Origin of the sequence: Maribacter sp. PR66, assembly GCF_028464205.1 — a bacterium.
In the GTDB taxonomy this organism is placed as follows: Bacteria; Bacteroidota; Bacteroidia; order Flavobacteriales; family Flavobacteriaceae; genus Maribacter; species Maribacter flavus.
This window is the reverse complement of sequence record NZ_JAQPCH010000005.1, coordinates 230,687-288,357: the sequence shown is the minus strand read 5'-3', so window position 1 is coordinate 288,357 and position 57,671 is coordinate 230,687. Positions and strand designations below refer to the sequence as shown.

Annotated in this window: 46 protein-coding genes (1 of these 46 cut by a window edge); 24 read left to right on the top strand and 22 right to left on the bottom strand. The window is 43.7% G+C overall.

The features are described 5' to 3' along the window. The first annotated feature begins 70 nt into the window (after positions 1–70). The 7 genes from PP181_RS11415 (at position 71) to PP181_RS11385 (ending at position 13,453) form a co-directional block, all read left to right on the top strand. Positions 71–1,519: a BLUF domain-containing protein gene (locus PP181_RS11415; RefSeq protein ID WP_272637199.1), complete on the top strand. Its 1,449-nt coding sequence runs from the start codon at positions 71–73 to the stop codon at positions 1,517–1,519. Positions 1,520–1,672: 153 nt separating this feature from the next. Further along, positions 1,673–4,519, top strand: coding sequence for an excinuclease ABC subunit UvrA (gene uvrA, locus PP181_RS11410; protein ID WP_272637198.1), 2,847 nt, complete (start codon positions 1,673–1,675; stop codon positions 4,517–4,519). Further along, complete coding sequence (locus PP181_RS11405) at positions 4,516–5,202, top strand: TIGR00730 family Rossman fold protein (protein ID WP_272637197.1); 687 nt, start codon at positions 4,516–4,518, stop codon at positions 5,200–5,202. Before uvrA ends, PP181_RS11405 begins: the two co-directional genes overlap by 4 nt. Before the next feature lie 7 nt (positions 5,203–5,209). Further along, on the top strand, positions 5,210–8,059 hold the full coding sequence (locus tag PP181_RS11400; protein ID WP_272637196.1) for a metalloprotease: 2,850 nt from the start codon (positions 5,210–5,212) through the stop codon (positions 8,057–8,059). A gap of 156 nt (positions 8,060–8,215) precedes the next feature. Beyond that, positions 8,216–10,630, top strand: a complete 2,415-nt coding sequence (locus tag PP181_RS11395; RefSeq protein WP_154919721.1) for an alpha-ketoacid dehydrogenase subunit alpha/beta — start codon at positions 8,216–8,218, stop codon at positions 10,628–10,630. A 148-nt stretch (positions 10,631–10,778) separates the two neighbouring features. After that, positions 10,779–13,043 carry an aminotransferase class III-fold pyridoxal phosphate-dependent enzyme gene (locus PP181_RS11390; protein WP_272637195.1) on the top strand — a complete coding sequence of 755 codons (2,265 nt, stop codon included), beginning with the start codon at positions 10,779–10,781 and terminating at the stop codon, positions 13,041–13,043. 47 nt (positions 13,044–13,090) lie between these two features. Further along, positions 13,091–13,453 carry a DoxX family protein gene (locus PP181_RS11385; RefSeq protein ID WP_138258459.1) on the top strand — a complete coding sequence of 121 codons (363 nt, stop codon included), beginning with the start codon at positions 13,091–13,093 and terminating at the stop codon, positions 13,451–13,453. A gap of 176 nt (positions 13,454–13,629) precedes the next feature. Here the strand turns inward: PP181_RS11385 and holA are convergent, their stop codons facing one another. After that, positions 13,630–14,631, bottom strand: coding sequence for a DNA polymerase III subunit delta (gene holA / locus PP181_RS11380; protein ID WP_272637194.1), 1,002 nt, complete (start codon positions 14,629–14,631; stop codon positions 13,630–13,632). 26 nt (positions 14,632–14,657) lie between these two features. On the opposite strand from holA, the gene PP181_RS11375 reads away from it, so the two are divergent. From PP181_RS11375 to PP181_RS11365, 3 genes are all read left to right on the top strand, one after another. Continuing rightward, positions 14,658–15,104 (top strand): type I restriction enzyme HsdR N-terminal domain-containing protein, encoded by a 447-nt coding sequence (locus PP181_RS11375; protein WP_154919727.1) that lies wholly within the window; start codon positions 14,658–14,660, stop codon positions 15,102–15,104. 12 nt (positions 15,105–15,116) lie between these two features. Then, entirely contained in the window at positions 15,117–16,121 is a 1,005-nt protein-coding gene (locus PP181_RS11370; protein ID WP_272637193.1) for a glycosyltransferase family 2 protein, read from the top strand. A 94-nt stretch (positions 16,122–16,215) separates the two neighbouring features. After that, the gene (locus PP181_RS11365; RefSeq protein WP_125223395.1) at positions 16,216–17,073 is read left to right on the top strand and encodes an OmpA family protein; all 858 of its coding nucleotides are present in this window, start codon (positions 16,216–16,218) and stop codon (positions 17,071–17,073) included. Between the two features lie 50 nt (positions 17,074–17,123). On the opposite strand, the gene PP181_RS11360 is transcribed toward PP181_RS11365, so the two are convergent. From PP181_RS11360 to PP181_RS11345, 4 genes are all read right to left on the bottom strand, one after another. Further along, positions 17,124–17,315, bottom strand: coding sequence for a hypothetical protein (locus PP181_RS11360; RefSeq protein WP_272637192.1), 192 nt, complete (start codon positions 17,313–17,315; stop codon positions 17,124–17,126). Positions 17,316–17,351: 36 nt separating this feature from the next. After that, on the bottom strand, positions 17,352–17,972 hold the full coding sequence (locus PP181_RS11355) for an L-threonylcarbamoyladenylate synthase (RefSeq protein WP_272637191.1): 621 nt from the start codon (positions 17,970–17,972) through the stop codon (positions 17,352–17,354). Between the two features lie 105 nt (positions 17,973–18,077). Further along, positions 18,078–18,962, bottom strand: a complete 885-nt coding sequence (locus PP181_RS11350; protein WP_272637190.1) for a glycoside hydrolase family 16 protein — start codon at positions 18,960–18,962, stop codon at positions 18,078–18,080. Positions 18,963–19,005: 43 nt separating this feature from the next. Continuing rightward, positions 19,006–21,330 (bottom strand): ATP-dependent helicase, encoded by a 2,325-nt coding sequence (locus tag PP181_RS11345; protein WP_272637189.1) that lies wholly within the window; start codon positions 21,328–21,330, stop codon positions 19,006–19,008. Positions 21,331–21,463: 133 nt separating this feature from the next. Between PP181_RS11345 and PP181_RS11340 the strand changes: the two genes are divergently transcribed. The 5 genes from PP181_RS11340 (at position 21,464) to PP181_RS11320 (ending at position 26,455) form a co-directional block, all read left to right on the top strand. Then, a complete protein-coding gene (locus PP181_RS11340) occupies positions 21,464–22,012 on the top strand; it encodes a DsrE family protein (protein ID WP_272637188.1) in 549 nt (182 codons plus the stop codon). 79 nt (positions 22,013–22,091) lie between these two features. Then, the gene (locus tag PP181_RS11335; RefSeq protein WP_272637187.1) at positions 22,092–23,399 is read left to right on the top strand and encodes an amidohydrolase; all 1,308 of its coding nucleotides are present in this window, start codon (positions 22,092–22,094) and stop codon (positions 23,397–23,399) included. Between the two features lie 7 nt (positions 23,400–23,406). After that, on the top strand, positions 23,407–24,960 hold the full coding sequence (locus PP181_RS11330; RefSeq protein WP_272637186.1) for an FMN-binding glutamate synthase family protein: 1,554 nt from the start codon (positions 23,407–23,409) through the stop codon (positions 24,958–24,960). 109 nt (positions 24,961–25,069) lie between these two features. After that, the gene (locus tag PP181_RS11325; RefSeq protein WP_272637185.1) at positions 25,070–25,843 is read left to right on the top strand and encodes a hypothetical protein; all 774 of its coding nucleotides are present in this window, start codon (positions 25,070–25,072) and stop codon (positions 25,841–25,843) included. A 93-nt stretch (positions 25,844–25,936) separates the two neighbouring features. Continuing rightward, on the top strand, positions 25,937–26,455 hold the full coding sequence (locus PP181_RS11320) for a DUF7935 family protein (protein WP_154919742.1): 519 nt from the start codon (positions 25,937–25,939) through the stop codon (positions 26,453–26,455). Between the two features lie 150 nt (positions 26,456–26,605). Here PP181_RS11320 and PP181_RS11315 read toward each other — a convergent pair whose 3' ends face one another. Together PP181_RS11315 and PP181_RS11310 are read right to left on the bottom strand one after the other, a co-directional pair. Beyond that, a complete protein-coding gene (locus tag PP181_RS11315) occupies positions 26,606–27,520 on the bottom strand; it encodes a patatin-like phospholipase family protein (protein WP_272637184.1) in 915 nt (304 codons plus the stop codon). Next, on the bottom strand, positions 27,517–29,571 hold the full coding sequence (locus PP181_RS11310) for a M1 family metallopeptidase (RefSeq protein WP_330072478.1): 2,055 nt from the start codon (positions 29,569–29,571) through the stop codon (positions 27,517–27,519). Before PP181_RS11310 ends, PP181_RS11315 begins: the two co-directional genes overlap by 4 nt. Before the next feature lie 75 nt (positions 29,572–29,646). On the opposite strand from PP181_RS11310, the gene recG reads away from it, so the two are divergent. The 5 genes from recG (at position 29,647) to leuB (ending at position 36,712) form a co-directional block, all read left to right on the top strand. After that, positions 29,647–31,779: an ATP-dependent DNA helicase RecG gene (recG, locus tag PP181_RS11305; RefSeq protein ID WP_272637183.1), complete on the top strand. Its 2,133-nt coding sequence runs from the start codon at positions 29,647–29,649 to the stop codon at positions 31,777–31,779. 107 nt (positions 31,780–31,886) lie between these two features. Beyond that, positions 31,887–33,305 (top strand): 3-isopropylmalate dehydratase large subunit, encoded by a 1,419-nt coding sequence (gene leuC, locus PP181_RS11300; RefSeq protein WP_272637182.1) that lies wholly within the window; start codon positions 31,887–31,889, stop codon positions 33,303–33,305. Between the two features lie 36 nt (positions 33,306–33,341). Continuing rightward, positions 33,342–33,938 (top strand): 3-isopropylmalate dehydratase small subunit, encoded by a 597-nt coding sequence (leuD, locus tag PP181_RS11295; RefSeq protein WP_272637181.1) that lies wholly within the window; start codon positions 33,342–33,344, stop codon positions 33,936–33,938. Between the two features lie 137 nt (positions 33,939–34,075). Next, positions 34,076–35,566 (top strand): alpha-isopropylmalate synthase regulatory domain-containing protein, encoded by a 1,491-nt coding sequence (locus tag PP181_RS11290; protein ID WP_272637214.1) that lies wholly within the window; start codon positions 34,076–34,078, stop codon positions 35,564–35,566. Positions 35,567–35,656: 90 nt separating this feature from the next. Beyond that, positions 35,657–36,712, top strand: coding sequence for a 3-isopropylmalate dehydrogenase (gene leuB, locus PP181_RS11285; RefSeq protein WP_272637180.1), 1,056 nt, complete (start codon positions 35,657–35,659; stop codon positions 36,710–36,712). 72 nt (positions 36,713–36,784) lie between these two features. On the opposite strand, the gene PP181_RS11280 is transcribed toward leuB, so the two are convergent. From PP181_RS11280 to PP181_RS11220, 13 genes are all read right to left on the bottom strand, one after another. Continuing rightward, positions 36,785–38,047 carry a serine hydrolase domain-containing protein gene (locus PP181_RS11280; protein ID WP_272637179.1) on the bottom strand — a complete coding sequence of 421 codons (1,263 nt, stop codon included), beginning with the start codon at positions 38,045–38,047 and terminating at the stop codon, positions 36,785–36,787. Between the two features lie 97 nt (positions 38,048–38,144). Further along, positions 38,145–39,344, bottom strand: a complete 1,200-nt coding sequence (locus PP181_RS11275) for an MFS transporter (RefSeq protein WP_272637178.1) — start codon at positions 39,342–39,344, stop codon at positions 38,145–38,147. Between the two features lie 198 nt (positions 39,345–39,542). Further along, positions 39,543–41,135: an NADP-dependent glyceraldehyde-3-phosphate dehydrogenase gene (locus PP181_RS11270; RefSeq protein ID WP_272637177.1), complete on the bottom strand. Its 1,593-nt coding sequence runs from the start codon at positions 41,133–41,135 to the stop codon at positions 39,543–39,545. 10 nt (positions 41,136–41,145) lie between these two features. Beyond that, positions 41,146–42,396: a threonine ammonia-lyase IlvA gene (ilvA, locus tag PP181_RS11265; RefSeq protein WP_272637176.1), complete on the bottom strand. Its 1,251-nt coding sequence runs from the start codon at positions 42,394–42,396 to the stop codon at positions 41,146–41,148. A gap of 33 nt (positions 42,397–42,429) precedes the next feature. Continuing rightward, positions 42,430–43,905: a ketol-acid reductoisomerase gene (ilvC, locus tag PP181_RS11260; RefSeq protein WP_272637175.1), complete on the bottom strand. Its 1,476-nt coding sequence runs from the start codon at positions 43,903–43,905 to the stop codon at positions 42,430–42,432. Between the two features lie 66 nt (positions 43,906–43,971). Further along, a complete protein-coding gene (gene ilvN / locus PP181_RS11255; RefSeq protein ID WP_138258437.1) occupies positions 43,972–44,499 on the bottom strand; it encodes an acetolactate synthase small subunit in 528 nt (175 codons plus the stop codon). Positions 44,500–44,555: 56 nt separating this feature from the next. Then, on the bottom strand, positions 44,556–45,137 hold the full coding sequence (locus PP181_RS11250; protein WP_272637174.1) for an O-methyltransferase: 582 nt from the start codon (positions 45,135–45,137) through the stop codon (positions 44,556–44,558). Positions 45,138–45,140: 3 nt separating this feature from the next. Next, on the bottom strand, positions 45,141–46,874 hold the full coding sequence (ilvB, locus tag PP181_RS11245; protein ID WP_272637173.1) for a biosynthetic-type acetolactate synthase large subunit: 1,734 nt from the start codon (positions 46,872–46,874) through the stop codon (positions 45,141–45,143). Positions 46,875–46,899: 25 nt separating this feature from the next. Next, positions 46,900–48,582, bottom strand: a complete 1,683-nt coding sequence (gene ilvD / locus PP181_RS11240; RefSeq protein WP_272637172.1) for a dihydroxy-acid dehydratase — start codon at positions 48,580–48,582, stop codon at positions 46,900–46,902. 396 nt (positions 48,583–48,978) lie between these two features. Next, positions 48,979–49,818 (bottom strand): biotin-dependent carboxyltransferase family protein, encoded by an 840-nt coding sequence (locus PP181_RS11235; RefSeq protein WP_272637171.1) that lies wholly within the window; start codon positions 49,816–49,818, stop codon positions 48,979–48,981. Continuing rightward, positions 49,811–50,548 (bottom strand): 5-oxoprolinase subunit PxpB, encoded by a 738-nt coding sequence (gene pxpB / locus PP181_RS11230; RefSeq protein WP_154919775.1) that lies wholly within the window; start codon positions 50,546–50,548, stop codon positions 49,811–49,813. The genes PP181_RS11235 and pxpB overlap by 8 nt, the downstream gene beginning before the upstream one ends. Further along, entirely contained in the window at positions 50,545–51,291 is a 747-nt protein-coding gene (gene pxpA / locus PP181_RS11225) for a 5-oxoprolinase subunit PxpA (RefSeq protein ID WP_272637170.1), read from the bottom strand. Before pxpA ends, pxpB begins: the two co-directional genes overlap by 4 nt. Further along, entirely contained in the window at positions 51,288–52,481 is a 1,194-nt protein-coding gene (locus PP181_RS11220; RefSeq protein WP_272637169.1) for an Nramp family divalent metal transporter, read from the bottom strand. The genes pxpA and PP181_RS11220 overlap by 4 nt, the downstream gene beginning before the upstream one ends. A 220-nt stretch (positions 52,482–52,701) precedes the next feature. On the opposite strand from PP181_RS11220, the gene PP181_RS11215 reads away from it, so the two are divergent. From PP181_RS11215 to PP181_RS11200, 4 genes are all read left to right on the top strand, one after another. Continuing rightward, positions 52,702–53,148: a hypothetical protein gene (locus PP181_RS11215; protein WP_138258429.1), complete on the top strand. Its 447-nt coding sequence runs from the start codon at positions 52,702–52,704 to the stop codon at positions 53,146–53,148. Positions 53,149–53,159: 11 nt separating this feature from the next. Further along, positions 53,160–53,723: a hypothetical protein gene (locus PP181_RS11210; RefSeq protein WP_272637168.1), complete on the top strand. Its 564-nt coding sequence runs from the start codon at positions 53,160–53,162 to the stop codon at positions 53,721–53,723. A gap of 333 nt (positions 53,724–54,056) precedes the next feature. Further along, positions 54,057–55,175, top strand: a complete 1,119-nt coding sequence (locus PP181_RS11205) for a pyridoxal phosphate-dependent aminotransferase (protein WP_272637167.1) — start codon at positions 54,057–54,059, stop codon at positions 55,173–55,175. A 105-nt stretch (positions 55,176–55,280) separates the two neighbouring features. Next, positions 55,281–55,778 (top strand): nuclear transport factor 2 family protein, encoded by a 498-nt coding sequence (locus tag PP181_RS11200; RefSeq protein ID WP_272637166.1) that lies wholly within the window; start codon positions 55,281–55,283, stop codon positions 55,776–55,778. A 407-nt stretch (positions 55,779–56,185) separates the two neighbouring features. On the opposite strand, the gene PP181_RS11195 is transcribed toward PP181_RS11200, so the two are convergent. Beyond that, a complete protein-coding gene (locus PP181_RS11195) occupies positions 56,186–56,785 on the bottom strand; it encodes a hypothetical protein (RefSeq protein WP_272637165.1) in 600 nt (199 codons plus the stop codon). Between the two features lie 466 nt (positions 56,786–57,251). After that, positions 57,252–57,671 carry the end of a YifB family Mg chelatase-like AAA ATPase gene (locus tag PP181_RS11190; RefSeq protein WP_272637164.1) on the bottom strand. It continues 1,116 nt past the right edge of the window, so only the last 420 of its 1,536 coding nucleotides appear in the window; the start codon falls outside the window, past its right edge — the gene reads right to left on this strand; it ends in the stop codon at positions 57,252–57,254.

Below are 57,671 nucleotides of genomic sequence, written 5' to 3'. Positions count from 1 at the left end.
TTTAACGAGGTTTATAAGAAAAAATATAGTTAATTTTAAGTTTTGAGTCCCTTAGACTTTTACCACTGCCATGCTTCATATTAATTTTGAACATCCCTTTGACCAACTACGAAAATTGGCTCTTAGCCTTGGTGCCGATTTTAAGGAATATCAGGATTCTGCGATTTTAACGCTTGACAATTTGGTGGGCAAAGGAACCGTTACCACCTATAGTGTATTCGAGGGACTCAATGTAAGGGTGTACGATATAACTTTCAATGAGGAATTAAAGATTTCGAAGATGGAGCAGGACCCATCCATAATCTATTTTCTTTACTGTGTAAAGGGTCATTTTTTTCACAGGTTCGAGAACCAGGAAAACAACAATAAAATATACCCAAGACAGAATGTTATTTTTTCCAGTGCCGCAAAGTCCCCAAACATAGTAACCTTTCCCGGTAAAGTACATTTAAGGTTAAGCGCGATTTTTGTTCGGGAAAAAATGGCTGAGTCAAATTCCAAACGAAAAACGCTCTTGGAGACAGCATTGGAGGATATAACCTCCTTCATCAGTAAGGAAAAACCCTTTAGTTATTATGGTGAGATAAGTCCCTTAACCTCAAAGTACGCATCTATCCTTATCGAAAATAAAAGAACCGATGCCGTAGGCAAACTGTTGGTAGAGGGTGCCGTTGTAAATACATTAGCGTCCCAAGTGGAGCACCATGACGTTACTAAGGAAGAGATTAAAATAAGTTTTCCGCTTTCTAACACAGAAATACTCAGGATATCCGAAGTTGCCGAACACATTGCCGAGAACATAGACCGATCCCTGAATATTGATCATCTGTCAAAAACGTTTGGATTATCCCCAAAAAAACTTCAGGCAGGTTTTAGGCATCTCTTTGGGGAAAGCCTTGGAAATTTTATCACTCACTTACGCCTGGAAAAAGGAAAGGAGCTTATCCAACATACAGATTTGACCATTTCTGAAGTATGCTACAAAATAGGCTTTTCTAGCAGAAGCTATTTCTCCAAAACCTTTTCGGAGAGATTTGGACTCTTGCCCAGCAAATTTAAAAGTTCGCTTTCCTCAGATGATTTGATTTATGAACTTACCTATAAATCGACCATGTCAGACGGTATTCAAATTTCCGATATTGAGGATATAATCGAGGTGGCTAACTCTGTCAATCAAGAAAACAACATCACAGGATGTCTTGTTTGCCAAGACAATGATTTCTTTCAATTATTGGAAGGACCCAAATCCAATGTGCTCCAAGTCTTCGATAAAATAAAAAAGGACCCAAGACACTATGATTTGGAAGTGCTCACCCGCAAAATAAATTCACATCGTTTTTTTCCAAATTGGAGTATGGCCTTACTATCGGATAAGGACATATTGGATCAAACATTCAAGTACAAGGCCATTAACTTGAACTTGGATACTTCGGGTATACGGGGCAACGAAAATGTACATATTAGTAGTACCGTTTTCTGGAGAAGGGTTCTCAATTTGATAAAGGTTTCCCAAGCTTAATACCACCGCTTAAAACAGCAATACTATCTTATTAGCTATTTGTCGCCCTTTGTGAAAGGGCCCTGAATTTTAGAGTTTTATTAGTAAAATATAAATGGCACCGGGTTCTTGTTTCGCTATCAAAATCGTAATTTTGCAACTTTGTCAATTGCTATGATTAACTACGAGGAGAATATTGAGGTAAAAGGGGCACGCGTTCATAACCTCAAAAATATCGATGTCACCATTCCTAGGGAAAAGCTTGTCGTTATTACCGGACTTTCGGGAAGCGGTAAATCCTCCTTGGCTTTTGATACGATCTATGCCGAAGGCCAGCGGAGGTACATTGAAACCTTCTCGGCCTATGCCCGCCAATTTTTAGGTGGCCTGGAACGGCCGGATGTTGATAAGATCGACGGACTTTCCCCGGTCATTGCCATTGAACAGAAAACTACCTCAAAATCACCAAGGTCCACCGTTGGCACCATTACGGAAGTATACGATTTTCTACGTTTGCTTTTTGCCCGTGCCGGTGATGCCCATAGTTACAATACGGGCGAAAAAATGGTCAGTTACAGTGATGCGCAAATAAAGGAACTGATCATTGAGGCGTATACCGATAAAAAAATCAATATCCTTGCCCCGGTAATCAAATCCCGGAAAGGGCATTACAGGGAACTGTTTGAACAAATTGCCAAACAGGGCTTTGTGAAGGTCCGCGTGGACGGAGAAATTCGCGATATTGTAAAGGGCATGAAGGTGGACCGATACAAGACCCACGATATTGAAATCGTAATCGATAGGTTGAAGGTTCAGGAAAGCGAAGAGCTCCACAAGCGCCTGGCAGAAACCATCAATACGGCCATGTACAGTGGCGATAACGTTTTAATGGTAATCGAGGAAGGTTCTGATGTTCCCAGATATTTCAGTAGGGATTTGATGTGCCCTTCCACGGGAATCTCCTATCCTACCCCAGAACCCAATACCTTTTCCTTCAACTCCCCAAAAGGAATGTGTCCCAACTGTAGTGGCCTGGGACATGTGTACGAAGTAAATGCGGACAAAATATTTCCCAACAAAAAACTTACCATAAAAACCGGTGGTATAGCACCGCTTGGCGAGTATAAAAAATCCTGGGCGTTTAAACAGATAGAGACCATAGCCCAACGCTTTGGTTTTGGGTTAACGGACCCAATAAGCAAAATACCCCAAGAGGCCATTGATGTATTGCTCTACGGGGGGAACGAGAGTTTTGAAGTGGATTCCAAATCCTTGGGCGTAAAAAGAACCTATAAAATAGACTACGAAGGAATTTCCAATTTCATCAAGAACCAGTTCGATCAGGCGGAATCGACTTCCATCAAACGATGGGCGAAGGAATACATGGATAAAATAAAATGTCCTACCTGTGAAGGCACTAGGCTGAAAAAGGAATCTCTCTACTTTAAGATAGACGATAAGAATATTGCGGAATTGGCCAATATGGACATTGCGGAATTGGCCAATTTCTTTGAGGGGCTGGAAAAAACCTTGGAAGGAAACCAACTTAAAATTGCTGAGGAAATCATCAAGGAAATCCGTACCAGGATCCGCTTTCTTCTGGATGTAGGGCTAGATTATCTTTCCCTTAACCGCAGTTCAAAGTCCTTGTCAGGCGGGGAGGCGCAACGAATTAGGTTGGCGACCCAAATAGGTTCCCAATTAGTGGGGGTACTCTATATCTTGGACGAACCCAGCATCGGGCTACATCAAAGGGACAATTCACGACTGATAAAATCACTGGAGTCCTTGCGGGACATTGGAAACTCAGTGATCGTTGTAGAACACGATCGGGATATGATTGAACGTGCGGACCATGTCATCGACATCGGTCCAAAAGCAGGCAAGCACGGTGGGGAAATTATTTCCGAAGGAAACCCCCATGACCTCAAAAAACATCATACGCTTACGGCGGATTATATCACCGGGGTAAAGGAAATAAAGGTGCCCAAAAAACGAAGAAAGGGCAATGGGGAGAAAATCGTACTCTCCGGTTGCACGGGTAACAACCTAAAAAATATTACGGTGGAATTCCCCCTTGGAAAAATGATCGGGGTAACGGGGGTGTCCGGAAGTGGAAAATCCACCTTGATCAATGAGACGCTCTACCCCATCATGAACGCCCATTATTTCAACGGTGTCAAAAAACCAATGCCGTATAAAAAAATTACGGGGCTGGAGCATATTGATAAGGTCATCGACATCAATCAATCACCTATTGGCAGAACACCACGGTCCAATCCTGCGACGTATACCGGCGTTTTCAGCGAAATTCGGTCTTTGTTCACAAAAACCCCTGAGGCCTCCATACGAGGGTACAAACCGGGCCGATTCAGCTTTAATGTGAAGGGCGGTAGATGTGAAACCTGCCAGGGAGGGGGACTACGTGTCATTGAAATGAATTTCCTACCGGATGTATATGTAGAATGTGAAACTTGCAACGGCAAGCGTTTTAACAGAGAGACCTTGGAAATTAGGTATAAGGGCAAATCCATTTCGGATGTTTTGGAAATGACCATCAATGAAGCGGTCGATTTTTTTGAACTTATTCCAAAAATCCATCGTAAGTTAAAAACAATACAGAATGTAGGTTTGGGTTATATTTCCCTTGGGCAGCAGTCCACTACCCTATCCGGTGGAGAGGCACAACGAATTAAATTGGCCACGGAACTTTCCAAACGGGATACGGGAAATACGTTCTATATCCTGGACGAGCCCACTACCGGACTTCACTTTGAGGACATACGCGTTCTGATGGAAGTTTTGAACAAACTGGTGGATAAGGGCAATACCGTTTTGGTCATAGAACATAACTTGGATGTAATAAAAATGGTGGACCACGTTATTGATATAGGATATGAGGGAGGTCGCACCGGGGGGCAACTGATAGCGCATGGCACACCGGAAGAAATTTGTAAAGTCAAGGAAAGTTATACGGCAGAGTTTTTGAGAAAAGAGTTAAAATATAAGGCAAGCAAATGAGAAACGAAAAGCACCACAAAGGGTGGAACGAAATCAAGACAAACGATTCTTGGGCCATATTTAAGATTATGGGCGAATTCGTTAACGGTTTCGAAAAAATGAGCAAAATAGGACCCTGTGTTTCGGTATTTGGTTCGGCAAGAACCAAAGAGGGTGACAAATACTACCAGCTAGCGGTAAATGTTTCCAAAAAAATAGCAGAGGCCGGTTATGGCGTAATCACTGGTGGCGGTCCGGGTATTATGGAGGCTGGAAACAGGGGCGCCCATTTGGCTGGAGGTACTTCGGTAGGGTTGAACATCGACCTTCCTTTTGAACAACATGACAATCCGTATATCGATGAGGACAAAAGCCTGGATTTCGACTATTTCTTTGTTAGAAAGGTGATGTTCGTAAAATATTCCCAGGGTTTTGTGGTGATGCCGGGAGGCTTCGGGACCTTGGATGAACTGTTCGAAGCAATCACCCTGATTCAGACCCATAAAATTGGAAAATTCCCGATCATCCTTGTGGGAAGTGAATTTTGGACCGGTCTATTCGATTGGATAAAAAACACGATGCTTTCTTTTGGGAATATCAGTCCGGAGGATCTAGATCTTATAAAAATTGTCGATACGGAAGACCAGGTGGTGGAAATCATCGATGCCTTTTATAAAGGCCATACCCTAAGTCCCAATTTTTAGATTGCCCTTGAAAGGATTTCTCCAGATAAAAATAGCACTGAGCATTTTACTATATTCTATAGTAAACGGAGGTGCCTTTGCCCAATACGAAACGAACCTCACGGTAAAGTTAAATGATTTCACCAAGGAACTGGACATAAAACAGGAGTTCACCTATTACAATGATTCCAACTATAACCTGGGAATCATTTATTTCAATGACTGGGCGCATGCCTACTCCAATAAAAATACCGGACTTGCAAAGCGTTTTGCGCAAGAATTCAAAAGAAGCCTGCACCTCGCAAAAAAAAGTGAACGGGGCTATACCACCATCATCAGTGCGGTGGACGGTGAATATGAAGGGCTGGAATGGGAACGGACCCAGGAGGATGACATCATAAAATTCAGGCTTAACAAACCTTTGTTACCAAAGGAATCCGTACAACTGATAATCACCTACAAGGTGAAACTTCCGCCAAATAAATACACTGACTACGGGTACGATAATAGGGGCAATTATTACCTAAAGGATTGGTACCTTACCCCGGCCGTATATGATGGGAAATGGCATTTGTATTCGAACAAAAATCTGGAAGACCTTTATACGAATAGCACCAAAACGACCATTGATTTCACGTATCCCAAGGCTCTTTTCCTAAATTCCAACTTCAAGGAAAACAAACGTACGGAAATGACCAATAGTCGGCGCGTGGAGCTTGTTGCCGACAATCAAAAAAGTGCCGAGATCTTCCTGAACGTACAAAATCTTTTTTCGACCCATATTACCCCTGAAATGAAGGTGGTCACCAGCATTTCGGCACCCAGATATGACCCTATTGAACAGGGCATTTCCATCAATAGGATTACGGATTTCATTGAACGGAATTTGGGCAAATACCCTCATGATAAACTGTTGGTTAGCGAAACGGATTATAACAAAGATCCGTTGTACGGAATCAACCAATTACCATCCTTTATCAGACCGTACGAGCAGCAGTTCCAATTTGAAATGAAGTTCCTTAAAACGGCCTTGAACAGTATCTTGAGGGAAACCTTGTTCTTGGACCCAAGAAAGGAACAATGGCTCAACAGCGCCATCGCCAACTATCTCATGATTGCATATGTTGACGAGTTTTATCCCGATCAAAAATTACTGGGCAACCTTTCTCGAATCTGGGGCATTCGAAGTTTCAATTTGGCGAAAATGGATTTTAACGAACAATATCCCTTCCTATACAATCTAACGGCGCGGAAAAATTTGGACCAAGCGCTGACCACGCCCAACGATTCCCTGATTAAATTCAACCAAAAAATTGCAAACAAGTATAAGGCGGGTCTGGGATTGGCCTATCTGGCGGATTATATTGGAAAGGAAAAAGTTGACGAGAGCATCAAAACATTTTTCAAATATTATCAACTCAATAAAGTAAAGGTACTGGATTTTGAATCCATCCTTAAACGTTCCACGGAGAAGGATATCAATTGGTTCTTTAGCGAGTATGTCTCTACGGACCGTAAGATAGATTTTAAGATAAAAAAGGTCGACAAAACCGAGGATTCCCTAAGAGTTACCATAAAAAATAAGGAGGGAACCAATGTCCCCATAAGCATGTTCGGGCTTAAAAACGACACCTTGGTCTCCAAATATTGGTTCAAGGATATAAAGACCTTGGAAACCTTTACCGTTCCCAACAATCAGGAAGATCGTTTGGTTCTAAATTACGATCAAACAATACCGGAATTCAACCAACGAGATAACTGGAAATCCCTTAAGGGATTTTTATCCAGTAACAAAAAACTAAAGTTTACATTTTTCAAGGATTCTGAAAACCCTTATTACAATCAAGTTTTTTATGTCCCTGTCCTAAATTTCAATATCTATGATGGCTGGGTGCCGGGTATGCGGCTATACAATAAAACCCTCTTGGAACGTCCTTTCATTTATGACTTTGCACCTTCCTATTCCTTTCGGGAGAATGCCTTTGTAGGATACGGAAAATTCAGTTACAGAAAATACTTGAGCAAAAGCGGGCTCTATGTCGCCAACTATTCCTTGGGTGGATCTACTTCGCACTTTAACGTCAATTCCAGATACACGTCCATTACGCCTGCATTGAGTTTTGGTTGGCGACCGGATGACCTAATTTCTAACAAGCGGCAGGTATTGTCGTTCCGCTTTGTGAACATCTTCCGGGATTTTGACGAAAGCCTAAGCGATTTGGCCAATGACCCCGAAAATCCAGATTACAGCGTTTTCAACATGCGATACCTAAATAGGGACAACGATATCCTGGATTATAAATCGTGGTTCTTGGATTTTCAGTTGGCCGGCAAATTCAGCAAGCTTTCCTTTGAATATGAATACCGAAAACTGTTCGAGAATAACAGACAATTCAATGTTCGGTTTTTTGCAGGGAAGTTTTTGAGCAATAATACCGATTCCAACTTTTTCAGCTTCGCCCTAGATCGCCCCACGGACTATTTGTTCGATTACAGTTATTTGGGCCGTTCCGAAGATACGGGCATCTACAGCCAACAAATCATCATTGCGGAAGGTGGTTTCAAATCTTTCCTGGACGAGCGCTACCGATTTTCAGATAATTGGATGGCAACCGTCAATACCAGTTTTAACCTTTGGCGATGGATAGAACTGTATGGCGACGCGGGATTGGTAAAAAACAATGGGTTCAAGGAGAAATTCGTATATGATTCCGGTGTGCGACTCAATTTGGTAACCGACTATTTTGAACTTTATTTTCCTTTCTATTCCAACAATGGGTGGGAAATTTCACAACCCAATTACGGTGAAAAGATACGTTTCATCATTACCGTAAGCCCAAAAACACTGACAGGACTGTTTACCCGCCAATGGTTTTGATCCAAAAATCCTCAATGAACTTGTCTCTATACCCAGTTCCAATGAGAATTTCACAAAATATTTAATTTGAAATAACATTTTCGCAACGGATAAAGTTTAAACCGGATTGCTAAAACGATTTCAATTCGGTATTTTTGTGAAAATTCGAAAAAATACATGAAGGTTTCTTCCAAGACGAGCAGTGATATATCATTTGAAGATTTCAAGGAACAGATTATTAATGACTATAAGATTGCTTTTTTGAGTAGGACCTGCAGCCTGCTGGGAAGAAAAGAGGTACTTACCGGCAAGGCGAAATTCGGAATCTTTGGGGATGGAAAGGAACTTCCCCAATTGGCCATGGCCAAATCCTTTCAGAACGGTGATTTTAGAAGCGGATATTACAGGGACCAGACCTTTATGATGGCCATAGGCCACTTAAAACCCAAGGATTTTTTCCACGGACTCTACGCCACTACCGATATTGAAAAAGAGCCCATGAGCGCCGGCCGACAAATGGGTGGTCACTTCGTGACCTACAGCCTAAACGAGGACGGTAGCTGGAAAGACCTCACAAAACAGAAAAACAGCAGTTCCGATATTTCCTGCACCGCCGGCCAAATGCCCCGTCTGCTGGGCTTGGCACAGGCGTCCAAAGTATACAGGCAACTGGAAGGCCTGGACAGTGCAAAATTCTCGGACAATGGCAACGAGGTTGCCTGGGGAACCATAGGCAATGCGAGTACCAGTGAAGGCATGTTTTGGGAGACCATCAACGCCGCAGGGGTTTTGCAGGTGCCCATGGTCTTGAGTATTTGGGACGATGAATATGGGATTTCGGTTCCACAAAAATACCACACCACCAAAGAGGACATTTCAAAGGTGCTAGCCGGTTTTCAAAGGGACGACGTCCACAAGGGCGTTGAGATTTTAAAAGTCAAAGGTTGGGACTATACGGCCTTGATGCATACCTATGAAAATGCCGCCGATATTGCCCGGCAGGAACATGTACCGGTAATCATCCATGTGACTGAACTTACCCAGCCCCAAGGGCATTCTACATCGGGGTCCCACGAAAGGTACAAGGACGACGAGCGTCTGGCCTGGGAACGGGAGAACGATTGTAACAAACGGTTCAGGGAATGGATATTGGAATCGGGAATTGCCGAGGAAGAGGAACTTTCCAATTTGGAAAAACAGATAAAAAGAAGGGTCAGGGAGGCGAAAAAGGAGGCGTGGACCGAGTATTTGCAAGAACATTTGGCCTTGAAAAAAACCTTGGTGCAACTGATCAACGACGCCGCCAGCACAAGCTCCAACAAGCATTTTTTGACAAAGATCAAGAATGATCTGATTGCGGTGGACGAGCCGGTCAAAAAAGATCTGGCCGTGGCCGCCCGAAAATCCCTGAGATATCTACTCGGTGAAAATACCAAGGAAAGACAAAAATTGGCTCATTGGCTGAATAATTTCATTGCGGAATCCCAACCCAAATTCAGTTCACATCTCTACAGTGAAAATGAAAATAGGGCCACTAAAATAAAGGGCATCCCTCCCACCTACAATTCCTCCAAAGAGGAAAAAGTGGACGGCCGTGTCCTGCTGCGGGATAATTTTGACAAACTCTTTGAAAAATATCCAAATGCTTTGGTCTTTGGTGAGGATACCGGGGCCATTGGCGACGTGAACCAAGGACTGGAAGGCTTACAGGCCAAATATGGGGAAGTTCGGATTGCGGATACCGGAATCAGGGAAACTACCATCATCGGTCAGGGAATTGGCATGGCGTTGCGAGGCCTGCGCCCCATCGCGGAAATTCAATATTTGGACTATATCTTCTATGCGCTTGCTACCTTAACGGATGACCTGGCAAGTCTTCTTTATCGAACCTACGGGAAACAAAAAGCACCGCTTATCATTAGAACCCGCGGGCATCGTTTGGAAGGTATATGGCATTCGGGGTCTGAAATGGGTGGTTTGATCCATGTGCTACGTGGTATTTATATTTTGGCTCCCAGAAATATGACCCAAGCGGCCGGGTTTTACAATACACTTATGAAAAGTGATGAACCCGCTTTGGTCATAGAAAGCCTAAACGGGTATCGTTTAAAGGAACGAAAACCTACGAATCTGGGGGAATTTTGTACGCCCATTGGCGTCGTGGAAAAAGTAAAGGAAGGTACGGACATCACCTTGGTCTCCTACGGTTCCACCTTGCGCATTGTGGAACAGGCCGCCAAGGAACTTTTAGAAGTGGGTATCGATGCCGAAGTAATCGATGCACAAACCTTGTTGCCCTTTGATATCCATGGGGATACGGTAAAAAGTGTCCAGAAAACGAACCGACTCTTGGTGATCGATGAGGATGTTCCCGGTGGCTGCTCGGCTTACCTATTGACCGAAATCCTCGAGAAACAGGGAGCTTACAAATACCTGGACAGTGCCCCACAGACCCTTTCTGCCCAGGCCCACAGACCTGCATACGGAAGCGATGGCGATTATTTTAGCAAGCCGAACGTTGAGGATGTTTTTGAAAAAGTATATGCCATCATGAACGAAGCCAACCCGCAGGATTATCCCCCGCTCCGCTGATCGCAGCATTCTCAAACCCTATGATGTTTTGGTTGGTATTCCATGGTCAAACAGATGTTCAATTGATATTGGAAACATCTGAAAATCGGGGTATTCTTTAGTATCTTTCCTACCTATATACAACGAAGGATATTCCAAAATTCTCACGATGGAAGAGCATCAAAAACCGATAGTAAAGATACTTCAAAAACATTTTGACATTTCAAATCCCATAATATCGGGGATGGAGGGGTATGAAAGCAAGAATTATAAAATTGAATGTACGGACCAATGCTACGTGCTTAAAATTTATGATGCATCGGTCGCTAACAAAGCGAGCATCGATGGGGAATCCCACATCCTTAGGAATCTTCAAAATTTAAAAGGCTATAATTTTCCAGTCCCGATAAAATCCAATAGCGGCGCAAACTGGATTGAGGAAAATGACACGTTATACCGATTACTTTCTTTCGTAACCGGAACGTTTCTCGGCAACATTCCCCGAAACAAATCCATGGCTCGTGAACTGGGTGCATTTTTGGCCGAAATGGATGACAGGACCATTGAAATGTACGATGCTCCCACCATGGCAAAACAAACACCTTGGGACCTACGCCTTTTTTATAAAAACGAACCCCTCATAAAATACATTCCAAACCCCAAGCATCGGAGTTTGGTTTCGTACTTCTTTTTGCAGTTCAAGGAAATGGTGCTTCCGTATCAGGAGGAACTGCGAATGGGCATCATTCATAATGACGCGAACGAATGGAACGTGCTTACACGTAACAATTCCATATCGGGCATTATCGATTTTGGGGATATGTGCCACACCTGGACCATAAATAATCTTGCCGTGGCCATTACGTATTACATGATGGGTCAGGAACCCCCCTTGGAATATGCCGTGGAGCTTATCGAGGGATACCACGCCTTAAGACCTTTGGAGGTCCTGGAACTGGACGTGCTCTATTATTTGATTGCGGCACGTTTGTGTACGAGTGTCTGTAATTCGGCATACGCCAAAAAACAAAATCCGGATTCCGAATACATCACCATCAGCGAGGAATCGGCCTGGAACTTAGTACATGTTTGGCTCACCATCAACCCAATAGCGGCACAAAACACCTTTAGAAAGGCCGCAGGTTATCCGCCTTTGCAAACGATTGCCCTGGAAAAACAACTGAAACTCCGGAAACAGTTTATAAGCAACTCCCTATCGTTGAGCTATACAGCACCTATTCACATGGTCCGCTCTGCCTTCCAATATATGTACGATGCAAAGGGCAATACCATTTTGGATGCCTATAACAACATCATGTTGGTGGGGCATTGCCATCCCAAGGTGGTTCAGGCAGCACAACGGACTTTTGCCCGACTCAATACCAACACCCGCTATGTGTATGACGAGCTACAGTCCTATAGTGAGAAACTGTTGTCCAAATTTCCCGACTCCCTGAACAAGGTGTTTTTTGTGAATTCTGGCAGTGCCGCTAGCGACCTGGCCATCCGCTTGGCACAGACCCACACCAAAAAAAGGAAGGTCATGGTCATGGAACATGGCTACCATGGCAATACCCGTTTGGGCATCGATATCAGTCATTACAAGTACGACCATAAAGGGGGACCTGGAAAAAGAGACTATATCCTTGAGGCATCCATACCCAAGATTTTCGGTGCTGGATTCGGCAGCGAAGCGGAAGCCACTAAATTTTATGTGGAGAAAACACATAAAGAAATCCAAGAACACGAATTGGAAATCAGTGCCTTCATTGCGGAACCCATTATTGGGTGTGGTGGTCAAGTACCTTTGCCAAAAGATTACTTAAAAAACATCTATCCGAAAATCCGTGCCCAGGGAGGGGTATGCATCAGCGATGAGGTACAAGTGGGCTTTGGCAGGTTGGGAAAGTATTTCTGGGGATATGAAATGTACGATGTGGTTCCGGATATTGTCATCATTGGGAAACCTATGGGCAACGGGCATCCTATAGGTGCCGTAATTACCACGTCTGAAATTGCCCAAAGTTTTGAAAACGGGCTGGAATTTTTTAGTTCCTTTGGTGGCAACCCCGTTTCCTGTGCAATTGGCGAAGCGGTTTTGGATGTTATCCATGAAGAACATTTGGATACCGAAGCCAAAAATACAGGATCGTATCTAAAAGGCCGTTTGAAGGAATTGGGGAAACAATACCCAGAAATAGCCGATGTGCGCGGAGAGGGACTTTTTCTTGGTGTGGAAATTATGGACGAAAAATTTCAACCTGATACGCTGTTTGCACAATACTTAAAAAATGGCTTGCGCATGGAAAGCATCCTCATTGGAACGGACGGACCGGCGGACAATGTCCTAAAAATAAAGCCCCCGCTTTACTTCAACAAGGAAAATTGCGATACACTGATTGACCAAATGGAAAAGCTTTTGCAGAAGAAATAAATTATATACTTTTATACAAGCCAATTAACTAACAAAATTATTCCCCCATGAAAGATATAGGTCTTGCCTTTTTTAGAATTGCAGTTTCTGCCATGATGCTTACCCATGGCCTTCCCAAATTTCAAAAACTGATTGCCGGTGACTTTGAGTTCGGAGATCCCATTGGAATCGGGGCCGCGCCATCCCTTTTCCTTGCGGTCATCGGGGAGTTCATTTGTCCTATTCTGATCATTATTGGTTTTAAGACCCGTTTTGCGGCGATACCCGCTGCCATTACCATGGCCGTTGCAGGTTTTATAGCCCATGCGGCGGATCCCTTCGGCACTAAGGAAAAAGCCCTGTTGTTCCTTGTCGCCTTTATTACCATCGCCTTATTGGGTCCCGGAAAATTCAGTATAGACAAAAAATAAGGAAACTACAATCGGGTAAAAACAGATGGGTTTGAAAACGCCTAAATGTAACTAAAGCCTTATCGAATAGGATTTGGCCAAACGCCTTGCGCATTGCGCCATCCGCATTTAAGAGTTAGGGGTATAGCGTTCTGCAAATTGCACAGAAGTCTTCTCAAAAGGTATTTTCCATAAAATTAAAGAATCCTATACAAGAGTTCCTTTAATAAATCCGACTGGTCCATACTGGAGGCATTCACCCCCTTCCCCTTAAGGTCGAGTTCCCTAAGATTGGCAATGATCTGACTCACCCGTTTCATGGGAAAGTTTCGGGCGGCCGTTTGATATTCACCTACAAAATAAGGGTTGATTTTAAGCACACTGGCCACATTTTTGGGTGAGTGGTCGTTGAGTCCGTGGTACTGCAACAATTGCGCAAAGAAACTGTGCAGTAAGGTAATGGTGAGCACAAAGGGATTGTCTTTTGGGTTTTGGGCAAAGTAGTTAACTATTTTGGTAGCCTTTAAAATATTCCGTTCGCCAATGGCCTTCTTCAGCTCAAAATTGTTGTAATCCTTGCTGATGCCAATATGCTGTTCTATATCCTCTGGGGTAATTTCCTTTTTTTGGGGAATGGCCAATTTTAGCTTCTCCAGTTCATTGTTGATCCTTCCCAAATCCGTACCCAGGTACTCCACCAACATAATGGCCGCTTTGTGGGAAATGGCATAGCCACTGGATACCAAGGTCCTTCGCAACCATTCCGAAACCTGGTTCTCATACAGCTTGTTACTCTCAAAAACGACCCCGTTTTTTTTAATGTGCTTGTAAAGCGTTTTTCGCTTGTCCAACTTCTTGTACTTATAGCAGAAGACAAGGACCGTACTCATTTGCGGATGTTCCGCATAGGAGCTCAAGCTCTCAATGGTCCTGGACAGGTGTTGCGCCTCCTTTACGATGACCACTTGTCTATCGGCCATCATGGGGAATCTCTTGGCATTTCCAATTATATCGTCAATGGTAACATCCTTACCGTACAAAACCATTTGGTTGAAGCCCTTTTCCTCTTCGGTAAGTACGGAATCGGCAATAAAGGATGAAATTTTATCAATGAAATAGGCTTCCTCCCCATGGAGAAAATAAATCGGTTTTATCTTCCCTTCCCTTATTTCATTTACGATTTGTAGTGCTTCATCCATTCGGAAAAAATCATCAAATTTGTACCATGCAGCCCCTTAACTTTCCCAAGTATGACTTTCGATTCAAAAATAGTCAAAATTCGGCCCTTATTTTTGACATCGTTCGCAAAAAGTTCGTAGTACTTACCCCAGAGGAATGGGTGCGGCAGCATGCCCTGATGTTCCTTAGCATCGAAAAAAAGTATCCGCTGAGCCATATCAATGTTGAAAAACAGATCCTATACAACGGGTTGCGGAAAAGGTATGATATCGTCGTTTTTAATCCAAACGGTTCCATACATCTCCTGGTGGAATGCAAGGCACCACACATCAACATTTCACAAACCACCTTCGACCAAATTGCCCAATACAATTTTAAACTGAAAGCCAGCTATTTGATGGTTACCAACGGATTGGAACATTACATGTGCCAGATGAATTTCAAAGAGGAAAAATATATTTTTTTAAAGGAGATTCCTGAATTTAGCCGTTAATTTGCACTCGTTTTGAAGCTTGCCATCGTCATACTCAATTGGAACGGAGAGGTTCTCCTGGAACGCTATTTGCCATCGGTAGTGAAATATTCCGAGGGCCTTGCCGATATATATGTGGCCGATAATGCTTCTACCGATGGTTCAATCGAATTCTTAAAGCGACACCATCCGGATGTCAAAATAATTAAAAATAGTTCCAATGGCGGATTCGCAAAGGGATACAACGATGCCCTGAGACATGTGAAGGCCGACATTTATTGTTTGCTTAATTCTGATGTTGAAGTCTCAAAAAACTGGCTTGCCCCGGTTATCGATTTTTTCGCACAGCGTTTGGATGTGGCCATTGTACAACCAAAAATACTGGACCTCCTGAAAAAAGACCATTTTGAATACGCAGGGGCCGCAGGAGGATTTATCGACCAGTTGGGCTATCCGTTTTGTAGGGGAAGGATATTCCAAAGCCTTGAAAAAGACCAGGGCCAGTACGACGATACGTGCGAAATTTTCTGGGCCACGGGTGCCTGTATGTTCGTACGCTCCGCAGTATTCTGGGAATTGGAAGGCTTCGATGCCGAATATTTTGCCCATCAGGAAGAAGTGGATTTTTGTTGGAGGGCCAAAAATCTAGGCCATAAGGTATATTATTTGGGCACAACCAAGGTGTACCATTTAGGAGGATCTACCTTGAGCAATATGAACCCAAGAAAAACCTATCTTAATTTTAGGAATTCCCTCTTTTCCATAACAAAGAACCTGCCAAGAAGAAAGGCTTTTTTGATCATTTTAATTAGGTTATTGTTGGACGGTATCGCCGCCCTCCGATTTATTTTTCAGTTAAGGGTCCGGCATTGCTTTGCGATATTACGGGCACACGTGAGCTTTTATAGTAAATTTAGGGGGATGTACAAAAAACGTGAGAAAGCTAAATTCATATTAAAATATTATATTGTAAAATCCATTGTATGGTCTTACTTCGTAAATGGAGTAAAGAATTTTAACATTTTAGTAAAAGATTAACGAAGAACCACTATAAACGATTGTCAAAAACTATAATTTTGATTCCGTTTTAGTAAACAAGTAAATAACAAACATTAATTATAGTAAAGCAATTATGAAAAAAATCGTTTTAGGCTGTCTTGGAGTAACGTTATTATTATCTTCCTGTGTTTCACAGAAGAAATATGCCGATCTTGAGGCAAAACAAAAAGAGACCCAAGATTTATTGAATTCGGCAACCGTTAAGTTGAATGATTGTTTGGAAGAAAAGGCAACTGCTTCTTCAAGGCTACAGACCTTAGAAGACCAAAACGCCTTCTTAAAAGCCAACAATCAAGAATTAATCAACAACATGGGCAATCTTACTACCTTAACTACAAAAGGAGCTGAGAACCTAGAGAAATCCTTGGAAAGTTTAAAAGAAAAGGATTTGACCATCCGCAAATTGAACGATGCCATTACACGAAGAGACTCCGTAAACCTTTCTTTGGTACAGAGCTTAAAAGGAGTTTTGGGCAACTTGGATGATGAGGATATTGAAATCAGCGTTGAAAAAGGTGTAGTATTCGTTTCTATCTCCGACAAATTGTTGTTCAGCAGCGGAAGCTACAACGTAACCAACAGAGCTAAGGAAGTTCTTGGAAAGGTAGCGAAGGTTGTAAACAATAAGCCAGATTTCGAGTTCATGGTAGAAGGTCATACAGACGATGTGCCTTACAGAAGTGGAGTCCTATTGGATAACTGGGATTTAAGTGTTAAGAGAGCGACTGCAGTTGTTAGAATACTTCAAAATGATTTTGGTGTAGATCCTAAACGTATGACCGCTGCTGGTAGAGCTGAATATGTTCCGGTATCGCAAACCGAAAAATCCAAAAACAGAAGAACAAGAATCGTGGTACTTCCAAAAATCGATCAGTTCTATAGCATGATCGAAGAGGGAATGAAAGATCCTGCTATTAACGGTGGAAGATAATTTCTTTGTAAAATAAAGTTGAAAAGCGGCTCAAAATTGGGCCGCTTTTTTTATTCCGATTTTTTAGGTGCTTTGAGATAATCAAATAAAACCAAGAAGAACAACCCGGACCAAATTAGACGATAGACCCAAATATGTACTTCAAAACCAAAAAACTGACCCGTATCCCCCATCCCAAAGAAACTATAGACTACGGTGAGTATAGCAATGGCCATTCCGATAATTAGTATTGTTTTTCTCATTTCTCAATATCGTCAGTTTATAATATAAGTTATACCCTAAATAATATCAATATCCCCCTTTCCGCCCCTGATGACCTCTGGAAAACCTGTGGACAAATCGATAATGGTTGAAGCTACATTGCCCCCATACCCCCCATCGATCACAACATCCACCAAATTATCCCACTTTTCATAGATCAGTTCTGGATCCGTAGTGTATTCCAAAACATCATCATCATCCCGAATGGATGTTGAAACAATGGGATTTCCCAAACCTTGTACCAAGGCCCTGGCAATGTTATTGTCCGGCACACGTATTCCCACGGTCTTCTTCTTTTTAAAGTCTTTGGGCAAGTTGTTGTTCCCCGGCAAAATAAAGGTGTAGGGTCCGGGTAAGGCCCGTTTTAAAATCTTAAAAGTGGCCGTATCTATTTGCCGGGCATAATCGGAAAGATTGCTTAAATCGGCACAAATAAAGGACCAGTTGGCCTTTGCCAATTTTATTCCCTTGATGCGGGCTATCTTCTCCAAGGCCCTGGAATTGGTAATATCACATCCCAGCCCGTAGACCGTATCCGTTGGGTAAATCACAAGCCCTCCCTTTCTCAAGACCTGCACCACCTTGGCAATCTCCTTGGGATTGGGGTTTTCCTCATATATTCTGATAAGTTCGGCCATACGCTTTATTGGCACCGCCAAAGGGTTTAATACCCCGAGGCTTGCCTCGAAATTAAAAGTTCGTTTCTATAGAATGCCTCGTGGGCTTGCCTCGAGGTAGTTTTTTTACTTCTGATATACCCTTACATAATCCACTTCCATGACAGCTGGGAAAAGACTTTCGTCCACACCTTCAACACCGCCCCAATTTCCTCCAACGGCAATATTCATCAAAAAATAAAAAGGTTTGGAAAAAGGCCAGTTTTCGGCACTCGGGACAGTGGGCCTCAAAAAATTGAGTTGCACATTATCTTCTGTGTCAATGTAAAATTTGATGTATCTATCGGTCCAAAGCACCCCATAGATATGAAATTCTTCCTCTATGGTTTCAAGTGGTACCGGCCCAGAAGTTATTTGGGTCCCCTTTACGTGGTTGTTGGCCGTACTGTGCAGGGAAAAATGAACCTCGTTTGGACTGTAGCTCACATATTCCATAATATCGATTTCGCCACAAGCAGGCCATCCCGCGGTACTGATGTCGTTCCCCAACATCCACAGTGCGGGCCAAATTCCCTTTCCCTTATAATCAGGGATTTTGGCCCGAATCTCCAATTTACCATACTTGAATTCCTTCTTGCTATTCAACCTGGCCGAAGTAAAATTGCTCCCGCCCAAGGATTCCTTTTTCGCGATGATCTTCAGCGTACCATCGCTAACTTCCACATTGCCTTCATCGAGATAATTCTGAAGTTCATTATTACCCCAACCGTGATTTCCGGTCTCAAGTTTCCAATTTTCCTGGGAAAGATCCGTTCCGTCAAACTCATCGCTCCAGACCAATTCGGCATCGTCCCAATAATTTGAAGCAAAAACATCTTCTATATCTTCAGGAGGTAGATTAGTTTCTTCTAAATTTCGATTTATTGGTTCATCAGAATCTGAAGAACCTTGGCAGGAAGCCATAAAAAAGGAAAATGCTATGAATGCTACAGATAAAGTATGTTTCATCATTTGAAAAAAAATTAATCCAATTTAGTGATTAAGTCATAAAACGTTACAATACTTCCAATTTTGCGAACCGTAGCAACAATTTTTTTACATCGCCATGATCGAACTTTATCTCCGCCTTGCGGTCATTCCCCACACCTTCTATCTTAAGGACCTTGCCCCTGCCAAACCTGGAATGGTTCACCAAGGAACCTTCGGCCAAATTGGGGTCGATCGTATTGATGTTACCCACCGGTTGTGAAAGCTCCGGTTTTATCTTTCGCAGCTTTTGAAGTTGGGTCATATTCGGTCTGTCGATACTGGGCGGCGTTCCGTTTACGGGTTTCGTTTGACGTAACTTGCTTTTGTCCACTTCGCCAAAGATATTGGCATCGATCATGGATTTGTACCGGTACCCGCCATCCAAAGGCGTCAAATTTTCGACATATTTTTCATCGATTTCCTCCAAAAACCGACTCGGTTCAGCATCGATGAGTTTTCCCCATCGGTACCGGTTCTGCGTGTAGGTCAAATAGGCCTGTTTTTCCGCGCGGGTCAAGGCTACATAAAAAAGCCTTCGCTCCTCCTCCAATTCGCTCCTCGTGTTCATGCTCATCCCCGACGGAAACAAATCCTCCTCCATCCCAACGATATACACATAAGGGAACTCCAAGCCTTTGGCCAGGTGAATGGTCATAAGGGCAACACGGTCGTCATCGCCCGTATCATTATCCAAATCGGTCGCTAGGGCCACATCTTCCAAAAATTCGGTCAAACCTCCTGTTGCATCGGCAAGTTCCTTTTGGCCTTCCACAAAATCCTTGATACCGTTCAACAATTCCTCAATGTTTTCCATCCGGGCAATGCCTTCCGGGGTACCGTCCTTTTTGAATTCCAACAAAAGTCCGGTTTTTTTGGCGACGTGCTCGGCCAATGTAAAGGCATCGGCACCCTCGTTCATGATCTGGAAACTTTTGACCATGGTCACAAAATCCTCAAGCTTTCGTTTTGTGGTGGTATTTATCTTGAGGTCGATTTTTGAAATATTCTCCATGACCTCAAAGATGGAACGCCCATAATGATTGGCGGCCACCACAAGTTTGTCAATTGTGGTCTGCCCTATTCCCCGTGCCGGAAAATTGATGACACGCTTTAAGGCCTCCTCGTCCTTAGGGTTGATGACCAACCTGAGATAGGAAATCACATCCTTGATCTCCTTGCGTTGATAAAAAGAGAGTCCGCCATAAATCCTGTAGGGAATGTCCCTTTTGCGCAACGCATCCTCAATAGCCCTGGATTGGGAGTTGGTGCGGTACAGAACCGCAAACTCGCCGTTCCCCATTTGGTGCTGCATTTTATTATCCCAAATGGAATTGGCCACAAACCGGCCTTCCTCGGCATCGGTAATACTTCTATGGATTTTGATGGCCGCCCCGTCATCATTGGCCGTCCAGACGTTCTTCTCCAACTGGTTTTTGTTCTTGGCGATGATGGAATTGGCAGCGTTCACGATGTTTTTGGTAGACCGATAATTCTGCTCCAACCGGTACATGCCCACATTGTCATAATCCCGCTGAAAATTTAGGATATTGCTGATGTTGGCGCCCCTAAAGGAATAAATACTTTGGGCATCGTCTCCCACCACGCAGATATTCTGGAAGCGATCTGCCAATGCCCGAACGATCAAATATTGTGAATGGTTCGTATCCTGATACTCATCTACCAATATATAACGGAAACGGTCTTGATATTTTAGGAGTACATCCGGAAAACGGGTCAGCAATTCGTTGGTCCTTAAAAGCAGGTCGTCAAAATCCATCGCCCCGGCCTTAAAACATCGGTCAACATAATTCTGGTAAATATCGCCGATCCTGGGCCGTTTGGCCATGGCATCGGCTTCCATTAGTTCGGGATTATTAAAATAGGCCTTAACCGTAATAAGGCTATTTTTGAAGGAGGAAATTCGGTTTTGAACCTGTTTGTACTTATAGATGTCCTTATCAAGTCCCATTTCCTTGATGATGGAGGCGATGAGGCGTTGAGAATCCTGGGTATCGTAAATCGTGAAATTACTGGGAAACCCGAGTTTGTCCCCGTCGTACCGCAATAATTTGGCAAACACGGAGTGAAAAGTCCCCATCCAAAGGTTTTTGGTCTCCGATACCCCAACGATGTCGGAAATCCGCTTTTTCATTTCGCGTGCCGCCTTATTGGTAAAGGTCAACGCCAGGATATTAAAGGCATCCACCCCCTGTTCCATCAAGTAGGCTATGCGGTAGGTAAGCACCCGCGTCTTTCCGGAACCGGCACCGGCAATCACCATTAGAGGCCCATCCTTGTGCAAAACAGGGGCTTTTTGGGCATCATTCAATTCATCTATAAAAGAACTCAAGGTCGAACTATTTTTAAAGTGTGAATTTAGCCATTATTGAACGATACCGGAAATGTTGTTTTTTAGATTTATAAACAATGTGTCAAGGCATTTGTTCCTTTTTAAATATATTTAGCAAAACAATCGTATGGCCATGCAGTATTTTCAAAAAATAAGGGTTCTATGCTTTCTAACCTTCCTCTCATTATTCCTTGGAATTGCCCAAGACAAGAATAGTGGCCCCATCATAGCCGATTATGGCCAAGTCTGGAAAATAGCGCACCAGGACTATACCTTGGATACCACCAAAACCTTCAAGGCCGTGTTCGATATAATGACCTCGCCCGATGATTTAAACCAAGTGAACCCCTCTATTGAGACCGCCGCCCGTTTTTTGAATATGCACGGGCAAAACGGAATTCCTTTGGAGCAATTGAAGGTGGCCTTGGTCGTTCACAACAAGGCTTCCAAGGATGTCATCACCTCCAAAGCCTATCAAAAGAAATACGGTACCGAGAATCCCAATGAAGCCTTACTGAAGGCTCTTATGGCAGCCAATGCGGAAATAATTTTTTGCGGGCAATCCTCCGTTTCCCGAGGTTTTCCAAAAGAGGATTTGATAGACGGCGTACAGTTGTCCCTCAGCGCCATGACCGCATTGATCCAATTGCAGGACGATAATTATAGACTGATAAAATTTTAGATAAACACCATGATTCGAGCATTCGCATCCTTGCAAAGCGAAATCGAAGCATAATTTATCACAAACTAAAAAGAAAAAAATGAAAAAACTTGGAGTACTTATCGTATTATGTTGCGGAATGACGGCTTTCGCACAAAAATCGATGGAAAAGGATTTTAGCGCCATTGAGGATAAGGTAATCGAATGGAGAAGGTATTTCCACGAACACCCGGAACTTTCCAACAGGGAATTTGAAACCGCCGAAAAAATTGCAGACCATCTAAAAAGTCTTGGAATCGAAGTACAGACGGGTGTGGCGCACACCGGTGTAGTGGGTGTTTTAAAGGGTAACAAACCGGGCAAAGTGGTCGCCCTCCGTGCGGATATGGATGCCCTGCCCGTAACCGAGCGCAACGACCTGCCCTTTAAGAGCAATGTAACATCTAAATATCTGGGAAGCGAAGTGGGCGTGATGCATGCTTGCGGACACGATACCCACATTGCCATTCTTATGGGCGTGGCCGAAGTGCTGTCCAAGAACAAGGATAAAATCAAGGGCACCGTAAAATTCATTTTTCAACCTGCCGAAGAGGGAGCGCCTCCGGGAGAGGAAGGTGGTGCCGCTTTAATGATCAAGGAAGGGGTTTTACAAAATCCCGATGTGGATGCTATTTTTGGCCTGCACATCAATTCGCAAACGCCCGTAGGCATGATCCGATATAAATCCGGGGGCACCATGGCAGCCGCACAGCGATTTGTCATCAATGTAAAAGGAAAGCAAAGCCACGGCTCACAACCCTGGTCCGGAGTGGACCCCATCTTGATCAGTGCGAAAATTATCGATGGTTTGCAAACAATCATTAGTCGGGAAATGAACCTTACGAACGAAGCGGCAGTGATTACGGTGGGTAAAATCACTTCGGGAGTAAGGAACAACATCATTCCTGAAAGCGCGGAAATCGTTGGAACGATCAGAACCTTGGATTATGACATGCAAGAACAGTTGAACCGAAGGATGAAGGAAATGGTCAGTTCCATCGCGGAAGCTTACAGAGGCGAGGCTACTACCGAAATTGCTTCGGGAACGGCCATTACCTATAACAATCCGGAGTTGGTTTCCCAAATGATTCCTACTATGGAAGCGGTTGCCGGGAAGGAGAACGTGGTGGTTGCCAAAGCCGTTACAGGTGCGGAGGACTTTTCCTTCTATCAGGAAAAAGTGCCCGGCTTCTTTTTCTTTTTGGGTGGTATGACCCCGGGAACAACGGAGTCCTATCCGCATCACACCCCTGATTTCAGGATCGATGATAGCGGACTGTTGTTGGGCGTAAAAACCTTAACCGCCATGAGTCTGGACTATTTGAACAGCGACAAGACGCCCCGATTGGAAAACCAACCTAAAGGATAAACTAGTAATGGCGTATCAAATTGTTTTAGCTACCATTTTACCGTGGTGGGCGTGGATGCTTATCGCACTGGTTCTCATCGCGATTTGGGATATTTTCATTCAGAAAAAACATACCATAAAACATAATTATCCCATTGTTGGGCATCTTAGGTATTGGTTGGAGAGCATCGGCCCTGAAATGCGCCAATATTTTGTGGCCAATAATCGCGAGGAACTCCCCTTCAACAGGATCGAACGGGGCTGGATTTATGCATCGGCCAAAAAAGAAAATAATTATGAAGGTTTTGGAACCGATAGGGATATTTATGCGCATCAGCATGTATTCATAAAGAACAGTATGATGGCCTATAAAATTCCCCAAGGCCACCCGAATGAGCTGGACCCGTCGTTCGTACCTTGTGCCAAGGTCATGGGTACTTTTAACAATCGCAGAAAACCCTACCGTCCGGCCAGTATTGTGAACGTTTCCGCCATGAGTTTTGGTTCCCTGTCCGCAGCGGCGGTCGAGGCAATGAACATCGGAGTCAAAAAAAGTGGTGCCTACCACAATACGGGCGAAGGCGGACTTTCACCCTATCACAAACAGGGGGGCGATGTGATTTTCCATTTTGGAACGGGCTATTTTGGGGTACGCACGCCGGATGGAAACTTCTCCATGGAAAAAATGAGGAAATTGGTCGATGAGAATCCATGCATCAAGGCGATAGAGATCAAACTTTCCCAAGGGGCCAAACCGGGCAAGGGCGGTGTGTTGCCAGGGGCCAAGATAACCCATGAACTAGCCGAAATCAGGGGCGTTGAAGTTGGAAAGGACGTGCTTTCCCCAGCAACCCACAAGGCGTTCTCTACCGTACCGGAACTCATGGCCCTCATTGAGCAGATCGCCGATGAAACGGGACTGCCCGTGGGCATAAAAGGTGCCATTGGAAAACTGGACCAGTGGGAGGAACTCGCCAATTTGATGCTAAAAACAGGAAAGGGACCTGACTTTATAACCGTAGACGGTGGTGAAGGTGGCACGGGAGCGGCACCGCCCTCGTTCGCCGATCATGTTTCCCTGCCTTGGGTATATGGCTTTTCAAGTGTTTACAGGGTGTTTTTGGAACGGCAATTGACTAATCGCATTGTCTTTATTGGAAGCGGAAAACTGGGTTTTCCCGCCAAAGCGGCCATGGCCTTTGCCATGGGAGCGGATTGCATCAACGTGGCGCGTGAGGCCATGATGAGCATTGGTTGCATCCAGGCCCAGGTGTGCCATACGAATCGATGTCCCACCGGAATAGCCACCCAAAACAAATGGCTTCAAAATGGCATCAATGTACCCTTGAAGTCGGACCGATTGGCACAATATTTCAAAACCTTCCGGAAGGAATTTTTGGAGATTACCCACGCCTCTGGATACGAACATCCTTGCCAATTTACCATGGACGATGTGCAGGTAAACCTGGACGATAATGAACTGAACAAGAGTCTTGCCTATGCCTATGGCTATAATAAGGCCAAAGTAGCCTTCAAGGGTGTTCAGGAATTGAAAGACTGTTCGTATCTTGGCGGCAAATAAACCACCTCTGGGAATACCCACGAGGCATTGGTAGGAAACGAAACTATTATTATCAGGCAAGCCTTGGTCTATTAAACCCTTTGGCGGTGCCAATAAAATGCTGTTAAACATGAAGAAAATTTTACCCTTAGTCATAGTTGTTGCCTTAAGTACTTTTGGAACTGCGCAGGCGCAGAAGAAAAGTGAACTCATTGAACAGAATCAGGATTTAAAATACCGTCTGGATTCCATTTCGCGTTTGGTTTCAACGGCGCAGTCAAAACAAAAAATAAGCGAGATCAAAGCGGAGGAACTACAGGCCCAGGTAACGGAATTGCAGGACGCCAACGCTACCTTGCTTCAAAACCTGAACAGTTTTGCCGCCCTTTCCAGCCAAAACTCGGAAAACATAAACAAGACCTTGGCCACTTTGGAACGTAAAGAGGCCCAATTAAAAGGAATTGTGGACGGTGTGGCGAGCAACGATTCCACGGCCATCGTGATTTTAACGAACTCCAAACAGACCTTGGGCGAAAATGCCAAGGTACAGGTGAGCAATGGTTCCGTAATCATCTCGGAGAAATTAGATTTTTACTTCGCCGATGGTTTAGGTGCCAAGGTGCAGGAATCGGCCAAACCCTGGTTGGAGAAAATAGCGAAGATTATTGCCGCCAATCCAAAATCGGCCGTAACCATTTCCGGATTGAGTATGACCGGAGAACTGGATATCGCCCTTCAACAAGCCGCTTCGGTAGCACAGATTCTTATTAAGGATTACAGTGTTGATGGAGGTAGGGTGAACGTAAAAGGTATAGATGGTGGACTACGGGAATCCTTACAGATAGAAATTCATCCAGATTACAAATCCTTCTATGCGACCGCAAAGGACGATGTAAAAAACTAAAATTGCATTTCATCGATCAAGTCATATACTAATTGACAAAACTGGCCGTTTAAGAGTCAAGAAACGTGAACTAACCAGTTTAAAATTATACGAATGACTTCAGATCAGATTTTTCAACTTTTTGCTTATTTATTGCCTTCCATAGTAACAGGTGCCATAGCATTTTACTTTTTTAGAATGCACACCAACAATGAAGAAGGTAGGAGACGTTTTTTATTGCATAAGGATTCCCAAAAGGACACGCTCCCCGTGCGATTACAGGCGTATGAACGTATGGCCCTATTTTTGGAAAGAATCGCCATTCCAAGTTTAGTGGTGCGCGTTGCTCCTAAAAGTCAGGATAAGGATGCCTACGAAAACCTGTTGATAAAGAGCATTGAAACCGAATTTGACCATAATCTTTCCCAACAGATTTACATGACCGATGAATGTTGGAACATCATCAAGGCGGCCAAAAATGCTACGGTGCAAATGATACGAAAGGCAGCCATGAGCCAATCTGAAACGGCCGATAAACTACGTGAGGACATATTGAACGACACCATGGAAAAGGCCTCTCCCTCCACTACCGCTCTATCCTTTGTAAAAAGGGAGATTGGGGAGTTGTGGTAATTGGTATTTGGTTGTTAGTTATTGGTTCTTGGTTGTTCCCTTCGACTACTCATATAGCCAAAGTTTTTAGAAAAATCTACACTTTTCATTTTTCACTTTTCACTCCATACTTGAAACCTAAAACTAACAAGCGTCTAGCGTCTAACTAAACTACTCATTCTCATTAGGCTCGATGGGATTTGTTTCCTCGTTTTTGTTCTTGGCATAGAGGTAGCCCCGTTTCCACCAAAGTGTCATTTTTTTCTTGTCGAAGATCAACGAGTTGGTGGTTAATATGGTAGGTGTGTAATATAGGTTAATAATAGCGTTGTTCTGATTGGCAACGAATTTCCCTATCCGAATATTTTGGGTCTCGATGCGGTCAAAAACAAAGCTCATCATAGAAGTCAATAGTTCGAACGGATTTCTGGAAGGCATTCTATTGAGGTAATTCACTTCGGTATGCAACACTACCACATCCACTTCGGTGGCGCCCCTTTTAATGGCTTCTTCGATGGGTACGATGCTTCCCAATCCGCCATCGGCATATTCGCAACCTTCCTTACGGACCAAACTCATAAAAGGGGTATAGTTGGCCGAAATCCAGATCCAATCGCAAAAATCCTCGTAGGAACAATCCTTTATGGATTTGTACTCGACTTGGTTCAAGGAAAGGTTACTGACCGTAATGACCACGTCGGACATTCCCTTTTTCAGCTTGTTGAACTCCGTTTTGGTGAGGCTTTCCCCTATGAGTTTTCGAAGGTTCTCACTTTCGCCAAAGGTCTTTTTACCTCGCACAAAATTCCGAACGACGTTCCAATGGTTGATGCCTATCTCATCATTACCATGCTTCTTTTTGACTACAAAAGGACAATTGTTGAAAATACTTTCCTGGGTAACGTTGGAATAAATGCGTTTTATTTTGTCCAATTTGCCTAAGGCCAAATGGGATATCAACAAACTTCCCGTGGAGGTACCTACAAAAATATCGTATGTTTTACCGGCCTCTTGAATCAAAAATTGGGCAACACCGCCTGCAAAGGCGCCTTTACTTCCCCCACCTGAAATGACCAAAGCCTTCATGGTAATTCTATTTTTGTCTTAAGATAACGTAAATCGGCATCTTTTAGTTTTTTGGCTACCGCTACTAGTCGATTTTTTAGTTCGGAATTTTTCAAAATTTCGTCCAACAAATTTCTAATATAGGATTTAAACTGCCAAGAATGGTGGTCGGTCGCCAGTATCAAATTCCTTAACGCCGTATCGGTCAGGCCATTGATTTGAAACAAGTATTGGAACGCCCCTTGGCGGACTTCTGGATTGAAGTTTGGATCCGAATAATGAACCAGTTCGTCCAAGTACGCCTGTTTTTGGGAAGGTTTATACTCCGGAGTGACCAAAGCCAAAGCCAACCACAGCAATCGGACATTCTTGCTAGGGAGGCCGATAACATGGGAAGTACTATCCAAATAAGTGTGACGGTCTTCATCAAAATTGTTCCAAAGATGGAACAACATCAATTCTTGGGTGATATAACTGTTGTCCTTTAGTAGCGGTTCCGCATACGCTTTTAATTCCCTTGAAAGCTTTTCGATTTTTTTTACCCCCTCCTGTCTAATTTCAATGGCGCTATTTCTAAATACCCCAATTAATTGTATTTCATCAGCTACTGGATACTCCTTTAACAATTGCCTTTTCGCCTCAACAGCAAAATCTTCTCTTAACCAACTAAGGTCATTCATATGTTTGTTTACAAAATACATACGCATGGAATGATTGTTTTTCATCAGATATTCCTTTGCCCGTTCCCATAAAAAGTCGGTATTTGCGAGCCAATCGTTTTTAAATAACGTCAAATCCTTGCCACTTGCTACCTCTATTTCCTGTAGAAAATCATCCACTCTAACATTTCTAAAGGCATACTTTTCCAGATAGGACGCCACCCCCTTTCTAAACGCTTCGTCCCCTACTTCCTCCCGAAGCATCACCAAGGCCCAAGCGCCCTTTTCATAAAAGGTGAGACTGCTGGCTTTTGGATCTAGCAGACTTTCCCCTTTGCCCAACTTTGATAATTCCTCCAACTGCTGGGCGGTATCGAACAACTTCCAGTAAAAATGGTCGGCTCCAAAAAGCTCCTTTTCAGCCAGATAGGCATAGTAGGTAGCAAAACCCTCATGAAGCCAGTGGTGGTTGCCATCCTTCTCAGTGACCAGGTTCCCAAACCATTGGTGGGCCATTTCATGGGCGTTGATGTTCACATAATTCCTGTCGATGAAAGCCATGGAATCTATTACATAGGCATCGGAAAAAATAGTGGCGCCCGTATTTTCCATTCCTGCATAGAGAAAATCATGTACGGGGATTTGTTTGTAATTCTGCCAGGGGTAGTCAATGCCAATTTCCTCCTCAAAGAAATCAAAAATCTCCTTGGTATACCGGTAGGTGGGTTCAATCTTTAAACTGTCCTTCGGATAGAAATAATTTTCGATAGGTACGCCACTTTCAGATTTCAATTCCTGTTTATCATATTTTCCAATGGCAAAGGCCAACAAATAACTGCTCATGGGCTTTTCCATATCAAATTGCCAGGTGGTTACTCCATCCTTTGGTTCTAGCTGTAGCAAAATCCCGTTCGCTATAACCTCAAAACCGGTATCGACTGTGATATTCATATCGAACTCCACTTTCTCCTCCATGGCATCAAAACTGGGCAGCCAATGGCTGGTGTACTTTCCCTGGCCTTGGGTCCAGACCTGTCCTGAACCCAGTGAAGGACCTTGTCCCATAAAATAAACCGTCTGTTTCGGGCTGCAGGAGTACCGGATCAGAAGTTCGTGAGTAGCATCCTTTTCAAAGGAATGGCCAATAGTCAGTTTTCCGTCCGCATAACCTATGCCTATACTTTTTCCATCCAATCGTACTTCGGCAAATTCCATATTCTTGGCATCCAACCAAACGGAATCCACACTTTCCAAGATATTGAACGTATACAGGACCTGGCCTTTAATTCGTTTTTCCTTGAGATTTGGGCGTATTTCAATATCGGCATGCAAAAAATCCACCTTTTCTTGATGCTGGGGATAGATGGCGAAGCTACAAAAGAAGATTAGAAACAAAAACCGATACATATTCATGGCATGTCAATTCTTGGACCAAATTAAGGCTTTTCCTGTATTGCAGTTACAGATGGTAAACCCTAATTTAGTCGGATGAATGCCGGATTCCTTCAAACTCCCGTTGCGTATCTCAAAGGTGTGGGGCCAAACAGGGCCGAAACACTACAGTCAGAACTGGGCATTTATGTCTATCAGGATCTTTTGAACCTGTTTCCCAACAGGTACATTGACAAGACCCAATATTACAAAATTGGCCAACTCCAAAAAAGTAATGCGGAGGTGCAGATCGTGGGCAAGATCGTACATATAAAAACGGTAGAACAGAAACGCGGTAGCCGATTGGTGGCCAAATTCATTGACGAAACCGGGGAAATGGAACTGGTTTGGTTCAGGGGCCAAAAATGGATTCGCGAAAATTTAAAACTGAATGTCCCGTACGTAATTTTTGGCAAGTGCAACTGGTTCAACGGGAGCTTTTCCATGCCCCATCCAGAGATGGAACTTCTTTCAGAACATGAAAAGAATCTCCGAATCCATATGCAACCGGTCTACCCTTCCACCGAAAAATTGAGCAATAAGGGTATTACGAACCGAGTGCTAAGCAAATTGATCCAGCAATTGTTCGTTGAAACCAAGGGCAGCTTTGAGGAGACCTTATCCAATAAAATCCTTGACGAGTTAAAACTAATCTCAAAAAGTGAAGCCCTTTTTAACATCCACTTCCCAAAAAATCAGGAACTATTGGCGAAGGCCCAATTCCGGTTGAAATTCGAGGAACTGTTTTATCTACAGTTACAGTTGATTGCCAAAAACATGCTGCACAAGCAAAGGATAAAAGGCTTCAATTTTGATCAAGTGGGTCCTTTGTTCAACGATTTTTATGCCAATCATTTGCCTTTTGAACTTACCGATGCACAAAAAAGGGTCATCAAGGAAATTAGGGCCGATTTAGGTAGCAATGCCCAAATGAACCGATTGTTACAGGGCGATGTTGGATCAGGAAAAACCATTGTAGCCGTTATGACCATGCTCTTGGCCATAGACAATGGATTTCAAGCCTGTTTGGTCGCCCCCACGGAAATATTGGCCAATCAGCATTACATCGGAATCAAGGAGCTTTTGCAAGGAACGGGTGTTACTTGTGAACTTTTGACGGGTTCCGTTAAAAAATCTGTCCGAAAACCCATCCATGAACAACTGGAGAGTGGTGAGCTGCATATATTGATCGGTACCCATGCTGTATTGGAAGATAAGGTCGTCTTTAAAAATCTGGGCTTGGCCATCATCGATGAACAACACCGGTTTGGGGTAGCGCAGCGTTCCAAACTTTGGCATAAGGGAAGCCCAAACTCCGGGGAGGTTGGAGGGGCCACTCCCCCACATATTTTGGTGATGACGGCAACACCCATTCCAAGAACCTTGGCCATGAGCCTTTATGGGGATTTGGACATATCGGTAATTGACGAATTGCCGCCCGGTAGAAAACCAATAAAAACGGTACATCGGTATGATTCCAATCGGCTTAAAGTATTTCATTTTATAAAGGAGGAAATCCAAAAGGGTCGGCAAGTGTACATCGTATATCCCTTGATTCAGGAATCCGAAGCCTTGGATTATAAAGATTTGATGGACGGTTATGAAAGCATCGTCCGTGATTTTCCCCAACCGCAATATCAAATTTCCATCGTACACGGGCAGATGAAACCTGAGGACAAGGATTACGAGATGGAACGGTTCGTAAAGGGCGAAACGCATATTATGGTGGCCACTACGGTCATTGAAGTGGGCGTTAATGTCCCCAATGCCTCGGTTATGATCATTGAAAGTGCGGAACGCTTTGGACTTTCTCAATTACATCAATTACGGGGACGTGTGGGCCGGGGTGCCGACCAAAGTTATTGCATCCTTATGACAAGTTATAAGTTGAGCTCCGAGGCGAAAACCCGATTGGAAACCATGGTACAAACCAATGATGGATTCGAGATTGCCGAAGTAGACCTAAAACTGCGGGGAGCCGGAGATATTATGGGAACCCAACAAAGTGGAATGCTCAACCTTAAAATCGCCGATATCGTCAAGGACAATACCATTTTAAAATCAGCGAGATATTTTGCCATGCAATTATTGAAAGACGACTCCACGTTGGAGAAACCCGAAAATTTGGTAATCCGTCATTTTTATGCCGAATTGGCCAAGTTTAAAAATATCTGGAACTATATTAGTTAAACATCATATTTAACAGATTCCAGTTTTGGACATCGTAATTTAAACACCTGCCGATTTCCTAAAAATCCTTGTTTTAACTATTTTTACACCCTTACATTATAAAGATTATGAGCGCTAATAAAACGTTATTTGATAAGGTGTGGGATTCCCACGTAGTCCATAAAATTGAAAACGGTCCGGACGTCCTGTTCATTGACCGCCATATGATTCACGAAGTAACAAGCCCGGTTGCATTTCTGGGTCTGAAGAACAGGGGCATCGGGGTTTTATATAATAACAGAACGTTTGCCACGGCAGACCATAACACCCCAACCATAAACCAACACTTGCCCGTTGAGGATCCCCTTTCCGCAAACCAATTGAAGATGTTGGAAGAAAATGCCAATGAACACGGTATTTCGTACTGGGGATTGGGCCATGAAAAAAATGGAATCGTCCACGTTGTGGGTCCTGAGTATGGTATAACCCAACCAGGAGCCACCATTGTTTGTGGGGATTCGCATACATCGACCCACGGTGCCTTTGGCGCAATTGCCTTTGGTATAGGTACATCGGAGGTAGAGATGGTTTTGGCCACACAATGTATTATGCAGCCCAAGCCAAAAAGGATGCGCATCAACATCAATGGCGAACTGAGCAAAGGGGTAACCCCCAAAGATGTGGCTCTGTTCATTATCAGTCAGTTGACAACTTCTGGGGCAACGGGTTATTTTGTGGAATATGCTGGTGATATTTTCCGAAACATGAGTATGGAAGGTAGAATGACCGTATGTAACCTAAGTATTGAAATGGGCGCCCGAGGCGGTATGATAGCTCCAGATGAAAAGACTTTTGAATATATAAAAGGACGTGAATTTACGCCTACTGGCGAAGCATGGGACAAGGCGATGGCTTATTGGGAAACATTATACACCGATGCGGATGCCATATTCGATAAGGAACTCACATTCGATGGTTCACAGATAGAACCGATGATTACCTACGGTACCAACCCAGGCATGGGAATGGGAATCTCCAAAGACATACCTTTGGCTACGGCTACCCAAGGTGGAGCTAGCAGCTATAAAAAATCCTTGGAATATATGAAGTTCAACGAGGGAGAGAGCATGATGGGAAAGACTATCGATTATGTGTTCCTAGGAAGTTGTACCAACGGAAGGATCGAGGACTTTAGGGCCTTCACCTCTTTGGTAAAAGGAAGGAAAAAAGCCGATCACGTAACCGCGTGGTTGGTTCCGGGATCACATAAGGTAGAAGCCGCCATCAAGGAAGAAGGTTTGTTGGATATATTGACCGAAGCCGGATTCGAATTGCGGGAACCTGGTTGCTCGGCATGTCTGGCCATGAACGAAGATAAAATTCCGGCCGGTAAGCTGGCTGTAAGTACTTCCAACCGAAATTTTGAAGGAAGACAGGGACCCGGTGCAAGAACCATTCTTGCAAGTCCGCTAGTTGCTGCCGCAGCTGCCGTAACTGGTAAGGTAACAGATCCCAGGGAATTGATGGAAGAGGTTGCTTTACACTAGTTCACTAACCACTAACACACTAACAACTATTATAAAATGGCTTACGATAAATTCAACATATTAACATCAACAGCGGTTCCTTTACCTATAGAAAATGTGGATACGGACCAGATTATACCCGCACGTTTCCTAAAGGCTACCGAGAGAAAGGGGTTTGGCGATAACCTTTTTAGGGATTGGCGATACAATCAGGACGATAGCCCAAAAAAGGATTTTGTCTTGAACGACCCTACCTACAGTGGTAAAATATTGGTGGGTGGCAAAAACTTTGGATCGGGTTCCTCCCGTGAACACGCTGCTTGGGCCGTCTATGATTACGGATTCAGGTGCGTTGTTTCCAGTTTTTTTGCTGATATTTTTAGGAACAACTGCTTAAATATTGGGGTGCTACCCGTGCAGGTGAGTGCGGATTTTCTACAAAAAATATTTGACGCCATTGAGGCCGACCCAAAAACCGAACTGGAAGTAGGCCTTCCGGAGCAAACGATTACATTGTTATCCTCAGGGGAAAGTGAATCTTTTGAAATCAATGGTTACAAGAAAAATAATATGATGAACGGTTTTGACGATATCGACTTTTTGTTGAACATCAAAAAGGACATTCAAACGTTTGCTGCCAACACTCCGCTCTAAGTAGTATCCCAACCATACTGGAATGAAACCCTCATTGAGGGATTTGTTATTGCAAATAAAATACCTCTACGAAAGGAAATGTTTAAGAATCAAGCAATTGACCTAATTTTAAACGCGTGAAAAGAAAGTTGGAAATCATGGATACCACCCTTAGGGATGGGGAACAGACCTCTGGGGTATCCTTTTCCGCCTCCGAAAAATTGACCTTGGCCAAATTACTCTTGGAGGAACTCAAGGTTGACCGTATTGAAGTTGCTTCGGCACGGGTTTCGGAAGGGGAACTCCAAGCGGTGCAGCAAATTACGGAATGGGCCAAAGTCCATAATTATTTGGACAAGATAGAGGTACTCACCTTCGTGGATGGCGGCGTATCCTTAGATTGGATGGAAAAGGCCGGTGCCATTTCCCAAAATTTACTGACCAAAGGTTCCTTAAACCACTTGACCCACCAGCTTAAAAAAACGCCGGAACAACATTTTGCTGAAATTGCCGAGATTTTCAAAGCGGCTTCTGAAAAAGGTATCATCAATAACATTTACCTGGAAGATTGGAGTAATGGCATGCGGAACTCAAAGGAATATGTTTTTCAATTTTTGGATTTCCTCACTACGCAACCGATTAAACGGGTGTTGCTACCGGATACCTTGGGAATACTCACTCATACCGAAACATCCGAATTTATTTCGGAAATCGTTCAAAAATATCCTCAGTTGCATATTGATTTTCACGGTCATAACGACTATGATCTGGGCGTGGCCAACGTAATGGAAGCCATTAAAGCAGGGTGCCATGGACTGCATCTCACCATCAACGGTATGGGGGAACGGGCAGGCAATGCCCCTATGGCCAGCGCCATTGCCGTCATCAATGATTTTCTGCCGGATGTAAAAATTAATTTGAACGAGAAGGCACTTTATAAAGTAAGCAAATTGGTATCGGCGTTTACAGGTATCAGTATACCGGCGAACAAACCCATAGTTGGGGACAACGTTTTTACGCAAACTGCTGGTATTCATGCAGATGGAGATAGTAAGAAAAATCTTTACTTTAGCGATTTGATGCCGGAACGATTTGGTAGAAAACGAAAGTACGCCTTGGGTAAAATGTCCGGAAAGGCCAACATCCAAAAAAACCTACAGGAACTAGGACTTACCCTGAACGATGACGAACTTAAAAAGGTTACGGCGCGCATTATTGAGCTGGGCGATAAAAAAGAACGCGTCACGAAGGATGACTTGCCCTATATCATATCCGATGTCCTGGATACGGATTATCAGCAAAAAGTGTTTGTAAAGTCCTATGTATTGACACATTCCAAGGGACTGCGTCCCTCCACTACCCTTTCTTTGGAAATCGACGGTAAAACCTTTGAGGAAAATGCATCGGGCGACGGACAATACGATGCTTTTATGAACGCCTTGCGAAAAATATATAAGGCCCAAAATCTCGTATTACCGAGACTGACGGACTATGCCGTGCGAATTCCTCCCGGTAGTGCCTCGGATGCCCTTTGTGAAACCGTCATTACGTGGGATCTGGACGGAAAGGAATTTACATCTCGTGGTCTGGATTCGGATCAAACGGTATCGGCCATAAAGGCCACGGAAAAAATGTTGAATCTTATATAGATATTACTTAATAGATATAAGATTTGAGATATATGATTTGGGATTTGATCAACTTAAAACTTTAAACTAAGAACTAGAAACTAAAAAAAAATGAAACTAAACATAGCCCTATTGGCCGGTGATGGAATAGGCCCTGAAGTAGTAGATCAAGCGGTAAAAGTATGCGATGCTATCGCGGCAAAATACGATCATGAGATTACATGGAAACCCGCTTTGACAGGGGCGGCCGCCATCGATGCCGTAGGTGAACCTTATCCAGACGAGACCCATGAAATCTGTGCCAGTTCAGATGCCGTACTATTCGGTGCCATAGGTCATCCAAGATTTGACAATGACCCATCGGCAAAGGTGCGTCCAGAGCAAGGACTTTTAAAGATGCGACAAAAATTAGGTTTGTTCGCCAACGTACGGCCCACATTTACCTTTCCTTCCTTGATAGACAAATCGCCTTTAAAAAGGGAACGTATCGAAGGAACGGATTTGATTATCCTAAGGGAACTTACCGGAGGTATTTATTTTGGGGAACGCGGTAGAAAGGACGACAACCATACTGCCTTTGACACCATGACCTATCAACGGTTCGAAATTGAGCGATTGGCTAAAAAAGGTTTTGAAATGGCCATGAAACGTTCCAAAAAACTGTGCTGCGTGGATAAGGCCAATGTACTGGAATCCTCTAGATTGTGGAGGGAGACCGTACAGGCTATGGAAAAAGATTATCCGGAAGTTGAAGTTTCCTATGAATTTGTGGATGCCACGGCTATGCGTTTGATACAATGGCCAAAAGGATATGATGTCATCATTACCGCGAATCTTTTTGGGGATATCCTTACGGATGAAGCCTCCGTAATTTCTGGATCTATGGGATTAATGCCATCTTCCTCCGTAGGTAGCAAGGTATCCTTGTACGAACCGATACATGGTTCCTATCCGCAAGCTGCCGGTAAGGACATTGCAAATCCTTTGGCGACTGTTTTATCGGCCGCGATGCTCTTTGAAGATCTAGAATTGACCAAAGAGGCCGAAGAAATCAGAAGGGTGGTCAATAAATCCTTGGCCGAGGGTATCGTGACAGAAGATTTGGCGGAAGGCGGAAAGTCTTATAAAACAAGTGAAGTTGGGGATTGGCTGGCAAAAAACATCTAAACCATTTACCTTATAAAATTAAAAACCCTCAATAGTAAATTGAGGGTTTTCTTTTGAATATCACTTACACAATTATAAGCTCGCCAAAGCATCGGGTGATAATTCATAAATATGTTTTACTAAAGCTCTTAGTTCTGGTATCACATTTTTGGCCAGACCAGAGTGATTGTTCATCAGCACACAAATACCTAGGTCGGCATCCGGAAAAATGGCAATTTCATTTCTGTAACTATTGACACTGCCTCCATGATGTACTATGGTTTCCTCTTTATTGGTTTTTTCATTCTTCATTGTGTGGATTCTCCATCCAAAAGCATAAGCTGATTTTAAGTGTCCTTCCCAACGTTGATAATACTTATTGTTCTCGTTCAATTCGATAAAAGGCTCAAAAGCTTTTTCCAAAGTACTTTTTGCCATAACGGAAGTATTATGTCCCAATAAAAAGCGCATCCATTTACCCATATCATTGGCACTGGCATCGATGCCGCCCGCAGCAACAGCGTTGTAATAGTTGTCCTTCAATGGCAAAATTCGCCAGCTATGTCCATTTTTTACATGGGGCTCGGCAATATTCCCCTTTTCCACAAAAGAAGCATGGTCCATGGAAGCACTGTACATTCCCAAAGGTTCAAAAAAACGTTGCATCAATAATTTGTTGATATCCTGACCCGTGGCCTTAAGCATAATTTCCTGGGAAAGCGCGAACATAGCGTTTTGGTAGCTGTATTGAATACCTGGCGGACTTTGGGGTTGCACCTCCTTAAATTGACCTGCAATCTTGCCCATGGACAAACCTGCTTCCACCAAATTGGTATAACTGTGATAAGGTGTTCCTGAAGTATGGGAAAGTAAATGGGCTATCTTAATACTTTGGGTATTCGTACTATCCCCAAAAACAAACTCCGGAAGATAATCCGTAACCTTGTCCATAAAATCAAATACACGCTCCTCCACCAACTTGGCTGCCAAAACACCCGTAAATCCTTTGGATAAGGAACCCAATCGGAATACGGTTTCCCCATCTATTCGAGTGCCTTTTTGGTTATTTCTCTTTCCATATCCTTGGGACAGTATAATGGAATCTCCTTTTACAATGCTTACACCGGCACCTACAATTTCACCAGATGCAATGGCCTGATTAAAGTATTGTTTCACAGCCTCTTCCAAGGCCCTCTTTCGGGAAGCATATATTTTGGCTTCCTTTTGCATGGCCAACCGCTGTTGCAATTCCTCTGGAGAAACCTCTTCAACTTTCGTATCTATGGTCGCAGCGGACAAAACAAAAAGAATCAGCACCAAAAATAAGGAGCCAAAAATAAGTTTAAATCGATGCACTTTGGAAAATGGTTTTAGTATAACTTCTAACGCAAAAATTAGAAATTCATTACGGCCAAAATCATAAAGTTGTGAAAATACTAAATTCCGATGTCAATTAGGAAGGTACCGCAACTTTATTCGATTTTCCTATTTGCTGTTTTCGGTAAAGGTATATCGCTATGGCCAATATTACTCCAGATGCAGCCAAGATTCCACCAACCAAACTGGAATAGATCACCTCCAACCCAAATACCATGGGCAAACCGGCCAGATAGGCCCCCGAAGCATTTCCCATATTAAAAGCACTTTGGTTCATAGAGGAACCCAGCATTTCAGAGCCTTTTGCCGTATTGATGATGGCCATTTGAATGGGCGTGGAAACCGTAAAGGCAACGGCGCCTATCAAAAAGGTAAATACCATCAATATATACGGATTTGAAGCAATGAACATATTGATTACCAAGACAATGGACATAACGGACAAACTTATAATAACGGCCCTTAAAGGGGAAAATACTTCCGCCATTTTAGCCCCAACAAAATTTCCAAAAACCATCCCCAATCCGGCGAGCATCATCGCATAGCCTACATAATGGTCTTCCAAGCCGGCCACATCAGTTATCAATGGGGCAATATAGCTATACCATGCAAAAAAGCCTCCGGTCCCAATAGTGGTCAAGGCAATCATGGCCCACAATTGCTTGTTTCGTAAAGCCTCTGATAATTTTACTTGGGGCGTATTGGTCGCCGCTTCCATTTGTGGCATCCAGAACTGCAAGGTGGTCAATGTTAATATACCGACAACACCCACCAAAAAAAATGACATGCTCCAGCCAAATTCCTGACCAATGTAAGTGCCGATTGGAACACCGATAACATTGGCAACCGTCAACCCTGAGAACATCATGGCTATGGCTTGGGCCGATTTTCCCTTTCTTGCCAATTTCATGGCCACTACCGCGCCAATACCAAAGAATGCGCCATGGGGTATTCCAGATAAAAACCGTAGTACCAATAGTGTTACGTAATTCGTAGAAAGCCCTGAAAGGGTATTGAACAGGGTAAACCAGACCATCAAAATGAACAGCATTCTTTTTGGAGACAGTTTGGACCCCAAACTGGTCAACAAAGGCGCACCTACCACAACTCCAAAGGCATAGGCCGCTATGAAATGTCCGGCTTGTGAAATTGTAATTTCCAAGGCGTCAGAAACTTCTGTAAGTATGCCCATAATGACGAACTCCGTAAGTCCTATGCCAAAACCTCCAAGGGCCAAGGAGAAAAGTGCTTTTTTGTTCGTCCGTTCTAAATTCATAGTGCTCTCATTCGTTTTTCCCATGCAAAATTAGGGAACTTATTTGCCAAAAGTTATTAGTGCATTATCCTATTTATGTTCAATATTAACTCAATACCCTAACAAATTGTTAGTTATTGTTAAAATGCCATATTTCTAGGCAAAACATAATAAAAAAGCCGAAACGTTCGTTTCGGCTTTCATTCTGTTATTTGAAAATTAAAGAATGTAATCCGTGCTTACAAAATTGGAAACTTTGGCTTCCAATAACTGCTGTACGGTTTCGGTATTCAAATCGTTGTCCTTAAATGCAACAAAGGTCCGTATAGAAAATGAGCGCAAAGCATCGTGCACACTCAATGTAGACTGTGCTGAATCCTTCCTTCCCGTGAACGGATATACATCCGGACCTCGCTGACAGGAACTGTTCAAGTTTACCCTACAGACCAAGTTCACCAAGGTATCGATCAACGGAGAAAGTGTATAAACGTCCTTACCAAAAAGACTGACTTGCTGTCCGTAGTTGCTTTCCGCCATATCGTCCAAAGGTTCTTCAATATCGGAAAAAGACAACACAGGAATAATAGGTCCAAACTGTTCCTCCTGATATACGCGCATTTCCTTTGTCACCGGATATAGTACGGCCGGCCAGATATAATTATCAAAATGCTTCCCTCCTTTTTTATTCAATATCTTGGCCCCTTTGGCTAAGGCATCATCTATGAGTTCCTGAATGTAAGCGGGTTTATCGGGTTCAGGTAATGGCGTCAATTTTACGCCATCATCCCAAGGGTTACCAAACTTCAATTTATCCACTTCATCGGCAAATTTCTTAAGGAAATTTTCACGAACCTCCTCATGTACATAGATAACCTTCAAAGCCGTACATCGCTGACCATTAAAGGAAAGGGTGCCTGCCAAACATTCATTGATAGTCAGTTCCATATCCGCATCCGGCAAAATAATTGCGGGGTTTTTAGCTTCTAAGCCAAGAACCAATCGCAACCTGTTGCTTTTTGGATGTTGGTCCTGCAAAGCGTTTGCAGATTTACTGTTTCCTATCAAAGCCAAAACATCCACTTTTCCTGTCTGCATTATAGGTGCGGCGACCGTTCTCCCCCTTCCAAAAATAACATTCACGACACCTTTTGGAAAACAGGATTGAAAAGCCTCTAACAAAGGAGTAATTAACAAAACCCCATGTTTGGCTGGTTTAAAAATCGTCGTGTTTCCCATAATGATAGCAGGAATCAACAATGCAAAGGTCTCGTTCAAAGGGTAGTTATAGGGTCCCAAACAGAGTACCACGCCTAAGGGCCCCCTTTTGATATGGGCATAGACACCATCGTGCTTCTGAAACTTGGCTGCGTTTCTATCCAAGTTTTTGTAGTCTTCAATGGTATCTTCCACATACTCCACCGTTCTGTCAAACTCCTTTTGGGAATCTGGAAGGGATTTTCCAATTTCCCACATTAAATACTTTACTACAATGTCCCTTTTGGTCTTCATCTGCTTGACAAAATTTTCCATGCAAATGATACGATCCCGTACATGCATTGTGGGCCATACACCCTGCCCCCTATCATAGGCAGTAAGTGCTGCGTTCAAAGCATCCATGGCTTCCGGTTCCTGCAAATCTGGAATACTGCCCAACAAGGTGGGTTTATAGTCCTCGGTGGATGAAATCGTGGAATAAACTTCAGTCACAGGTCCTGACCACTCCTTTAACTTGCCATCTATCAGATACTTGGTTTGGTGAATGGGCTGCTCAATGGCGAACTCTTTAGGTATGTTGCTATTCTTTTTGCTCATGTTCTCAATTTTATACTAAATATTGAAATAAATCCGGTTTGTCGTTTATATATTCCCCAAAAAAATTATTGGCCTTCATGCGCTCCATTAAAGGTTGTAAATCCTCTGGATTTTTTAGCTCGATACCCACGACGGCCGGCGCATTTTCCTTGCTGGATTTTTTGGAATACTCAAAATGCGTAATGTCATCCGTAGGACCCAAAATCTCCGCAACAAATTGCTTAAGGGCTCCCGGGCGCTGGGGAAATCGGACAATAAAATAGTGTTTTAATTTCCCATATAAAAGGGCACGCTCCTTTATTTCCGCAGTTCTTGTAATATCATTATTGCTACCACTTACAATACAGACCACGTTCTTTCCCTTGATTTGGTCTGCAAAGGCGTCCAACGCCGCGATGCTCAAAGCCCCAGCGGGTTCCACAACAATGGCGTCCCTGTTGTACAAATCTAATATAGTTTGACAAACCTTCCCTTCATGTACCGTTACGATATCGTAAAGATGTTCCCTGCAAATGGCAAAAGTGAGGTCCCCTACCTTTTTTACCGCAGCACCATCAATGAACTTATCGATATGTTCCAATTCCGTATTCCGATTGTTCTCCACGGATGTTTTCATGGACGGAGCTCCCAAGGGTTCCACACCAATAATTTTCGTCTTTGGCGAACGGTTTTTAAAAACTGCCGAAAGCCCCGAAGCCAGTCCGCCCCCACCTATGGCGACGAAAATGTAATCGATGGGGTTCGTGGTCTGTTCCAACAGTTCCAGTCCCACGGTACCCTGTCCCTCAATTACCTTGGGGTCATCGAACGGATGGATAAAGGTCTTGTTTTCGGCAGTACAATACTTCATGGCCGCATTGTAGGAGTCGTCGAAGGTATCGCCTTCAAGTACTATATGCACCCATTCCTCCCCAAACATCTGCGTTTGCTCCACTTTTTGTCTTGGGGTTACCGACGGCATATAAATGGTTGCCTTTATTTTTAAATGTCGACAGGCAAAGGCGACGCCTTGCGCATGGTTACCGGCACTTGCACAAACCACGCCATGCCTTCTTTCTTCCTGTGAAAGGGAATTGATCTTGTTGAAGGCTCCCCGTATCTTGTAGGACCGGACCCGCTGCAGGTCTTCCCGCTTCAAAAATACATTTGCCCCGAACTGTTTGGACAAACGTATACTAGGAGTAAGCGGCGTTACCTCCGATACTTGCCGAATGGTCAACGCCGCTTGCTGTATATCCTCTACCTTTGGGAAATATTCCATAAGATGTACGGTAAAGGTCCGTTATATCTAAGATTACACGATAGGTTTCATAGCGGTCATGCTCTCACGTAGCCTTGCACCCACAATTTCCACCGGATGTTCCCGTAGTTTTTTGTTCACTTCGATCAGTTTCGCATTGTCCACATCATTGTCACTGCCTTCGCCATAATGCTTCCCGATCACGTCGGTATCTATTTTTTTCATGAAGTCCGCCAACAAAGGTTTACAGGCATGATCGAACAAATAGCAACCGTATTCCGCCGTATCTGAAATCACCCGGTTCATTTCAAAAAGTTTCTTTCTGGCAATCGTATTTGCGATCAACGGGGTCTCATGCAGGGATTCGTAATATGCGGATTCACCAATGATCCCCGATTCTGTCATGGACTCGTAGGCGAGTTCGACCCCGGCCCGTACCATGGCCACCATCAATACACCGTTGTCATAGTATTCCTGTTCTGTAATAGTCATATCGCCTGCAGGTGTTTTTTCGAAAGCCGTTTCCCCGGTTTCCGCTCTCCAGGTCAATAGATTCTTATCGTCATTAGCCCAATCTTCCATCATGGTCTTGGAGAAATGTCCCGTCATGATATCGTCCATGTGCTTCTGGAACAAAGGCCGCATGATATCCTTTAATTCTTCGGAAAGTTCAAAGGCCTTTATTTTTGCCGGATTGGACAAACGGTCCATCATGTTGGTGATACCTCCATATTTCATACCCTCCGTAATGGTTTCCCATCCGAATTGGATCAATTTGGAAGCGTAGCCCGGCTCGATACCCTTTTCGATCATTTTATCGAAACATAAAATGGAACCTGTCTGCAACAGACCACAAAGAATAGTCTGCTCGCCCATTAAATCGGACTTTACCTCCGCAACGAAGGAAGATTCCAACACCCCGGCCTTGTGTCCTCCCGTAGCGGCAGCATAGGCCTTGGCTTGTTCCAAGCCCTTTCCCTCCGGGTCATTTTCTGGGTGTACCGCAATCAAGGTAGGTACCCCAAAACCTCTTTTGTATTCTTCCCGCACCTCAGAACCCGGACTCTTGGGGGCGACCATAATTACGGTAAGATCTTTCCTGATCTTGGTGCCCTCTTCAACGATATTGAAACCATGGGAATAGGACAAGGTAGCCCCTTTCTTCATCAAGGGCATCACGGCACCTACGACCTGGGTGTGTTGCTTATCCGGAGTCAGGTTAATGACCAAATCTGCACTTGGAATCAATTCCTCATAGGTTCCAACTTTGAAACCGTTCTCAGAGGCATTGAGGTATGATTGTCTCTTTTCCTTAATGGCGGCATCCCTCAGTGCATAAGCGATATCCAATCCGGAATCCCTCATGTTCAAGCCTTGGTTCAAGCCTTGGGCACCGCAGCCTACGATTACAATTTTCTTTCCTTTTAACGCAGTTACGCCATCGGAGAATTCCGTGGCTTCCATAAATCTACATTTTCCCAATTGCGTCAATTGGTCCCGTAACGACAGCGTATTAAAGTAATTTGACATTTTATTTCTAGTTTTTAAGTGTGATTTTTCCCAAAAGGGATTTTGATTAATTAGTTTTCAAAAGTATTAATTGTGCTGGAACTCTTTCAACAAAGACGTAATCTGCATTTCATCCTTGGTCACCGAGATTCGGCCGGAACGCACGAACTGCATAATGCCAAAGGGCTTCAATTGTTCGTACATCTCATCAATCTCGAACCTTCTACCACTCTTTGCCAAAACGAAAAATTCCCTGGAAACCGTAACGATCTGTGAATTACTTTCCTTGATGATGTTCTGGATCTGGCGTTCATCGAACAACAGATTGGATGCTATTTTAAACAGGGCCGATTCCTGATAAATGGTTTCATCATCCGTATGGTAAAAGGCCTTGATGACCTCTATCTGTTTTTCGATTTGCCCAACGATGTTATGCACCCATTTTTCCGTAGTATTGACTACGATGGTGAACTTGGATACGTGGTCTATTTCCGATTTTGAAACGTTCAGACTTTCTATATTGATGTGCCTTTTTAAAAATATGCCCGATATCCTGTTGAGCAATCCCACGTTGTTCTCGGAATATACCGATATGGTAAACCATTCATTCTTCATACGTTAAATTTTCATCTTTAAATAACGGTCCAACCCTACTTGATCACAGACCGAAATTATATTGTTTTTACGGCCAACACGATTCCCGTTGACCAATTTATTTTTGTCAAATTCAAATCATCCCTACTTTCCAAATGTGCAAGCAGCTCGGCCACATTTTTGTCGTGTCCTTCTGGCCAATTGGCCTGCGCCAACATGTCGTCGATCACATAAAAACCACCAACTTTCAACAATGCCAAGGTTTCCTCCAACTGACCGTATTTTCCGGGCCATGCATCTGCAAAAATCAAATCGAACTTTTCACCTCTATAGTTTTCGATCCATCTAGCCCCATCCTCACAAACCAGTGTTACCCGGTCGTCATTGCCAAAGAAGGAACGGGCAATTTCAATCAATTGGGAATCATTATCTACCGAAATTAGTTCCGATTCCCCAACCAGTCCATCAATCATCCATGACAAGCTCAATCCAACACCTGTACCCAGTTCCAAAAATCTTCCCCACGGTTTTGAACTGACCAGGGTTTTTAAAAAGGTCCCCACATATACATCCGATGGCATGGTAAAACCAATTGCACTGGATGTATCCTGTAGTGCCTTGTAAACCTTTGGGATATCTAGGACGTTGGAATCGTTCATAGACTATTTCAATCGGATCTCGGACACCGCTGCACCGGAAGGAATCATCGGGAAAACGTTGTCCTCCTTTTCAACTTTTACCTCCAAGAAATATGGATTTTTTGAAGCCATCATTTCCTGAACCGTACTTTTCAAATCCTTTCTTTCGGTTACTCTTTTTGCTTGGATGTGATACCCTTCGGCAATCTTTACAAAATCCGGATTCGTCATGACCGTGGAAGCATATCTACGATCAAAGAATAGCTCCTGCCATTGGCGCACCATTCCCAAGTGGTCGTTGTTCAACACCACGATTTTCACCGGAACGTTGTGTTGGAAAATAACCCCCAACTCCTGAATCGTCATTTGGTATCCCCCATCGCCTATGATGGCCACTACCTCCCTGTCCATGGCACCCATTTTGGCACCGATGGCCGCTGGCAGTGCAAACCCCATGGTTCCAAGTCCACCGGACGTAATATTACTTTTGGATTCCTTGAATTTCGCATATCTACAACCGATCATCTGGTGCTGGCCCACATCCGTCACGATCACCGCTTTTTGGTCCGAAGCCAAATTGATTTCCTCGATAACCTCTCCCATGGTCAGACCTTCCTTTGTAGGATAAATGTCATTTTTAATAACAGTATCATACTCAATCTGATATTTTTCCTCAAAAAGTTGTCGCCATTCTTTGTGGGAATTCGGGTTTATCAAAGGAAGAATCAGACCTAAGGTTTCTTTTGAATTGCCCAATACGGCCACATCGGCATGGACATTTTTATTGACCTCGGCAGGGTCGATCTCAAAATGGATGACCTTTGCCTGTTTCGCGTAATCTTCCAATCGACCCGTTACCCTATCGTCAAAACGCATCCCGATGGCAATAAGCACATCGCATTCATTGGTCAATATGTTGGGTCCATAGTTCCCGTGCATCCCAACCATCCCCACGTTCAATGGGTGATCGGTATCCAAGGCCGATGCTCCCATGATGGTCCAAGCAGCGGGAATCCCAGCTTTCTCCACCAGTTCCTTCAGCTCTTGCTCCGCCTTACCAAGAATGACACCCTGGCCCCAAACGATCAATGGCTTCTTGGCGTTATTGATCATGTCCGCCGCCTGTTGTAAAGCCTCAGGATTTGGTTTTGGTGCGGGCTTGTAACTTCGTACACCCGTACATTTTGTATAACTGAAATCCAGTTCGTCAAACTGGGCATTTTTGGTAATATCCACCAATACCGGGCCCGGACGGCCGGATTTGGCAATATAAAATGCCTTGGCCATGATTTCCGGAATTTCGGAAGCCTTGGTCACCTGATAGTTCCACTTGGTGACAGGCGTGGAAATACCAATAATATCCGTTTCCTGGAAGGCATCGGAACCCAACAAATGTCGGGGTACCTGACCCGTGATACAAACCAAGGGCGTGGAATCTATCTGAGCATCCGCCAGACCCGTTACCAAGTTGGTGGCCCCGGGACCTGATGTCGCCATGGCCACCCCTACCCTTCCGGATACCCTCGCGTACCCTTGCGCGGCATGGGTCGCTCCTTGTTCATGTCTTGTGAGGATATGCGTAAGCTTATCCTGAAATTTATATAGTTCGTCATAGACAGGCATAATGGCCCCGCCCGGGTAGCCATAAATCAAATCGACCCCTTCTGCCAACAAGCAATGGATGATGGCCTCCGCACCACTAATTTTCATGGATGTTGCAGTCTCCTGCGCTGTCTTTTTTTCTTTCAATGTTTCCATATCAAACAATTAAAAATACGCCTGATTAAAATTCGTCCGTTACACATCCGTTTGCTGCGGACGATACACTTCTGGCGTACTTGTATAACATTCCTCTTTTGGCCTTTAGTTCCGGTGCCACCCATTTGGCCCTTCTCGCTTCCAGTTCGGCATCGGAAATTTCAATATCAATGGTATTGTTCACGGCGTCAATGGAAATAATATCCCCATTCTGAACCAATGCGATGTTCCCTCCAACCTGTGCTTCCGGTGACACGTGGCCGACCACAAATCCGTGCGATCCACCCGAAAAACGGCCATCCGTAATCAAAGCGACATCCTTGCCCAGTCCCGCTCCCATGATGGAAGAAGTAGGTTTCAACATCTCCGGCATTCCGGGTGCCCCTTTGGGACCTTCGTAGCGAATAATCACCACATCGCCCTTTTTGACCTTCCCGTTCTTGATGCCTTCGTTCACGGCCGTTTCGCCGTCAAAGACATTGGCGGTTCCTTTAAAGGCCAGTCCTTCCTTGCCCGTAATCTTGGCGACCGCACCTTCCGTAGCCAAATTCCCGAACAGAATTCTAATATGCCCTGTTTCCTTGATCGGATTGTCCAAGGTATGGACAATATCCTGGCCCTGGATCAGGTTGGGTACGTCCTTTAGGTTTTCGGCAAGCGTTTTTCCGGTAACCGTCAAACAATCGCCGTGCAGCATGTTGTTATCCAGCATATACTTTAAAACTCCGGGAATACCACCTACCCCATGAAGGTCTTCCATGGAATACTTACCGCTCGGTTTTAAATCGGCCAACAAGGGTGTGTTGTCGCTTATTTTCTTAAAGTCTTCCAAAGTAAATTCTATCTGGGCGGCCTTGGCAATCGCCAAGAAGTGGAGCACGGCATTGGTGGATCCACCTAGGACCGTTACCAATCTAAAAGCGTTCTCCAAAGATTTTTTGGTAACGATGTCCAAAGGTTTGATGTCTCGTTCCAATAACAATCGCATCGCCTCCCCGGCCTTTACGGATTCCTGTTCCTTCAAGTTTCCGTCGCTGATGGCAGGATTTGAGGAGTTGAATGGCAAGGACATTCCCAACGCCTCAATGGCAGAGGCCATGGTGTTGGCGGTATACATACCACCGCAGGCACCTGCACCCGGACACGCTTTATGGATAACCTCCTTGTATTCTTCTTCATCTATATTTCCGGCTACTTTTTGTCCATAGGCCTCAAAAGCGGAAATAATATCCAGTTTTTTTCCATTATGACATCCCGATGCAATCGTACCGCCATATACCAAAACGGAAGGCCTGTTCAAACGAAGCATCGCCATAAGGGCACCCGGCATATTCTTATCGCAACCTACCACCGTAACCAATCCGTCATAGCTCATGGCCTCCACCACCGTTTCCATAGAATCCGCAATAACATCCCTTGAAACCAAGGAATAACGCATCCCTGGGGTTCCGTTGGCAATACCGTCACTCACACCAATGGTATTGAAAATAAGACCAACCAATCCTGCATTGTCCGCACCCTTCTTCACATGTACCGCCAAATCGTTCAAGTGCATATTACATGGATTCCCCTCATAGCCCGTGCTTGCTATACCGATTAGGGGTTTCTTCAAATCATCATCCGTTAGGCCAATGGCATGTAGCATGGCCTGTGCTGCTGGCAATGTGGGGTCTTGGGTTACCGTTTTACTATACTTGTTCAATTCCATTTTTTCGTCTTCTTCCTTTTATTTTTAAGTTGGCGTATATCAAAGATATAAGTTTAGTAAGCGTTCATTTTTTAACATTTAAATCAGGTTCAAATTCAATACCCATAAAAATTAATTAAAAAACTGTCTTTCAGATACTTAACCTTTGTTTTATTATCATATTCAATACATGGTGATTTCAAATGGAAACATAAAAAAACCTGTATCGGATGGCTCTGATACAGGTTTTTTAAGTCAACGAAAAATCTATATCATTTCCTATTGGAAATAATGACGACCTCAATGACAATTTCGTTATTCTTAATCATGGGACAATAGTACGCAAAAAATCAATACGCCCAAAATACTATCTTAAAAACGATGACAGGCTACGGGCAAATTGGGCATTTCCCCCGACTAAATAAATTTAAAGGATACCATATTGCCTTCCCGTTTTTGTGCCAATACGGAAATGGACCTATCCGAAAGCTGTAATATCCTTGGATAGCCACCGGTAGTCTGTCCGTCCTTCATAAGCACGATCAATTTTCCCGATGGAGTCAACTGAATGGTGCCCGGTAACGTAGCCGAAGTTAGAATGCTATGTTGATGCGCTTCCAAGGTTTCGGACAATTGGTAGGCCATACGATTGTTTTCCTTGGAGACGGTGAATTTCCGTGAAAAGAGATTCTCCAGTTGTTTATCCGTCAGTAAATCGAATTCCGGTGCCTTGTAGACTTCCAAAACGGTCTCGTCCAAAAAGCTATCCACTTTCAATTCAGAAATTTTGGGTGCAAAATTGCGGTGTTCCCCATAGGGAACCTCATCACCCTCCTTAATTCTATTTACATCCGTAATGGGAACATAAAAGGAACGGCTGCCCAATATTTCCTTCGTTTTGAATCCGCCCTTTAAGGCCAAATAGCTTCTAAATCCCTTTTTAAGTTTCCCATAGGACAGGATATCCCCTTCCTTCACGGGATAGACTTTATAATTTTGGATGGGTTCATTGTTCAAGGTCACGGAAATCTGTGCTCCTCCCAAAACGATGTAGGTATCCTTTTCAAATAGCAAGGTGGGGCCCGTCATGGTAATTTCCAAAACGGCACTTCGGTCGTCGTTTTCCAACAAGGTATTGGCCTTATAAACCGATTGCTGGTCCATACATCCCGATACCGGAACCCCTTTTTTACGATGATGGAACCGACCCAAATCCTGTACGCTCGTGAAAAATCCGGCTTTTAAAACCTTAAGCATCCAATAGTATTTTTTCTGGTTTATAAATTCCCACCTCGGCCTCGATTTTATGTAGTTCGTACTCGCCCATGGAAATGGGTTGAAACTGAATTTTATCCCCAACGTTCACAAAACAAGGGTCCTTTTTATTCCTATCGAACAAGGGCACCGGACAGTTGCCGATTATGTTCCAGCCACCTGGGGATTCCTGCGGATAGATTCCCGTTTGCTTTGCCGCGATACCTACGGAGCCTTTTTGCACTTTCAATCTGGGGGTCGCTTTTCTGGGAATTTCCAATTCCGCTGGCACACCACCCAAATACATAAAACCGGGAACGAACCCGATACCATATACAGTATATGTGTTTTCCGTATGTAGTTTTACAATATCTTCTACACTTTTATTTAATTCCTTAGCTACCTCGTCCAAATCTATTCCAAAGGACCTGTCATAACTAACCGGTAATTTCCAAAGTACCTTTTCCCTTGCCACCCCTCCTTTAGATTGGTCATACCATGCACTTAGGTTACGACTGAATTCCGGATAGTCTATCTCAAGTTTGGGATGAACCAACAGGAGCGAATTGTAGGCGGATATCGTTTCCCAACCTTTTTCCTTGAGGCAATTCCTCAAGAGAAAGTCCTCAAAATCCAAAATGCTTTCCAAAATAGTTTCGCTTACCTTGTTGGGCCATTCTATCAATATGGCATGCCTTCCATACGGTTTTAAGGAAATAGGTGGATGCGTCATCTTTTTAAGGCTATCTGATATTTTGGTAATTCCTTCGTAATATACGTCAATATTTGCAAAGCTTCCGGGGTGTCGCCATGCACGCAATAGGTTTGGGCGAGCATCGGTTCAAAGGTATTAGCTATGGTCCTGACCTGCCGCTCCTTGACCATCCGCACCACATGGTTCAACACCTCTTGGGGTTCCGTGATCAGTGCATTGGGATGGGTCCTTGGAACGAGGGTCAATTCTTCCGTGTAATTTCTATCGGCGAAAGCCTCCACCTTTATTTGGAATCCTTTCTTAAGCGCCAATTTTTCCAAGACGGAATCAAAAGGTAAAAACACTATGAGTTCAGATTTATACTCCTGAATCGCATCCAAGAAGATACGCGACAATGCCACGTCCTTTGCCAAATCGTTATAAAGCGCCCCATGGGGCTTGATATGTTGTATCGTAACTTTTTCCTCTTTGCAGATCGATGCTAACTGATGGATTTGATTTTTGATACTTTGGGATAATTCCGTGGCATCCATGGAAAGTGATTCTCTTCCAAAATTTTCACGGTCTGGATACGAGGGATGCGCCCCTATCCCAACTCCAAATTTTTTTGCCAAACGAAGGGTCGCCCGCATCGAATCCCGATCACCCGTATGTCCCCCACAGGCAATATTGCAACTGGAAATGTATGGAAACAGCTTCGCTTCATTGGCCACGCCCTCACCTACATCGCAGTTGATATCTATGGTATATTCCTTCATCATACTACTTCAAATACCTTTAAAATACTTTTTATTCCCAAAAAGACGGCTATCAGCACAATTGTAATTCCCAGCAGGTTCTGCATTACCGTATTCTTGTTATCGCCCATCAAGGTGACCCTGTTCACCACCCAAAGCAGAAAAATGGCGATTATGGGCAACAAGATTCCGTTGGCTATTTGGGCGAATTTGATGACTTCTATCGGTTTGATATTGAAGGAAAGGAAGAAGACGCCCAAGCCCAAAATGACCATCCAAACCATTCGGAATCTAGTATCCTTCAGTCCTTGCTTCCATCCAAAACAATTGGCCGCCACATAGGCCGCCGCCAAGGGTGCGGTAATGGCCGATGTAACCCCGGCGGCAAAAAGTCCGATTCCCATGAAGTATCGGGCACTGGTACCGTACAAAGGTTCCAAAGCCTTGGCCATGTCCATGACACTTTCGACCTGCATCAAATCTACCGAAGCTGCCGCCACAATAATACACATGGAAACGATGCCGCCCAAGACAATCGATATATAGGTATCACGCTTCGCATACTCCAAATCGCTTTTCGATTTCCATTTTTCACTTACCAAGGAAGCGTGTAAAAACAAATTGTACGGGACTACGGTCGTCCCAACAAGTGCGATTACGGTTAGGATATTTTCATTGTCAAACTTCGGGATAAAAAGCCCTTGCAAAATCAACAATACATCAGGTTTGGTGAGCAGGGCCGTAATGACGAAAGAAAGGCTCATGAGGATTACCAAGGATATGAATACCTTTTCCAGTACTTTATAATTTCCGATAAATAATAGGATAAAGGCCAAAAACCCGATAACGAACGGATAGTATCCCGTAAACGAAGTTCCAAAAATGGCTTCTAGGCCCAAGGCTCCCCCACCAATGTTTCCCGCCTCGTAGGCGGCATTGCCCACGACGATGGCCGAAACGATAATACCCAACACCCCCGTTCGGATATACGGATTTGCCAATTCCTGTTTGATTACTTCCGCCAATCCCTTTTGGGTGATGATGCCCAACCGGGCCGACATTTCCTGTAATACCATCGTAGCCACCACCGAAAGTAGCATGGCCCACAAGAGGGCATATCCAAAGGAAACCCCTGCCAAGGTACAGGCCGTTACCGTTCCCGGACCAATGAAGGCGGCCGCAACAAGGACTCCCGGACCCATTTTTTTGAACATTTGGCAGAAAATTTTCGGTTTTGCTAAAGATACCTTCAATTATCCTAAAAATCTCCCTTTCAAAAAATAGAAGTTCACAACAATTTTAACATTTCAAAATGCCGTTTATCTAAAAAAATGTCATTCGTCTAAAATCCGGAGGTCATACGTCGATACTTGATAATAAAGCCAAAATTTCGTTGTTATTACTATCCCAAACAAAATAAACTTAACCTACTTAATGACTTGCTTAGAATGTAACAAAGAGCTTGGATATCTTGACCATAAAAGTGCCATAGAGAGTGTGGGCGTTGAGCTTTGCGCCCATCATCAGGAACTGATAAAGGTCTTGATCCAAAAGAACAACACGCCCTTGGAGGCCATTCAATTGTACTACGGACTTAAAGAGGCCGGTGTACAGGGAATGTTGGAATGGTGGGATGGAAAGAAATCCGTGGATATTGCCATTTCCCGTGTAAAATTGAATATTGAAATAGACTGCGGCTATGATAAATTGACGGAAGAACAGGCTATAAACAATTTGGAAGAGGCCATGCATTCCTTCAAGAACGGTTTTACCACCATACGCATACCGCATATTCTGGTTCGGTATTATTTGAACGAGACCATAAAGAACATTATAGGAATCATGGAAGGCCTAAAGGCAAACATAAAAGTTATCAACTAAAAACCTTCGTTATGAGCACATCCAACAAAACATTAAAAACGCCGCTCAGAGTGGCACTGGCCTGTTTGATCGTTGGAATGCTCACGCGAATCGTGCATTGGCCCTATGCCGGCGGTATCATTTTGGTCTCCTTTTTGGCCATCTTGGTACTTTATGGGATTCGGTTTTCGAGAAAGAATCCAAAAAAACCCGTCGACTTTATCAAAATGGTACTCGTACTTTTTTGGACGACCAATGGCCTGCTTCGGATCTTGGATTTCCCCTATACCGGAATTTTCCAAATAGGTACGGCACTTTCCTTTATCCTATGGTTCGCGATGGAAGGAACGGCCTATTTTATGGACCACGATAGGAAATCGACCAATACCTTCGTAGAGATAGCTTGGAATTTTGCTATGGTCGTGGGCGTACTGACCATCATTGCCGGTGGTTTAATGCAGCTTTTAAATTGGGAATTCGCCATCCCCACCCTTACGACCGGACTCACCATCGTTACCGCCTATATCCTAAAGGATATCTTTAATTCTGAAAAGAAGGGGAAAAAGGACAACAACAACGAGGAATTTCAGTTGTAGCGGAAAACCTCTAAACAAATACTCTTTCAAAAAAACATTTTTTAAGTTGCTTTGGAACTTGAAATGCTGGGCGATTGAAATTGTAAGTTAACCTTCATTAAACCCGGATTATGCATTGGAACTTCGTCGTGAGGGTTGAAATGCCAATAAAACAAAGTGGTATGGAAGAATCGGCGTAGCAGTGCTACGGTGATTCCGAAAACGGTAGCAAAGCGCTTATTTTGCAGGCATTTCAAGCTGCAATAAATTTTCTAATGAATAATCTGGGTTAAAATATCCTCGATTAACGAGTAACCCCATCTTTTTGTACCTTTTAGGAAAAATCCAAAAGGTATGAACCACATAGACCGAAGAAACTGGCTAAAGACCTTTGCCCTTGGCGGAGGACTAACTATGTTGGGCGGTGCCAACGCCCTGGCATTCACAAACCCTGCAAACAGACCTAGCAATGCAACGTTGGATGTTGCCAAGCTGAACAGCAACGAAAACCCCTTTGGCCCTTCCCCAAAAGTAAGGAAGGCCATAACCGCTGCTTTTGATAACGCTTGTAGGTATCCCTCCATGGTATTCAGACCACTGCTGGAAAAGATTGCTGAGACCGAAGGTGTTTCCACGGACCATATCGTCGTTACCGGAGGTTCTACGGAAGGACTCAAGGCCGTGGGGCTTACCTACGGACTCAACGGAGGGGAGCTCATCGCTGCCGACCCAACCTTCCAGTCCATGATGACCTATGCCGAAAACTTTGGTGCCTATGTACACCGGGTTCCTGTGGACGAGAACATGCAGCACGATTTAAAGGAAATGGAAAACCGGGTCAACGGCAAAACCCGACTCATATTCATCTGCAATCCCAACAATCCTACAGGGACCCTTTTGGACAAAAACGACCTCAAATCCTTTTGCGAGCGTACCAGTGAAACCGCCATGGTGTTTAGCGATGAGGCCTATTATGATTTTATTACGGAACCGGATTACCCTTCCATGGTGGAACTGGTGAAGGAAGGAAAGAACGTCATCGTTTCCAAGACCTTTTCAAAGGTGTACGGACTTGCGGGGATGCGAATCGGCTACTTGGTAGCGCGCCCGGATATTGCGAAACGATTGCAAAAAAGTGTGATGGCGATGACTAATGTGCTGGCCATTGAAGCGGCCAAGCATGCCCTGGACGACGATGAATTTTACAAATTTAGCGTAGCGAAGAACATGGAGGGCAAACAGGCCATTTATAAAACCTTGGACGATTTGGAATTGCCGTATGTAAAATCACACACCAATTTTGTCTTCTTTAAAACCGGTAGACCGATAAGGGACATGATGTCCGCCATGGAAAAGGAAAATGTCTTGATCGGAAGACCCTTCCCACCCTTTTATGAATGGGCACGTATCAGTACCGGCACCATGGAAGATATGAAGGCTTTTGATAAGGGGCTAAAGCGGGTGATGGGGTAAGTTTCAATGTTTCTTGAATTTGAAGTTTCCTTCTTTTTAGAACTGACGCTGGCCACTAAGTGCAAACTGTCGATAACGGAGGAAGTTTAAATATAAACCATACAGATGATAAAAAATCGACTATTTATAAACCTTGTACTCATGCTAAGTGTTGCTGCCACCTATGCAAATACCACTGCTAATACTTTAGTGGGTACGATGAAAATTTCCAACGATTCACTAAGAATCGCGGAATTGGATACCTTTTGGGCCGAGGTTTCCAGAACGGTACGGGAGGGTGACTTTGAAGGTTATAAAGCCACGTATCATGAGGATGCCGTTGTTGTATTCACTACCCGTGAAAACAAATCATCCATATCTATTACAAAAGCGCTTTCAAATTGGAAGCAAGATTTCATTGACACCAAAGCGGGAAAAACAAAGAATACGGTGGAATTCCGTTTTTCACAGCGTGTGGGTGACGAAAACACGGCGCATGAAACAGGAATTTTTGGTTTCCAATCCAATGATGATAGTGGCAAAACAGCTCCAAAACAATTCGTGCACTTTGAAGCCCTACTCGTTAAAAAGGATAATGGTTGGCTCATGGTCATGGAATATTAAAAATCCAAGGCCACCGAAGAAGAATGGGCATTATTGGAATAATGCCCGGCTCCCGCTAGTCTGAGACTAGTGGCGTTCCGAGTAAGGAGATAGAAGTAGCTACGGCCCTCAGATAGCCTTTGACTATTTAAGTTCAAGGTTGGCGATAATTTTTTTTATTATCAAGTCTGATGTTTCCTTCTTTAAGGAACTGAATTTAGCCACCAGTTGCAAACTGGCGGGAGCGGGGGACCTCATTATAAACACTACTAGCGTCATACTGGATCAAGTGCGGCAATAGCTGCTAGGACTTTCTTTATTTTCATGGAATTTTGCTCTTTGGAGGGTGAGGATGATGAAGTACGCCAAATAGGTCTTACCATCGTTTGATTGGGCTTACTCGTGTGGGCACGCGTTATAAATGAGTGTTAGTGGGGAGATTCCAAGGCTTTTTCATTTATTTCTGCATCATAGAGTTCTTTTTTCAGGCTATCAACATCCTTGGTCAAAGTATACTCAATTTTGTCCAAACGTTCCTCTAATTGCTTTATCTGAACATCATTGGACTTTAGTTCGGGGGCTGGTTTAAAAATTGAATACAATAATGAGCCAACTGCTACTAATACACTTATTATTGAAATAGGTAAAGAAAACTTACCATTCCTGATTTTTAAGTTTAAATCCTTTTCCTGCATATCCTTAATCCTAGAATCTTGCAATGCGGATTTGTTCATATTTCGAGCTACTTCCATCTCAACCTCATATTGATTTGTAAAACCTCCATTATCAAGGTAATCTTGTGTAAACTCATTACTACCATAACTTTCATATCCTGAGTTATTTATTACAAGGAAATTACTTCCAGCAGTGTTTTCCATTTCATCCAAGATTTCTTGCATTAGTAGCTTATTGTCCACAGGTTTCCCAAGATTTTCCCATAATCTTTCTACGGTAAATGAATGTGATGGGTCCTCAATTAGAAACTTTAATATTCTATCTTTTAATTCAGCTCTAGCTTTTCCTTCCATATAAAATGTTGTTAATGTATGTACTACCGGCGTACCAATTCAAGGTATCACTTATTTTAAAATGACCCTTAACAAATAACTTATCCGCATCTGGGTCAAGTTCCATCTAACCGAAAAAATCAAATAGGACGTTCAGGTTGCACTTTGTTTGAGGTTCTATTGGTGCACAAAATAATCACCTCTTTTCTAAAGCTTTCCATTGCTCCGTTTCATCCAACATCATGTATTCATATCAGCCCATAAGCAAAAATGGTAATTCGCCTCATAAATAGCAAGTTTTGGTTAACAACTACTAATCACCCCATAGCGCGGAAATGTTTTCAGTGCTTTTAATTCTCAATATGGCTTGGCGGCGGGTGAATCAATGAGGAATCTGTTTGGAAATTCGACAGATGCTTCGCTTCGCTCAGCATGACAAAAGGACCTTTTCACTCCTCACTTGAATCCAGAAACTTGAAACTAAGTATCACCTCAACCACCCCTCACGGTCCAGACTTCTGTATTGAATCGCTTCCGAAATGTGATTGCCGTTGATATCGGTGGCATTATCCAAGTCGGCAATAGTTCGGGCTACTTTTAAGATGCGGTCATAAGCACGGGCGGATAGATTGAGTCGCTCCATGGCATTTTTCAACAAGGATTTTGAAGCATCATCCAATTTGCAGAATTCGCGTATCTGTTTCGTGTTCATCTGCGCATTGTAATGCACGTTTTCCAGTTTTTGGAATCGGGCGGTTTGGAGTTCCCGGGCCTTGGTCACCCGTTTACGAATTTCCACACTACTCTCGCCTTTGCGGTCCTCGGAAAGTTTTTCAAAGGGAACGGGTGTCACTTCGATATGGATATCGATTCGGTCCAACAAAGGTCCGGAAATCTTGCTCAGATA

Excerpts from the sequence above, each read along its gene's own strand:
- recG (WP_272637183.1), top strand. The coding sequence starts at position 29,647 with ATGAATGCCGGATTCCTTCAAACTCCCGTTGCGTATCTCAAAGGTGTG.
- pxpA (WP_272637170.1), bottom strand. The coding sequence starts at position 51,291 with ATGATGAAGGAATATACCATAGATATCAACTGCGATGTAGGTGAGGGC.
- PP181_RS11200 (WP_272637166.1), top strand. The coding sequence starts at position 55,281 with ATGATAAAAAATCGACTATTTATAAACCTTGTACTCATGCTAAGTGTT.
- leuB (WP_272637180.1), top strand. The coding sequence starts at position 35,657 with ATGAAACTAAACATAGCCCTATTGGCCGGTGATGGAATAGGCCCTGAA.
- PP181_RS11220 (WP_272637169.1), bottom strand. The coding sequence starts at position 52,481 with ATGTTCAAAAAAATGGGTCCGGGAGTCCTTGTTGCGGCCGCCTTCATT.
- PP181_RS11395 (WP_154919721.1), top strand. The coding sequence starts at position 8,216 with ATGAAGGTTTCTTCCAAGACGAGCAGTGATATATCATTTGAAGATTTC.
- PP181_RS11290 (WP_272637214.1), top strand. The coding sequence starts at position 34,076 with ATGGATACCACCCTTAGGGATGGGGAACAGACCTCTGGGGTATCCTTT.
- PP181_RS11215 (WP_138258429.1), top strand. The coding sequence starts at position 52,702 with ATGACTTGCTTAGAATGTAACAAAGAGCTTGGATATCTTGACCATAAA.
- ilvC (WP_272637175.1), bottom strand. The coding sequence starts at position 43,905 with ATGTCAAATTACTTTAATACGCTGTCGTTACGGGACCAATTGACGCAA.
- PP181_RS11315 (WP_272637184.1), bottom strand. The coding sequence starts at position 27,520 with ATGAAGGCTTTGGTCATTTCAGGTGGGGGAAGTAAAGGCGCCTTTGCA.
- PP181_RS11365 (WP_125223395.1), top strand. The coding sequence starts at position 16,216 with ATGAAAAAAATCGTTTTAGGCTGTCTTGGAGTAACGTTATTATTATCT.
- PP181_RS11330 (WP_272637186.1), top strand. The coding sequence starts at position 23,407 with ATGGCGTATCAAATTGTTTTAGCTACCATTTTACCGTGGTGGGCGTGG.
- PP181_RS11270 (WP_272637177.1), bottom strand. The coding sequence starts at position 41,135 with ATGAGCAAAAAGAATAGCAACATACCTAAAGAGTTCGCCATTGAGCAG.
- leuC (WP_272637182.1), top strand. The coding sequence starts at position 31,887 with ATGAGCGCTAATAAAACGTTATTTGATAAGGTGTGGGATTCCCACGTA.
- PP181_RS11375 (WP_154919727.1), top strand. The coding sequence starts at position 14,658 with ATGCAGCCCCTTAACTTTCCCAAGTATGACTTTCGATTCAAAAATAGT.
- PP181_RS11250 (WP_272637174.1), bottom strand. The coding sequence starts at position 45,137 with ATGAACGATTCCAACGTCCTAGATATCCCAAAGGTTTACAAGGCACTA.
- PP181_RS11405 (WP_272637197.1), top strand. The coding sequence starts at position 4,516 with ATGAGAAACGAAAAGCACCACAAAGGGTGGAACGAAATCAAGACAAAC.
- PP181_RS11205 (WP_272637167.1), top strand. The coding sequence starts at position 54,057 with ATGAACCACATAGACCGAAGAAACTGGCTAAAGACCTTTGCCCTTGGC.
- pxpB (WP_154919775.1), bottom strand. The coding sequence starts at position 50,548 with ATGACGCATCCACCTATTTCCTTAAAACCGTATGGAAGGCATGCCATA.
- PP181_RS11390 (WP_272637195.1), top strand. The coding sequence starts at position 10,779 with ATGGAAGAGCATCAAAAACCGATAGTAAAGATACTTCAAAAACATTTT.
- leuD (WP_272637181.1), top strand. The coding sequence starts at position 33,342 with ATGGCTTACGATAAATTCAACATATTAACATCAACAGCGGTTCCTTTA.
- PP181_RS11355 (WP_272637191.1), bottom strand. The coding sequence starts at position 17,972 with ATGGCCGAACTTATCAGAATATATGAGGAAAACCCCAATCCCAAGGAG.
- uvrA (WP_272637198.1), top strand. The coding sequence starts at position 1,673 with ATGATTAACTACGAGGAGAATATTGAGGTAAAAGGGGCACGCGTTCAT.
- PP181_RS11385 (WP_138258459.1), top strand. The coding sequence starts at position 13,091 with ATGAAAGATATAGGTCTTGCCTTTTTTAGAATTGCAGTTTCTGCCATG.
- PP181_RS11195 (WP_272637165.1), bottom strand. The coding sequence starts at position 56,785 with ATGGAAGGAAAAGCTAGAGCTGAATTAAAAGATAGAATATTAAAGTTT.
- ilvD (WP_272637172.1), bottom strand. The coding sequence starts at position 48,582 with ATGGAATTGAACAAGTATAGTAAAACGGTAACCCAAGACCCCACATTG.
- holA (WP_272637194.1), bottom strand. The coding sequence starts at position 14,631 with ATGGATGAAGCACTACAAATCGTAAATGAAATAAGGGAAGGGAAGATA.
- PP181_RS11320 (WP_154919742.1), top strand. The coding sequence starts at position 25,937 with ATGACTTCAGATCAGATTTTTCAACTTTTTGCTTATTTATTGCCTTCC.
- PP181_RS11235 (WP_272637171.1), bottom strand. The coding sequence starts at position 49,818 with ATGCTTAAGGTTTTAAAAGCCGGATTTTTCACGAGCGTACAGGATTTG.
- ilvA (WP_272637176.1), bottom strand. The coding sequence starts at position 42,396 with ATGGAATATTTCCCAAAGGTAGAGGATATACAGCAAGCGGCGTTGACC.
- PP181_RS11340 (WP_272637188.1), top strand. The coding sequence starts at position 21,464 with ATGCAGTATTTTCAAAAAATAAGGGTTCTATGCTTTCTAACCTTCCTC.
- PP181_RS11335 (WP_272637187.1), top strand. The coding sequence starts at position 22,092 with ATGAAAAAACTTGGAGTACTTATCGTATTATGTTGCGGAATGACGGCT.
- PP181_RS11415 (WP_272637199.1), top strand. The coding sequence starts at position 71 with ATGCTTCATATTAATTTTGAACATCCCTTTGACCAACTACGAAAATTG.
- ilvB (WP_272637173.1), bottom strand. The coding sequence starts at position 46,874 with ATGGAAACATTGAAAGAAAAAAAGACAGCGCAGGAGACTGCAACATCC.
- PP181_RS11360 (WP_272637192.1), bottom strand. The coding sequence starts at position 17,315 with ATGAGAAAAACAATACTAATTATCGGAATGGCCATTGCTATACTCACC.
- PP181_RS11325 (WP_272637185.1), top strand. The coding sequence starts at position 25,070 with ATGAAGAAAATTTTACCCTTAGTCATAGTTGTTGCCTTAAGTACTTTT.
- PP181_RS11275 (WP_272637178.1), bottom strand. The coding sequence starts at position 39,344 with ATGAATTTAGAACGGACGAACAAAAAAGCACTTTTCTCCTTGGCCCTT.
- PP181_RS11350 (WP_272637190.1), bottom strand. The coding sequence starts at position 18,962 with ATGATGAAACATACTTTATCTGTAGCATTCATAGCATTTTCCTTTTTT.
- PP181_RS11210 (WP_272637168.1), top strand. The coding sequence starts at position 53,160 with ATGAGCACATCCAACAAAACATTAAAAACGCCGCTCAGAGTGGCACTG.
- ilvN (WP_138258437.1), bottom strand. The coding sequence starts at position 44,499 with ATGAAGAATGAATGGTTTACCATATCGGTATATTCCGAGAACAACGTG.
- PP181_RS11310 (WP_330072478.1), bottom strand. The coding sequence starts at position 29,571 with ATGAATATGTATCGGTTTTTGTTTCTAATCTTCTTTTGTAGCTTCGCC.